The sequence below is a fragment of the Sphingomonas sp. ABOLE genome (assembly GCF_003950455.1).
Lineage (GTDB): Bacteria > Pseudomonadota > Alphaproteobacteria > Sphingomonadales > Sphingomonadaceae > Sphingomonas > Sphingomonas trueperi.
Map to the genome: position 1 here is coordinate 56874 of NZ_QQWY01000016.1, position 55104 is coordinate 111977.

The window sequence follows — 55104 nt, forward strand, 5'->3', positions numbered from 1 at the left end:
GCCGCACCCGCCGCCGTCATCCAGAAGCTGAAATTGTTCAGGAAGGGGAAGCTGACGTCGCGGGCACCGATCTGCAGCGGCACCACGAAGTTCATCAGGCCGGTGACGAACGGCATCGCCACGAAGAAGATCATGATCACGCCGTGGGCGGTGAAGATCTGGTCGTAGTGGTGCGCGTTGAGATAGCCTTCGTTGGCGCCGAACGCCATCGACTGCTGGAGGCGCATCATGATCGCGTCAGCGAAGCCGCGGAGCAGCATCACCAGACCCAGCACCATGTACATGATGCCGATGCGCTTGTGATCGACGGTGGTGAACCACTCCTTCCAGAGATAGCCCCACAGGCGGAAATAGGTGAGCGCGCTCAGAAGCGCGACACCGCCGAGCGCGACGCCCGCGAAGGTCGCCACGACGATCGGCTCGTGGATCGGCAGGCTCTCGATGGAGAGCCGACCGAAGATCATCTTGATCAAGGTGTCAGACATGGGAGTGCTCAAGCCTCGCCCGCCGCCGCGCGACCGGGATAGGCCGGCGCGTCCATGCGGGTCATGTTACGGTTCGAATCCGCGCCGGGTTCGCTATGGCCGGCGGGAGCGCCGTGCGGATGGGTCAGGTGCGGACTGGTCTTCATTTCATCCGGCGACTTCATCAGCGCGCCATCGGCGCCTTCGCCTGGACGGTTGTTTACCGCAGGGGCGACTTCCTGGGCACCCGCACCATGGTGCATCATGCCGTGGCCGCAGGCGGTGCCGGGCTTCACGCACATCTGGACGATGCGGTCGAACAGGCCGGCCTGAACCGTGCCGAAGTGCATCGCCGGCACCTTCTCGCTCGGCTTTTCGAGCGTGAGATACTGGGTCGCGTCGAGCGCGCCGCCGGCGGCCTTGGTCTTGGCCACCCACTGGTCGAAGCCGGCGGCGTCGACCGACAGGGTCGGGAAGCGCATATCGGAGAAGCCAGCGCCGCTATAGTTGGCGCTCACGCCCTCGAAGGTGCCGACGCGGTTCATCACCGCGTGGAGCTTCGTTTCCATCCCCGGCATCGTGTAGATCATGCCCGCCAGCGCCGGCACGTAGAAGGTGTTCATCACGCTCGACGAGGTCAGGCGGAAACGCACCTGGCGATCGGCCGGCAGCACCAGCTCGTTGACCGTGGCGACGCCCTGCTCGGGATAGATGAACAGCCACTTCCAGTCGAGCGAGACGACCTGGATCTCGAGCGGCTCCTGGCCGGCCGGGATCGGCTTGCCCGGCGCGATGCGGTCCAGCGGCCGGTACGGGTCCAACTGGTGCGTCGTGAGCCAGGTCAGCGCGCCGAGCGCGATGATGATCAGCAGCGGGGCCGACCAGATCACCAGCTCGATCCGGGTCGAGTGATCCCAGTCCGGAGCATATTCCGACTCGGTGTTGCTCGCGCGATACTTGATCGCGAAAACCACCGTCAGGATCATCACCGGCACGATGATGAGCAGCATCAAAAATACCGACCAGAGGATCAGGTCGGCCTGCTGCCGTGCAACATCGCCGGACGGATTCATCACGACAAGGTCGCACCCGCCGAGGATCAGCGGGGCAGCGAGGGTAGCGATCAGGGCCGTCGGCCTGAGGGCACGACGAAACGGGGTCATGGATCGAAACATAGCGGCCGCGAGTTAGGAGGGGTTGTGCGGGTGCGAAATAGGACAATTTGTCCCATGGCTGCAACCCGAGAGTTTCCCTAGGTGCTTTCCCCAAAGCTTTGCGGTAGACATATCCCCATGGCCAATGCTCAGCTTGGTTCGACGCAGATCGAACATGACGCCCGCCTGATCAACACCTCGCACGGTGACGATCACCTCCGCCCCGGCGATATCGCCATCGGCGTGATCATCGGACGAACATCCGAGTTCTTCGACTTCTTCGTCTATGCGATCGCTTCGGTGCTGGTCTTCCCGGCGCTGGTGTTTCCCTACATGGATCGCGTGACCGGCACGCTCTGGTCGTTCGCCCTCTTCCCGCTTGCTTTCATCGCCCGTCCTATCGGCACGCAGATCTTCATGCGCATTGACCGCCGTCATGGACGCGGCGCGAAGCTCACGCTGGCGCTGTTCCTGCTCGGTACCGCAACGGTGACCATGGCATTCCTGCCCGGCTATGCGCAGGTCGGCATCTGGTCGGCGATCTTGCTGGCGACGCTCCGCGTGCTGCAGGGTCTGGCGCTGGGCGGCGCCTGGGACGGCCTAGCCTCGCTGCTGGCGCTGAATGCCCCGCCTTCGCGTCGTGGCTGGTACGCGATGGTGCCGCAGCTCGGCGCCCCGCTCGGGCTGATGGTGGCGAGCGGGCTGTTCGCCTATTTCGTCAGCGCCCTCGACTCGGCGGACTTCATGAGCTGGGGCTGGCGCTACCCGTTCTTCGTCGCCTTCGCGCTCAACGTGGTCGCGCTGTTCGCCCGCCTGCGCATGGTCGTGGCACCGGAATATGTGAAGCTGTTCGAGAGCCGCGAACTCACCCCCTCGCGCGTCACCGCGACGATCAAGGCGCAGTGGCGCAACATCATCATCGGTGCCTTCGCACCGCTGGCCAGCTTCGCGCTGTTCCACATGGTCACCGTGTTCCCGCTGTCGTGGATCGCGCTCTACACCAATGAAGACCTCACTCGCTTCCTCCTGATCGAGGTTGGTGCGGCTGCCTGCGGCCTCGTCGCCATCGTGATCTCGGGCATCCTAGCCGACCGGATCGGTCGCCGCTCGCTGCTCGGCTATACCGCGGCCGCGATCGCCGCCTATTCGGGCTTCGCGCCGCAGCTGCTCGAACGTGGCAACACCGGCGAGACGGTGTTCATGGTGCTCGGTTTCATCCTGCTCGGCCTAGCGTTCGGCCAGTCCTCGGGCGCGGTCGCCAGCAACTTCCCGAAGCGGGCGCGCTATACCGGCGCGGCGCTGACCTCGGACCTTGCTTGGCTGTTCGGCGCCGGCTTCGCGCCGCTCGCCGCGCTGCTGCTGGCCGCCAACTGGGGGGTGATCGCCTCGGGCCTGTACCTGCTCTCGGGCGCTGCCGGCACGCTGATCGCGCTCTACTTCAACAAGGAGTTGGGGCGCCGCCTCGACTGACGCTCGCGCGGCTTGCCTAAGCCGTGCGCGACCTCCAAAGGCCTCCTGACCGCACCCGCGTTCAGGAGGCCTTTTGCATGACGTCCCCCACCGGCATTGATCGCTTGGTCGCCATCATGGAGCGCCTGCGCGATCCCGAACGCGGCTGCGAATGGGACGTGGCGCAGACCTTCGAGACGATCGCCCCCTATACGATCGAGGAGGCCTATGAGGTGGCCGATGCGATCGAGCGCGGCGACATCGTCGAGCTGAAGGACGAACTGGGCGACCTGCTGCTCCAGGTGGTGTTCCACAGCCGCATCGCCGAGGAAGCCGGGCAGTTCGCGCTCGCGGACGTGGTTACCTCGATCAGCGACAAGATGGAGCGTCGCCACCCGCACATCTTCGGCGACGTGGCCGAGGGCGGGCACCATCTTTGGGAAGTCATCAAGGCCGAGGAGCGCGGCGCCAAGGGGGAATCGAGCGCGCTCGACGGAGTGGCGATCGGCCTGCCCGCGCTGCTGCGCGCCGAGAAGCTCCAGAAGCGCGCAGCGCGCACCGGGTTCGACTGGCCGGACGCCAGCGGCGCGCGGGCGAAGATCCTGGAGGAACTGGAGGAGGTCGAAACGGCCGAGAACGACGCCCACCGCGCCGAGGAGGTGGGCGACCTGCTGTTCGCGGTGGTGAACTATGCCCGCAAGCTGGGGGTCGAGCCCGAAGCGGCGTTGCGCGCGGCGAACGGCAAGTTCGAACGGCGCTTCAAGGCGATGGAGGACCGCGCAGGCGAGGCGTTCGTGGGGCTCGACATGGAGGGCAAGGAAGCGCTGTGGCAAGAGGTGAAACGGGGGTGATGGGGTACGTCACCCTCACCCTCCCCACCGCTTTCGGCGGCGGGTTCCCTCCCTCTCCCGAAGGGAGAGGGCCACGTTCCCTCTCCCTTCGGGAGAGGGAGGGAGCGGCGAAGCCGCGGAAGGGTGAGGGTGAAAAACCGGGCGGAATTACCCCCGCGTGACGAACCGCTCGTAATCGCGCGGCGCCATGCGGACTTCGTACACGGCCTGCTCGTCCTCGATATGCTGCTCGATCACGTCGCCATGCTGGTGCAGCCACGCGGCCGCGGCGCCATCGGCAGGGTCGAGCCGCAGCGTGTAGCGGCGATGCCCCTCGGTCAGCCGCCCGGCGACGGCCTCGACCAGCGCATCGACGCCCTCCCCGGTTAGCGCCGAAATCACCCGCACCTCGTCGGTCCGGCGCGCGGCCATTACCAGGGCTTCCTCGCGCTGCTCCGCGTCGAGTAGATCGAGCTTGTTCCACGCCTCGAAGCGCGGCGTCTGCTCGGACACGCCGATTTCCTGGAGCACCTTTTCCACATCGACGCGCTGCGCCTCGGTGTCGGGATGCGCGATGTCGCGGACATGGATCAGCAGGTCCGCCGAGACCACCTCTTCCAGCGTCGCCTTGAACGCCGCAACCAGCTGGGTCGGCAGTTCGGAGACGAAGCCCACCGTGTCCGACAAGATCGCCTTGTCGATCCCCGGGAGCGCGATCTGGCGCAGCGTCGGGTCCAGCGTGGCGAACAGCAAATTCTCCGCCATCACGCCGGCGCCGGTCAGCCGGTTGAACAGCGTCGACTTGCCGGCATTGGTATAGCCGACCAGTGCGACCACCGGCCAGGGCGCGCGCTGGCGCCGGTCGCGGTGGAGCGTGCGGGTGCGGCTGACCTGGTCGAGCTCGCGCCGCAGCCGCGCCATGCGGTCGCGGATCAGCCGACGGTCGGCCTCGATCTGGGTCTCGCCCGGGCCACCGAGGAAGCCGAAGCCGCCGCGCTGGCGCTCGAGGTGGGTCCAGCTGCGCACCAGCCGGCCCGCCTGGTAATCAAGATGCGCGAGTTCGACCTGCAATCGCCCTTCGGCAGTACGCGCGCGCTCGCCGAAGATTTCGAGGATCAGCCCGGTGCGGTCGATCACCTTGCAGCCGAGCGCGGTTTCGAGGTTGCGCTGCTGCACCGGCGTCAGCGCCGCATCGAACACCGCGAGCTGAAGCTCGCCGTCGCGGACCGTCTCGGCTAGGGCTTCCACCTGGCCCGAGCCGATCAGCGTGCCCGGCTTGGGCTGGCGCAGCCGGACGGCGACCCGTTCGACGACGTCGACGCCGATCGCCGCGGCGAGGCCGGCGGTTTCCTCCAGCCGCGCCTCGGCGTCGCGCGAGCTTCCGCCCATGTCCGGATAGACGACGAGCGCGCGTGCGCCCCGCGCGAATTCGTCGGGGTCGCGCTCGAAACCAGTGCTCATGCGAGGATCAATCTTCGTCGCCGCCGTTGGTTTCCTCGGCGAGGTTCAGCGGGTGCGCGGGCTGCACGGTGGAAACCGCATGCTTGTAGACCAGCTGGGCCATGCCCTCGCGCTGGAGCAGCATGCAGAACAGGTCGAACGCGGCGATCTGGCCCTGCAGCATCACGCCGTTCACCAGGAACATAGTGACGTTTTCCTGCTGCTTGCGCACTGCGTTCAGGAAGATTTCCTGCAGCACCGGGTTCTTGTGCTGATACTCACCCGCCGCCGTGAGCAGCGCGGCAAGGTCCATCGGGCCCGAGGGCATGATGGTGGAAATGGCATGCTTGTAGATCAGCTGCGACTGGCCATCGCGGCGGAGCAGCACCGAAAAATTATCGAACCAGGTGACGATCCCCTGGAGCTTGACGCCCTTGACGAGGAACATCGTCACCGGCGTCTTCGACCGGCGCAGTGAGTTGAGGAACAGGTCCTGAAGCGAAGTCTGCTTCTCTGCCATATGGTGGCTCCATTTATTCTTGGCGGGATTTGTCCCGCGGTGCGCCGTTCCCGGCGTCAGGGTCGGCGCCACCCCGGCGCCGGGATCCAATCTAGGGGCTTCGCACGCTTCCGTCCATAGCGGCTCAATCCTCCCGCGCGTCGGTGATGCCGAGCAGCTTGAGCTTGCGGTGCAGGGCCGAGCGCTCCATCCCGATGAAGCTCGCCGTGCGGGAAATGTTGCCCGAGAAGCGGCGGATCTGGACGCGCAGATATTCGCGCTCGAAGCTCTCGCGCGCTTCCTTGAGCGGGGCACCCATGATTGCGTTGGAGGCCATGCCGCTGCCGCCGTCGTTCTGGCGGCCCAGCACCTCGGGGGGCAGCAGGTCGACGTCGATCCGCCCGATCCGGTCGCCCGGAGCGAGGATCACGGTGCGCTCGACGACGTTACGCAGCTGGCGGACATTGCCCGGCCAGTCATAGCTCTGCAGCGCGACCATCGCATCGGCCGCGATCTCCGGAGTCGGCACGCGGCGCTCGGAGGCATAATGGGCGACATAATGCTCGACCAGTGCGGGGATGTCCTCGCGGCGATCGGTCAGCGCAGGGATCGGCACCGGCACCACGTTGAGCCGGTAATAGAGGTCTTCGCGGAAACGCCCCGCGGCGATCTCCGCCATCAGGTCGCGCGCGGTGGCGGAGACCACGCGCACGTCCACCTTCACCACACGGGTGCCGCCGACACGGCTGAAGCTCTGGTCCGTCAGCACGCGCAGGATCCGCGCCTGGGTCGCAACCGGCATGTCGGCGATCTCGTCGAGGAACAGCGTACCGCCATGCGCCTGTTCGAGCAGGCCGGGCCGCACGAGGTCGCCACTCTCCTCGACGCCGAACAGCTCCTCGTCGACGCGCTCGGGGGTCATTCGCGCGGCGCTGACGACCACGAAGGGGGCGTCGGCGCGCTGGCTCCAGCCATGGAGCAGCCTTGCCGCGACTTCCTTGCCCACGCCCGCGCCGCCGGTGATGAGCACGCGGCTGCCGGTCGAGGCGACGCGCTTGAGGGTGGCGCGCACCGTATTGATAGCGGTCGACGTGCCCTGCAGGTCGGTCCCCCGCCCTGTCACCGCCCGCAGCGACGCGACTTCGCGGCGGAGTCGCTCGGTCTCGGTCGCGCGGGCAACCATCAGCAGCAGCCGCTCGGCCTCGAACGGCTTCTCGATGAAGTCGGAGGCCCCGCGGCGGATCGCCGCCACCGCAGTATCGAGATTGCCATGGCCCGAGATCACCAGCACCGGGATCGAGGGATCGCGCCGCTTGATCTCGTCGAGTAGTTCCAGTCCATCGAGCCGCGAGCCCTGCAGCCACACATCGAGCAACACCAGGCTCGGCCGGCGCTCGGCGATCGCCTCGAGCGCCGAATCGCTGTCGGCAGCGTTGCGGGTGGCGTACCCCTCGTCCTCCAGCACGCCGGCTACCAGTTCGCGGATGTCGCGCTCGTCGTCCACGACGAGAATGTCCAGGCTCATGTTCTGCTTCCGATCCGGGTGAGCATGGCCGGGCGCGCGTCTTTCGCGTTGTCCGGCGTCTCCGTGAGTGCGACGCTGGCAAGCATCGCGGTATCGAAGCACAGCGTCACGCAGGTGCCGCCGCCGGGGCGGTCGGCAAAGCCGATCGTGCCGCAATGTTCTTCGACGATCTTCTTGACGATGGCGAGGCCCAGGCCGGTGCCCCGGCTGCGCGTCGTCATATAGGGTTCGACGATCCGGTCGCGCTCGACCGGCAGGCCGACGCCGTTGTCGGCGAGGGTGAGGACCAGCTTGTCGTCGGCCTCGGGCTGGATGGTGAGATGCACCTCGCCCTGCGGCAGATCCGCCCCCTCCCCGGCCGCCTCGTTGCGCGCCTCGATCGCTTCCACGGCGTTCTTGACGACATTGGTCAGCGCCTGGCCGATCTGGCGGCGGTCGCACACCAGCGTGGGCGCCGGATCGGGGGCGTCGAGGGTGAAGCGCAGCGCCGGGTGCGCGACCTCGTGCAGGAACATCGCCTGGCGGGCGATGTCGAGCAGCGACTCGCGCCGGAACATCGGCTTGGGCATCCGCGCGAAGGACGAGAACTCGTCGACCATCCGCCGCAGGTCGCCGACCTGGCGGACGATCGTCTCGGTCAGCCGCGCGAACACGCCGTCGCTCTGGTCGACCTGCTTGCCATAGCGACGCTGGAGCCGTTCGGCGGCGAGCTGGATCGGGGTGAGCGGGTTCTTGATCTCGTGCGCGATGCGGCGGGCGACGTCGGCCCAGGCGGCGCGGCGCTGGTCGTTGAGTTGCTGGGTGATGTCGTCGAAGGTCAGCACCTGGCCGCCCTCGTCGGTGGTGACCTTCACCGCCAGCGTCCGCGCCTCGCCGCCGCTGGCGATCTGCACGATCCCCTCGCGCTCGCCGCTGGCCAGCATCGTCTCGAGCTCGGGGGCGAGCGCCTCCAGCGGCTGGCCGACCGGTTGCTCGGCGGCATGGCGTAGCAGCGCAATCGCCGAGGCGTTGATCAGCCGCACGCGGTGGTCGCCACCGATCGCGATCACCCCCGCCGACACGCCCGACATCACCGCCTCGATCAGCGCACGGCGGCTGTCGAGCTGGGCATTGGCGGTGACCAGCGCGTTGGTCTGGTCCTGCAGCCGCTCGGTCATGCTGTTGAAGGCGATGCCGAGCGTGGCGATCTCGTCGATCCGCTCCGGCGTGGGCACCCGCGCGCTGAGGTCGCCATCCGCCACCTGCCCTGCCGCCTGGACGAGCTGGTCGACCGGGCGAACCAGCCGGTCCGCCACCGCCAGCGCGATCCAGGTGGCGATGCCGACGATCAGCAGCGCGACGCCGAACAACACCGCGTTGAACTGGAGCTGGAGTGAACGCGAGCGGGCGATCAGCGCGGTATATTCGTGCCCGATACGATCCGACGCGAGGTTCTGGCGGTTGAGAAAGTCGACATTGTTCGGGGTGGCGACATAGAGAAACAGGTTCGCCGAGCGGTCGACCGGCGTCACCACCCACACGACCTCGGAGTCGTAGTTGATATAGCTGTCCTCGTCCCGCAGCACCTTGAGCACCTTGCCCGAGACGCGGCGGGTGAAGGTCGGCGCGGAGGGCGCCTCATAGGCATAGAGCGCCTCGACCCGCTTGCCGTCGATCACGCGGAACAGCACCGACTGGAAGAACTGGCGGAAATAGGTCTGGCGTAGGAACCAGTCCTCGAACACGGCGGAGCGCTCGGGCACCTTGGGCGCGGTTTCGAGCATGTCGCTCACCATCTGCCGCGCCTCGCTCTTCCAACGCTGGATCACCAGCGACTTGCCCTCGTTGGCGAGCGCCTGGGTGGAGGTAAGGGCCGCGCGCGCGCGCTCAGATCCCCAGAGCTGGATACCCGACTGGAACATGATCGAGGCGGCGATCACCGCCAGCACGATCGGCACGCTGGCCATCAGTGAGAATACCGCGACCAGCCGCACGTGCAGCCGCCCGCCCCCCGCCAACGCCGACCGAGAAGTGCGCTTGAGCGCGATCCGCCGCCCGATCAGCACGATCAGCGCCACATAGGGGAGGAGATTGACGAGCAGCAGCGCAGCCGCGACGCCTGGGCTGAACAGCTGCTGGTTGGAGTGCTGGCGAACGAACCAGTAGGTGATCACCGGGGTAGCCACGGCCAGCGCGACCACCAGCATTTCGACCAGCCGAAACGCCCGTCCGGGGCGCGACCAATCTTCAGGGCTATCGAGACTCGTTGGAGCTACGGCGACCATTGCCCCCTGTGTACACGGGGATTGTGGCCAAAAGAACACATAATATTGCGGATTTGTCACCCATAGGCATCGGTCCGCCGCAGATTGCGTGTCTTCAGCTTGTCGGGTCGTCTCCGCGCGTCGCAATCCCCAGCGTATCCAGACGCTTGCGCAGTGTGTTGCGATTGATGCCGAGCGCCCGCGCGGCGCGCAGCTGGTTCTGCTGGTGGCGCGCGAGCATCATCTCGATCAGCGGGCGCTCTACTTCGCTGATGATGCGGTCGTAGAGCGTGCCATCATCGAGCGAGCGCGGCTCCTCCAGCGCGATCCGCTCCAGCCGGGCCCGGATCGCCGCCTCGATGCCCGCATCACGCGCGATCGGCAGCACGCCGCCGCCATCGCCCAGCGCACGGCGGAGCGCGGCGGCATCGATCCATTCGTCACGCGAGAGTGCAGCGATGCGACGCATCAGGTTTTCCAGCTCGCGAACATTGCCCGGCCAGTCGAGCGTCTCGAGCAGCGCCACCGCGTCCTTGTCGAGCTGCTTGCGCGGCAACCCGTCCTCGGCGGCGCGGTCAAGGAAATGGCGGGCGAGCAGCGGGATGTCCTGGCGGCGCTCGCGCAAGGCCGGCAGGCTGATCGGCACGACATTGAGCCGGTAGAACAGGTCCTCGCGGAATTGGCCGACCTGGACCAGCTGGGCGAGATCCTTGTTGGTCGCGGCGACGATGCGGACATCGGCGCGGATCGTCCGGGCGCCGCCGACGGTGGTGAACTCGCCCGACTGGAGTACCCGCAGCAGCCGCGTCTGCGCATCCATCGGCATGTCGCCGATCTCGTCGAGGAACAACGTGCCGCCGGCCGCCTGCTCGAACTTGCCGGCGACGCGTGCCTGCGCGCCGGTGAAGGCGCCGCGTTCATGGCCGAACAGCTCAGCCTCGATCAGCTCGCGCGGGATCGCCGCCATGTTGAGCGCGACGAAGGGCGCACGGCGGCGGGGGCCGAGGTCGTGGATCGCCTTGGCGACGAGCTCCTTGCCGGTCCCCGACTCGCCGCTGATCAGCACCGTGAGGTCGTTGGAGACGACGCGGGCGATCACCCGATACACCTCCTGCATCGCCGGCGAGCGGCCGATCAGCGAGGGTCCCCCACCCTGTTCGGCATCGGGCTGGTCGGCGGGGCGGCGGCGGCCGCGCGCCATCGCGCTCTGCACCGCATGGGTCAGCGCATCGAGGTCGAACGGCTTGGGCAGATAGTCGAAGGCGCCGACTTCCGTGGCGCGCACGGCCGTCGCCAGCGTGTTCTGCGCCGAGAAGACGATCACCGGCAGCGCCGGGTGTTCCGCCATCAGGCCGGAGACGACGTCGAGCCCGTTGCCGTCGGGCAGCACCACGTCGGTAACCAGCACATCGGGCACGCCGGTGGTGAGCGCCCGCCGAAGTTCCGCGACACTGGCGGCGGTGGCGACGCGGTGCCCCTCGCGCTTGAGCGCGGCGGCGACCACGGTGCGGATCGCGGCGTCGTCATCGACGACCAGAACCGAGCCGGGCGTCATGCCGAGGCTCGCGGCAACAGGATGCGGAACACCGTAACCTCCGGTTCGCGTTCGCGGGCATATTGGACGATCCCGCCCATGTCCCGCACCAGTTTCTCGACGAGCGGCAGCCCCAGCCCCTTGCCCTCCGGCTTGCCCGAGACGAACGGCTCGAACAAATGCTCGGCGATATCGGCGGGGGCGCCGGGGCCGTTATCCATCACGCAGATCTCGATCGGAAGCGGCCGGCGCGGCTGGCCGGGACCGGCATTGACCGACATGCCGTGGCGGAAGGCGGTCGACAGGATGATGCGCGGCTGGGCGAGGCCCTTGAGTGCCTCGGCTGCGTTCTTGAGCAGGTTGATCAGCACCTGGAGGAACGCGTCGCGATCGACCAGCACCGGCGGCAGCGAGGGGTCGAACCATTCCTCGATCACGATCCCGCGCGCGAAGCCCGCCAGCGCGACGCGGCGGCCATGGTCGAGCAGCGGATAAATGTTGGTGGGCGCGAGATCGAGCGGACGGGTGTCGGTGAAATCCTGCATCCGGTCGATCAGCGCGGCGATGCGATCGACCTCGGTGGTGATCAGCCGGGTGAGCTCGCCATTCGTCTCGGGATCGCCGCCGCTCTGGAGCAGCTGGGCCGCGCCGCGGATGCCGGAAAGCGGGTTCTTGATCTCGTGTCCAAGCATCGCCGCCGCACCGGTCGCCGCGCGGGCGCCGGCGGTGCGGTCGAGGCCGTGGTTCATCTTGCGCGCCTGGGGGGCATGGTGAAGCGTCACGATCCGCCAGCCGGGATGGTCCGGCACCTGGCTTTCGAGGAAGTCGACCCGCAGCCGCGAACCGCGCACCGCCTCGATCTCGGCATCGAACGCCGCGAAGCCGCGCCCGTCGCGGCGATCGGCATAGTCCTCGGGCGGCAGCAGCACCGCGTCATAGGGCTGGCCGACCATGCTGGTCTCGCTATGGTTGAGCAGTACCTCGCACGCCGGATTGGCATGGGCGATGCGCCCGTCGGGATCGAGCACGAGCACTGCTACCGGCAGCGCGCCGAATAGTTCGGCGAAACTTGGTCCTTCGACGGTTTGCGGGCGGAACCGCTTCAGGCCGCCGCGCGGGAAAGCCACGGCTCGTAGAACTCCGCCAGCATGTCGAGCACCTTCACCGGATCGACGACCTGGTTCACCTTGTTGCGGAACTCGGCCGAGCCGTGCAGCCCCTTGGTGTACCAGCCGAGATGCTTGCGCATCATGTTGACGCCGACCTCGTTGCCGTAATGGCCGAGGGTCTCGACATAATGCTCGGTGATCACGCGATATTGTTCTTCGATCGACGGTTCGGGCTTGTCCCCCTTGCCGGTCAGCGCGTCCATTACCTGGCGGAGGATCCACGGCTTGCCATAGGCGCCGCGGCCGATCATCACGCCGTCCGCACCCGACTGGGCCAGCGCCTCGCGCGCATCGGCCACGGAGCAGATGTCGCCGTTGACGATCACCGGGATCGAGACCGCGTCCTTCACCCGGCGCACGAAGCGCCAGTCGGCCGAGCCGCGATACATCTGGTTGCGGGTGCGGCCATGGACCGTCACCAGCTTGGCGCCGAGATCCTGCGCGATCCTGGCGAGTTCGGGGGCGTTGAGGCTGTCGAGATCCCAGCCCATCCGCATCTTGACCGTCACCGGCGCCTTCACCGCATCGACACAGGCGCGGATGATCGCGCCGGCATGGTCGAGATCCCGCATCAACGCCGAGCCGGCATCGCCATTGGTCACCTTGCGGACCGGGCAGCCCATGTTGATGTCGATGATCGACGCGCCGCGATCCTCGTTGAGCTTGGCCGCTTCGGCCATTTCGTGCGGCGTGCAGCCGACCAGCTGCATCGAAACGGGCTCCTCGATCGGGTCCCACGCCGCCTTCTGCACCGATTGCCGCGTCTCGCGGATCGCGGCGGCGCTGGCGATCATCTCAGTGACGTTGAGGCCCGAGCCGAAGCGCCGCACCGCGCGCCGGAACGGCAGGTCGGTAACGCCGGTCATCGGCGCGAGCAGCACCGGGGCTTCGACCGTCACGGGGCCGATCTGGATGGGGGCGAGTTCGCGCATCAATTCTGCCTGAAAATCAGGCAGGTGATGTAGCGATCCCGAGCGCGAAGGGCAAGGTCGCGGAAATTCATCCGGCCGTGACATAGCATTGCCCGGCCCTCGGCGGCCCTACCGCTGCCCCGCAAACTTCGCTAGGCGCTCCGCCATGACCGCGTTCAGGACCGCCGCCATCCTCGTCGCCGCCGGCAGCGGCACCCGCGCCGGGGGCAGCGTGCCCAAGCAATATGCCCTGCTCGGCGGCAAGCCGCTGCTCGCCTATGCCCATCACGCGCTGAGCAGCCATCCCAAGATCGGCGCGGTACTGACCGTGATCGGCGAGGGCCAGGAGGCGTTGCTCGAAGCCGCACTGGGCACCACGCCCTTCGTCACGGGCGGCGCCACCCGGCGCGAGTCGGTGCGGAACGGGCTGGAGGCGCTGCTCGCCGGTGGCTTCACCCATGTCCTGATCCACGATGCCGCCCGGCCCTTCCTGCCGGCACGGGTGATCGACGACCTGCTCACCAGCCTGGACGCCGAGGGCGGCGCAATTCCCGCCCTCCCCGTCGCCGACACGCTGGTACGCGGCGAAGGCGCGCGGATCGGCGACACCGTCCCGCGCGACGATCTATACCGTGTCCAGACCCCGCAGGCCTTTTCCTTCGACGCCATTCTCGATGCGCACCGCCGCTGGCCCGCCGAGCAGGAGGCGACCGACGACGCCCAGATGCTGCGCGCGTTCGGCGGCCAGGTCGCCCTCGTCCCCGGAGACCCGATGCTCGAAAAGATCACCCACCCCGCCGATTTCGCCGCCGCCGAGACGCGGCTGGCCGCCGCGATGCGCGTCCGCACCGCCACCGGATACGACGTGCACCGCTTCGCCGAGGGCGAGGCACTGTGGCTCGGCGGCGTGCGCATTCCGCACAGCAAGGGCCTGTCGGGCCATAGCGACGCCGATGTCGCGCTCCACGCGATCACCGATGCACTGCTCGGCACGATCGGCGCGGGCGACATCGGCATGCATTTCCCGCCCAGCGACCCGCAATGGCGGGGGGCGGCCTCCGCCCGCTTCCTCGAACATGCCGCCTCGCTGGTCGCAGCAGAAGGCGGTATCCTCGATTTCATCGACGTGACCCTGATCTGCGAGGCGCCCAAGATCGGCCCGCACCGCGAGGCGATCCGCGCCTCGATCGCGGCGATCCTCGGTCTCGATCCGGGACAGGTGAGCGTCAAGGCCACCACCACCGAACGCCTGGGCTTCACCGGCCGCGGCGAGGGCATGGCGGCGCAGGCTGTCGCAACCGTACGGGTACCTGCAAGGAACTGACTCGTAACACCCTTCATCCAATGGCAAGGGGGCGCCGTTATGGACACGATTCTTCCCACCGAGCTCGTAGAAGCCGCGCGCAAGGTCATCGACGCGAACCGCGCCGCCGGCCGCCGCGTCGCCGTCGCCGAGAGCTGCACCGGCGGCCTGGTCTCCGCCGCGCTGACCGAATTGCCGGGTTCGTCCGACGTCTTCGACGCCGGCTTCGTCACCTATTCCAACGACGCCAAGATGGACGTGCTGAAGGTGAGCCTCGACGTGCTCGAGACCTTCGGCGCCGTCTCGATCGCGGTTGCCTGGAGCATGGCGCAGGGCGTGCTGGAGCGCACCAAGGCCGATGTCGCGGTGGCGATCACCGGCATCGCGGGTCCGGGCGGGGCGACCGAGAACAAGCCGGTCGGCACCGTCGTCTTCGCCCAGGCGATCCGCGGCGCCGATCCCAAGCACGTCGTCGCCGACGCGCGCCATTTCGAGAATGACGGCCGCGGCGGCATCCGCCTTCAGGCGGCGTTGTGCGCGCTCGACCTGTTGATGCCGTCGCCCGAGGTACCGGTCGAGGAGCCCGAAGCGGCGTAAAGCTTCGCCGCGCGCTCCTCGAACGCACCGATCATCTTGCGGAGCGCGCGGTCGAACACCTGGCCTGCCAGCATCTCGAACACCCGGTTCTTGAACGCGAAGTCGACGCAGAAATCGACATAGCAGCCGCCCTGCCCGTCCGGCCGGAACTTCCAGTCGTTGGACAGGTGCTTGAGCGGCCCGTCGACATATTCGACATGGACGGTCTCCGGCCGCGCCTTGGTGACGCGCGACGTGAAGGTCTCGCGCAGCCCCTTGAAGCCGACGATCATGTCCGCGACGACCTGGGTGTCGCTCGACGAGCGGACGCGCATCGCGCTCACCCAGGGCAGGAACTCGGGGTAGCGCGCGACATCGGCGACCAGATCGAACATCTGTTCCGGCGTATAGGGGAGATGCCGGGTTTCGCTGTGCTTGGGCATCAGGCCTTGGCGCTCGCCTTTGCCAGCTTGGCCTCGCGGGCCGCGCGCATCTCGGCGAAATCTTCGCCGGCGTGATAGCTGGAGCGCGTGAGCGGGCTCGATGCGACCTGCAGGAAGCCCTTCGCCCGCGCGATCGCGCCATAGGCCTGGAAGTTCTGCGGGGTCACGAACTCCTCGACCTTGGCGTGCTTCGGCGTCGGCTGGAGATACTGGCCCATCGTCAGGAAATCGATGTCGGCCGAACGCATGTCGTCCATCACCTGGTGGACCTCCAGGCGCTGCTCGCCCAGGCCGAGCATGATGCCCGACTTGGTGAAGATCGACGGATCGAGCCGCTTCACCGTCTCCAGCAGCCGCAGCGAGGCATAATAGCGCGCGCCCGGACGGATCATCGGATAGAGCCTGGGGACGGTTTCCAGATTGTGGTTGTACACGTCCGGCCGCGCGGCGACGATCGCCTCGACGGCAGCCTCGTGCTTGTTGCGGAAATCGGGCGTGAGGATTTCGATCGTGGTGGTCGGGCTCACCTTGCGGATCGCCTCGATCACCTTGACGAACTGGCTGGCGCCGCCGTCGGGCAGGTCGTCGCGGTCCACCGAGGTGATGACGATATGCTCCAGGCCCATCTGCAACGCCGCCTCGGCAACGTGCTGCGGCTCGAGCGGATCGACTTTGCGCGGCATGCCCGTCTTGACGTTGCAGAAGCGGCAGGCGCGCGTGCAGACGTCGCCCAGGATCATCACCGTCGCGTGCTTCTTGGTCCAGCACTCGCCGATGTTCGGACAGGCGGCTTCCTCGCAAACCGTGTTGAGGCTCTTGGCGCGCATCAGGGCGCGGGTCTTGGCGAACCCTTCCGAGGTCGGGGCCTTGACGCGGATCCAGTCGGGCTTGCGGACGCGCTCGGGGCGCGGCAGCGGAGTCTGCTCGTTCATGGGGGGCAGATAGAGCGCCCGGACGCGTTTCGCCAGTCCCGGAAATAGCGCATGGCGTTGCACGGAGCGCAAGCGGCGCGGGCGCGTTGTCGACATCGACAAGCAGCATCGGGAAAGGTAAACAGAGCATATGGCAGGATTCAGGGAACTGATCGGTGGCTATCACCGCTTCCGCACCGGAGGCTGGAGCCAGCAGCGCGCCCGTTGGGCCCAACTGTCCGAGGGGCAGAGCCCCAAGGTGATGGTGATCGCCTGCTCGGACAGCCGAGTCGATCCGGCGCAGATCTTCGACACCTTGCCGGGCGAAATCTTCGTCGTGCGCAACGTGGCGAACCTGGTCCCGCCCTATGAGACCGATGGCGGTCGCCACGGCGTGTCCGCGGCGCTGGAGTTCGCGGTGACGCAGCTGAAGGTGGAAGAGATCGTGGTGATGGGCCATGGCGCCTGTGGCGGCGCGCATGCGGCACTGACCCAGCGCTTCGCCGATGCGGAGCATGGTGAGGGCGGGTTCATCGCGCATTGGGTCGATATGCTGGACGAGGCGCGCGAGAAGGTTCGCGCCGAACATGGCGAGGGGCCGGAAGCGGTGCGCGCGATGGAGCACGAGACGGTGCGCGTCTCGTTACGCAACCTGCGCAGTTTCCCGTTCGTCACCGAGCGCGAAGCGGCGGGCAAGCTGACCATCCACGGTGCCTATTTCGCCATTGCGGATGGGATGCTGCATGTGATGGACGACGAAGGCACCTTCGCGGCGGCGTAACCTGAAGATCCTCCCCGGCACGGGGAGGATCGCGAACTCAGAACTTCCCCAGCGCCTCTGTAGCGACCTTCACCACCGCCGGATCAAGCTCGGGCGGCACCATCGGCACGTGCTTCTCCAGCTGATCGGCAATCGCGGTCAGCGCTGCGATCCGCGCGGCCTTCTTGTTGTTGCCGTCGATCACCGTCCAGCGCGCGTGCGGGGTGTCGGTCTCGTGGAACATCGCGTGCATCGCATCGAGATAGTCTGCCCGGCGCGCGCGGTTGCGGAAGTCGTCCATGCCGGTCTTCCACCGCTTCCACGGATGGGTCAGCCGGTCGCGCAGGCGCTTGTCCTGGGTCTTCTGCGTCACGTGCAGGAAGATCTTGATCAGCGTCGCGCCGTTGTTGACCTGCTGCGCCTCGAAATCGTTGATCTCGGCATAGCCGCGCCGCCAGTCGGTCTCGCTGGCATAGCCCTCGACGCGCTCGACCAGCACGCGGCCATACCAAGTGCGATCGAACACCGCGATATTGTGCTGCGCCGGCAGCCGCTGCCAGAAGCGCCAGAGGAAATGATGGGCGAGCTCTTCCTGGGTCGGTGCCGAGATCGGCCAGACTTCGTAATAGCGCGGGTCCCATTCCGCGGTGAGGCGCTTGATCACCCCGCCCTTCCCCGCCGCGTCCCAGCCCTCCAGCGCGATGATCGCGCGACGCTTGTGGATGATGTGCGCCGTCTGGATATGGCTCAGACGCTTCTGGAGCTTGGCGAGCTCGGCTTCGTAGTCACCGTCGAAGGGTTCGCCGGTCTCGTAGTCGGAAAGATCGATGGTCATGGGAGCCCCTAACGAGCAGGCGCGATCAAGGCTGCATCGACGCGGTTGGCAAGCGGCCGCCCGGCCTCAAAATCGGCGATGCTCGCCAGCGTCGTCTCGGCGATCGCGGACAACGCCTCCTCGGTGAGGAAGGCCTGGTGGCCGGTGACGAGGACGTTGGGAAAGGTAAGGAGCCGCTGGAACTGGTCGTCGGCAATGATCTCGTTGGAGAGATCCTCGAAGAACAGGTCGGCCTCCTGCTCGTACACGTCGAGAGCAACGGCGCGCACCTTCCGTGCCTTGAGCCCATCGATCAGCGCCGCCGTGTCGATCAGCGCGCCGCGGCTGGTGTTGACGATCACCAGCCCGTCGCGCGCTTCGGCAATCACCTTGGCGTCGATCAGCCGATGCGTCTCGGGCGTGAGCGGGCAATGCAGCGTCACGATCTCGGCGGTACGCAACAGCTCGTCGCGCGGCACATAGCGGACGCCGATCGCCTCCAGCTCGGGATCGGCATGAAGGTCGCTGGCCAGTACGGTGCAGCCGAAGCCGGCCCGGAGCACCCGGGCGACCAGCGCGCCGATCTTTCCGGTGCCGACCACGCCGACCGTGCGGCCGTGCAGGTTGCGGCCGATCAGCCCGTCGAGCGCAAAGTTGTTCTCCCGCACCCGGGCCCAGGCGCGCGGGATCTGGCGGTCGACTGCCAGCAGCAGCCCGACGGTGAACTCCGCCACCGCATGCGGCGAATAGGCCGGCACCCGCACCACGGCGATGCCCAGCCGCTCGGCCGCGGCGAGATCGACATTGTTGAAGCCGGCACAGCGCAGCGCCACCAGCCGGACGCCGACCTTCGCCAGCGCTTCCAGCACCGTCCCGTCGACGCCGTCGTTGACGAACACGCACACCGCTTCGTGCCCTGCCGCCAGCGGCGCGGTCAGCACGTCCAGACGGGGTTCGAGAAAGGTGAGGTCGTGGCCGAAGCGCGCGTTCGCCTCGGAAAGGAAGCGGCGGTCATAGGCCTTGGTGTTGAACACCGCGACGCGCATGACCGCCCCCTTCCGCTCAGCCGGCCTTGGGGCCGTCGACGCCCGGTGCCAGGCGGATGTGCAGTTCCTTGAGCTGCTTGTCGCTCACCGCCGAGGGCGCGTGCATCATCAGGTCCTCGGCCTTCTGCGTCATCGGGAAGGCGATCACCTCGCGGATGTTCGGCTCGTCGGCGAGCAGCATCACGATGCGGTCGACACCCGGGGCCGAACCGCCGTGCGGCGGCGCGCCGAACTTGAACGCGTTGATCATGCCAGAGAAGTTGGTGTCGACATCCTGCTGGGTATAACCGGCGATCTCGAACGCCTTGTACATGATCTCCGGCTTGTGGTTCCGGATCGCGCCCGAGGACAGCTCAATGCCGTTGCAGACGATGTCGTACTGATAGGCGAGAATGTCGAGCGGATCCTTGGTCTCCAGCGCCTCCAGCTCGCCCTGCGGCATCGAGAAGGGGTTGTGGCTGAAATCGACCTTCTTCGCGTCCTCGTCATATTCGAACATCGGGAAGTCGACGATCCAGCAGAACTCGAAGCGCTTCTTGTCGATCAGCTCGAGCTGCTCGGCAGCGCGGGTGCGCGCCAGGCCGGCGAGCTTGGCGGCCTGGGCTTCCTTGCCGGCGGCGAAGAAGATGCCGTCGTTCGGGCCGAGGCCCATCGCTTCGGCAATCGCCTTCATGCCATCCTGGCCATGGTTGTTGGCGATCGGGCCGCCGAACACGCCGTCCTTCTGCGTCGCATAGCCGAGGCCGGGGAAGCCTTCGCTCTGCGCCCAGCTGTTCATGTCGTCGAAGAACTTGCGGCTTTTCTCGTGGGTGCCCGGCGCCGGGATCGCGCGGACCACGTCGCCGCCCTCGACGATCGAGGCGAAGCGGCCGAAGCCCGAGCCCTTGAAGAAGTCCGATACGTCGGTGATCACCAGCGGGTTGCGCAGGTCCGGCTTGTCGTTGCCGTATTTGAGCATCGATTCGCGGTACGGGATGCGCTTGAACGGCAGCGCGCTCACGCTGCGGCCCATACCCTCCCAGTCTGCGAACTCCTCGAACACGCCGTGCAGCACCGGCTCGATCGCGGCGAACACGTCGTCCTGCGTCACGAAGCTCATCTCGAAGTCGAGCTGGTAGAATTCACCCGGGCTGCGGTCGGCGCGGGCGTCCTCGTCGCGGAAGCAGGGTGCGATCTGGAAATAGCGGTCGAAGCCGGCGACCATCAGCAGCTGCTTGAACATCTGCGGCGCCTGCGGCAGCGCGTAGAACTTGCCCGGGTGGACGCGGCTGGGGACGAGATAGTCGCGTGCGCCCTCGGGGCTCGACGCGGTGAGGATCGGCGTCTGGAACTCGGTGAAGCCCTGGTCGATCATCCGCCTGCGCAGCGACGCGATCACGTTCGAGCGCAGCAGGATGTTCTTGTGGACCTTCTCGCGGCGCAGATCGAGATAGCGGTTCCGCAGGCGGATCTCTTCGGGATATTCCTGCTCGCCGAACACCGGCATCGGCAGGTCGGCGGCGGCGGACTGGACGGTCACCTCCGCCGCGCGGACCTCGATCTCGCCGGTCGGCAGGTTCGGGTTCACCACGCTGGCATCGCGCGCAACCACCGTGCCCGTGACGGTGATCACCGATTCGGAGCGCAGCGACTCGATCGCATCGAAGGCCGGGCCGCTCGCGTCGGTGACGATCTGGGTAATGCCGTAATGGTCGCGCAGGTCGACGAACACCAGGTCGCCATGGTCGCGCTTGCGGTGCACCCAGCCCGACAGGCGGACGGTTTGCCCGACGTCCGCGGAGCGGAGCTGGGCGCAGGTATGGGTGCGATAGGCGTGCATGTTGCGGTTCTTCTCACCTTGTCGTCATCCCCGCCCGGTGGCGCGGTGCCGGAATGGGCCGGCGCGACGATATTGAAACACTATGACCGCGCGCATTCCGGTCACACCCCACTTTTGTCAACCCGAAGACCGGTATATGGGCATGCGATGCACATTCATGGTCTGATCGAAGACAGCGTCACCCTCGCCGATCTCTGCAAGCGCCTCGCGAAGTCCGACTTCATCACGGTCGATACCGAGTTCATGCGGGAAAACAGCTACTGGCCCGAGCTCTGCCTGATCCAGGTCGCGAACGATAAGGAGGCCGCGGCGATCGATCCGATGGCCCCGGACCTCGACATGGGGCCCCTGCTCGACCTGCTCGTCGAGAATGAGGACGTGCTCAAGGTCTTCCACGCCGGCGGGCAGGATATCGAGATCGTCTACAACCTGACCGGCAAGACCCCGCACCCGATGTTCGACACCCAGGTCGCCGCGATGGCGCTCGGCCAGGGCGAGCAGATCGGCTATTCGAACCTCGTCGACACCTATCTCGGTGTCGTCGTCGACAAGGGCGCCCGCTTCACCGACTGGGCGCGCCGCCCGCTCGACAAGCGCCAGATCGACTATGCCATCGCCGACGTGACCCACCTTTCCAAGATCTTCCCCAAGATGCTGGAAAAGCTACGCAATTCCGGCCGCGGCGTATGGCTCGACCAGGAGATGGAGCGAATCTCCGATCCCGAGAACTATCGCAACGATCCCGACCAGGTTTGGCAGCGCGTCCGCATCAACAGCCGCAAGCCCGAGGTGCTCGGCCGCCTCAAGGCACTTGCCCGCTGGCGCGAGCTGGAAGCGCAGGGCAAGGATCTGCCGCGCGGCCGCATCGTCAAGGACGAGACGCTGGCCGACCTCGCCGCCAATCCGCCGCGCAAGCAGAGCGATCTCGCCAAGGTGCGCGGTCTTTCCGCCGCCTGGGCAGGCAACGATATCGGCGGGCGGATGATGGCGGCAATCGCCGAGTCGAAGCCGCTGCCGGCCGACGAGATGCCCGGCCGCGAGGAGCGCAAGCCGTCGCTCGGCAAGGACGGTGCGCTGGTTGCCGATCTGCTGAAGCTGCTGCTCAAGATCCGCGCCAAGGAAGTCAACGTCGCCCCGCGGCTGCTCGCCCGTTCGGAGGATCTGGAGGCGCTCGCCGCTGGGGTCCGCAAGGACCTGCCGATCCTGGAAGGCTGGCGCTACGAGCAGTTCGGCCGTGACGCGCTGGCGCTGGTCGAAGGCCAGCTCGGCTTCGCGGTGCGCAACGGCAAGCTCAAGATGAGCCGCACCGAGGATCCGGCATGATCCGCGCCCTGACCCTGCTCGCGCTGGCGGCCACCGCTGCCGCCTGCGCACCTCAGAAGAAAGCCGAACCACTGCCGCCGATGGTTGAATGCGACGCCAACCGGGTGCAGGACCTCAAGGGCAAGCAGCGCTCGCCCGCGATCGAGGCCGACGCGCTTGCCCGCTCGGGCGCCAAGCGCGTGCGCTGGATCGCGCCGGGCTCGGCGGTGACGATGGACTTCCGCGTCGACCGACTGAACCTGCACGTCGACGCCGCCGGCACGATCACCGACGCCCGCTGCGGCTGAAGCCACTCAGCGGACCGCCCGACCCGCCGCAAGCGCGCGCTCCCGCGCCTCGCGGTGGTCGATGCGTTTGGGCGGATAGGCGGCGGGGCGGCACCCTGCCGCCTCGGGATCGTGGATCACGGCGTCGGACAGCTTGGCGAGTTCGGGCACCCATTGCCGGATATAGCCCGCCGCATCGAACTTCTCGGACTGGGTGAGCGGCGCCATTACCCGGCTCCACTGGCTCGAGTCGACGCCCGAGCCCGAGACCCACTGCCAGTTGACAGAGTTGTTTCCGTAGTCCGCGTCGACCAGCGTGTCCCAGAACCAGCGCTCGCCCTCCCGCCAGTCGATCAGCAGGTGCTTGATCAGGAAGCTGGCGGCGATCATCCGCACGCGGTTGTGCATCCAGCCGGTCGCCCATAGCTGGCGCATGCCCGCGTCGACGATCGGGTAGCCGGTTTCCCCGAGCTGCCAGGCGCGGAGATCGGCCTTGGCATCCCTGCCGCTCCGCCATTCCATCTTGTCGAAGGCGGGACGGCCGTTCTTGGCGGCATAATCGGGAAACTGGCAGATCAGGTTCTGGGTGAAGTCACGCCAGCCCAACTCGCGCAGATATTCCTCCACCTGCCCGCCCGCATCCTCGACAGCATGCCACACCTGCGCGGGAGAGACCTCGCCGAAATGGAGGTGCGGCGAGAGGCGCGAGCTGCCTTCGATCGAGGGCAGGTTGCGGGTGTCGTCATAGCGGGCGGCATGGTCCTGGAAGCGCCGGAGCCGCTGGTGCGCGCCGGCCTCGCCGGGGGTCCATTCCTCGCGGAAGCCGCCGGCCCAGTCGGGCTTGGTCGGTAGCAGGTCCCACTCTTCCAGCGTGTCGCTCTTCGGCCATTTGGACGGTGCGCCGATCTTCTGCGGCACCCGCAGCGGCGGCGCCGGGGGCAGGCGCTCGCGCAGCGCTCGCCAGAAAGGCGTGAAGATCTTGTAGGGCTGGCCCGCCCCCGTCGTCACCGCGCCGGGCGGCAGCAGGTAATTGCCGTCGTGGCAGCAGAGCGTCAGCCGCTGCGCCACCGACCGCTCGGCATTGCGCCACCAAGGCTCGTAATGGCGGATGCCGTGCACGGTCGTCGCCCCGGTCTCCTCGGCGAGACGCGCCAATTCCGCGTCGCTCTTTCCCCGGCGGAGGATCAGCCGAGAGCCCTTCTCGCGCAGCGCCGCGTCGAGCGCCATCAGGCTGTGGTGCAGCCACCAGCGCGAGGCGCCGCCCATCGCACGGTGCTTCGCCGTCTCGTCGTCGAGCACATAGACCGGGATTACCGCCCCCGCCTCCACAGCGGCGACGAGCGCGGGGTGATCGGCAAGGCGGAGGTCGCGGCGGAACCAGAGCAGGACGGGTGCGGTCATAGGCGTACAAACGCGCAAGTGCGAACCAGGGCCACCTGTCCGCTGGATCAGGGGGCATGGACCCGATCGGCGACGGCAGGCGTTACGCTGCCGTCATCAATCGAGGGATCCCCATGGCATTCACATCGGCGGCGATGGTCGTCAACACCAAGTCCCGCCACGGCCAGGACTGGTTCGACCGCGCCTGCGCCCGCTTCGGCGAGCAGGACATGCCCGTCGATGCGCACGCCGTTGACGATCCCGATCGGCTGGAGGCGGTGCTGGACGAAATGCTGGCGAAAAAGCCCGAGCTGGTAATCCTCGGCGGCGGCGACGGCACGATCAGCGGGCTGGTCGACACGCTGGTCGGCAAGGGCGTGACACTGGGCGTGCTGCCGCTCGGCACTGCCAACAGCTTCGCGCGCTCGCTCGGTATCCCGCTGGACGTCGACGGGGCGATCGACGCGATCCTGCAGGGTACGCCCAAGCGCATAGACCTGGGCATGATCGACGACGATTACTACGCCAGCACCGCCGCGATCGGCCTGTCGCCGCAGATCGCCCAGACCGTGCCGCACAATGCCAAGCGCTGGTTCGGGCGGATGGGCTATCTCAGCTGGGCCGTGCTGCAGTTCGTCAAGTTCAAGCCGTTCACCGTGATCGTCGGCGAGGGTGCGAACGCTCAGCGCGTGCTTGCGGTGGAGGTGCGGATCTCCAACGGCCCGTTCCATGGCGGCACCGAGCTGGTCGACGAGGCCAGCGTCGCCTCGGGCGAGATCGTCGTCCAGGTGGTGAAGGGCCCGACCAAGTCGCGGCTGGTCCGCAACTGGGCGGCCTCCGTGCTGCGGCTAGAGGCACGCAGGGAGGATACGGTGACGTTTCGGGGCAAGTCGCTGCGGGTGGCGACCGAACCGTCGCTGCCGATCTCGATCGACGGCGAGGTGCTGGCCAACACGCCGGTGACGGCGAAGGTGGCGGCTGCGGTGATCGACGTGATGGTGCCGCGCGAGACGGAGTAGCTTGGTAAAGTCACCCTCACCTCCCCATCGCTAGTGCGATGGTCCCCTCCCCCTCCCGCAGGCGGGAGAGGGAGGGCGCCGCGAAGCGGCGGAAGGGTGAGGGTGAGGGTGAGTCGGGTTCGAACTTACCCCAGCCGCGCCAGCGCCGCCGAAAGCCGCTCGGCCTCGGCCGCCTTCTCGGCATGATCCGCCCGCGCCTTCTCGACCGCCTCGGGTTTGGCCCGCTCGACGAAGCTCGGATTGCCGAGACGCCCGGCGAGCCCATCGCGCTCCTTTTCGGCCGCCGCGATCGCCTTGGCGAGGCGGGCACGCTCGGCCTCCAGATCGACCACATCGCCCAGCGGCATCACGAACGTCGCTTCGTCCACGACGAGCTGCAGCGCACCGCCGGCCGGCGCATCGCCCTGCGCCTGGTCCACGCGACCAAGCCGCGCCAGGGCCGCTTCCTGCCGCGCCAGACGCGCGACCGTCTCCGCCGACGCATCGCGAACGTGCAGCGCCAGCCGCGCCCCCGGCGGCACGTTGAGCTCGGTCCGCGCCGCGCGGATCTCGCTCACCAGCCGGATCAGCCAGTCGATCTCCTGCGCCGCCGACGGATCGAGCGCCCGTGCATCCGCCATCGGCCACTTCGCCACGATCAGGTCATGCTCGCGCGGCCCCATCTTCGACCACAGCTCTTCGGTGATGAAGGGCATGAACGGGTGGAGCATGACGAGGATCTGGTCGAGCGCCCAGCCGGCGACCGCACGGGTTTCCTCCGCATCGGCGGCGGCAACGCCCTCACCCTGCAGCAATGGCTTGATCAGCTCGAGATACCAGTCGCAGAAGCGGCTCCAGACGAACTGGTAGATGCTGTTCGCCGCCTCGTCGAAGCGCAGATCGGCCAGCGCCAGATCCAGCGCCTGCACCGTCGCAATGGTTTCCGCGATGATCCAGCGGTTTACCGCCAGCTCCGCCGTCGGCGCCTCGAGATGCTTGCTCGCCGCAATGCCGTTCGCCTGGCAGAAGCGCGCGGCGTTCCACAGCTTGGTCGCGAAGTTGCGATAGCCCTCGAGCCGCTTCTCATCCATCTTGATGTCGCGGCCCTGGCTTTCCATCGCCGCCATGAAGAAGCGCAGCGCGTCAGCGCCGTACTTGTCGATCATACCCAGCGGATCGACCGTGTTGCCCTTGGACTTGGACATCTTCTGGCCGTCCGCCGCGCGGACAAGACCGTGCAGATACAGGGTCTTGAAGGGCACCTCTTTCATGAAGTGCAAGCCCTGCATCATCATCCGCGCATCCCAGAAGAACAGGATGTCGAAGCCGGAGATCAGCACGTCGTTCGAGTAGCGCCCGCCGAGCGTCGGATCGCTATTCTCGGGCCAGCCGAGCGTCGCGAACGGCCACAGCGCCGAGGAAAACCAGGTGTCGAGCACATCGGGATCACGAGTAAGCGCAACGCCCTCGCCGGCCTGCGCCTGCGCCTCTTCCTCGGTCTCGGCGACATAGGCCTGGCCGTCGGCATCGAACCAGGCCGGGATGCGATGCCCCCACCAGAGCTGGCGGCTTACGCACCAGGGCTGGATGTTCTCCATCCAGTTGAAATAGGTCTTTTCCCAGCTCTTCGGCACGATCTTCGTCGCGCCCGAGCGGACCGCCTCGATCGCCGGCTTGGCGAGCGTCGCGGCGTCGACATACCATTGGTCGGTCAACCACGGCTCGATCACCTGGCCCGAACGGTCGCCATAGGGCGTCTGGATCGTGCGCGGTTCGGCGTCGTGCTCGGCGCCTTCCTTGTCGACAAAGGGCACGAGGAAGCCCTCGTCCCTCAGCCGCTGGACGATCGCCTTGCGGGCCTCGAAGCGGTCGAGCCCGATCAGCTCGGCCGGCACGAGCCCGTCCTGCGTCTGGCAGATCGCAGCCTTGGCATCGAGCATGTTGAGCATCTCGCCGGCCTTGATGCCAGCGCGAACACCCACTTCGAAATCGTTGAAATCATGGCCCGGCGTGATCTTCACCGCGCCCGAACCGAGTTCCGGATCGGCATGCTCGTCGCCGACGATCGGGATCAGGCGGCCGGTGATCGGCAGCTTCACCTGCTTGCCAATCAGCGCCTTGTAGCGCGCGTCCTCGGGATGCACGGCCACCGCCATATCGGCCAGCATGGTCTCCGGCCGCGTCGTCGCGACCTGGATGAAGCCCGAGCCGTCCGCCAGCGGATAGCGCAGGTGCCAGAAATTGCCGCGGACTTCCTTGGTCTCGACCTCGAGGTCCGAGATTGCGGTGCCGAGGCCCGGATCCCAGTTCACCAGGCGCTTGTCGCGATAGAGCAGGCCCTGGCGGTGCAGTTCGACGAACACCTTGAGGACGGCCTTGGAGAAGCCCTCGTCCATGGTGAAGCGCTCATTCGCCCAGTCCATCGAGCAGCCGAGCCGGCGCAGCTGGCGGGTGATCTGGCCGCCGCTCTCCGCCTTCCACTCCCACACCTTGTCGACGAACGCCTCGCGGGTGAAGTCGGTGCGCTTTTGCCCCGCCGCGTTGAGCTGGCGCTCGACCACCATCTGCGTGGCGATGCCGGCATGGTCGGTGCCGACGACCCAGCGCGCGTCCTTGCCCTTCAGCCGCGCGTGGCGGACGAGAATGTCCTGCAGCGTGTTGTCGAGCGCGTGGCCGATGTGCAGGCTGCCCGTCACGTTGGGCGGCGGATTGACGATCGTCCAGGGCTCGGCGCCGGGGCGCTCGGGGCGGAACAGGCCTTCGTCTTCCCAATGGGCGTACCAGCGGGATTCGATGTCGGCGGGGTCGAAGGTCTTGGGGAGTTCGGTCATGGTGCAGGGGCTTTAGCGTCGCCGCTGCCCTGCGCACAACCCTTGGGCGTCGGCTCAGCTCAGGTTGCTGAGCACCTTGTCGACGCGGTCCAGCGTGAACGGCTTGGAGAGCACCGGCCGATCGCGGTGCGATTGGGCGATGCTGTCGTCGGCGCCGCCGGTCGCGAGCACGAAGGGGATGCCGAGCTCAGCGAGCTTGTCGGCGATCGGCCAGCTCTGCTCGCCCCCGCGCAGGTTGACGTCGAGGATCGCCGCATCGATGCCGCCCGCCCCGATCCGGTCGAGCGCCTCGGCGACGTTGTCGGCGGTACCCGCCGGCACGCGGTCCAGCGCATCGAGGAAATCCTCGAGCATCATGGCGATCAACGGCTCGTCTTCGACGATGAGAATGTTACGCGGACCCTGCATGCTACCCCCTTTGCAGGAAAAATTGTTTCGTGCCAAGCACTTATTTGACCACTAAGATCTCCTGAACCGCTTCTGCAAGTTGTTGCACCGAAAAGGGTTTCGGGAGAAAGGCGACATTGTCGAGATCGATCGAACGGCGCAATTGTTCCTCGGCATAGCCGGACATGAACAGGATCGGCAAATCGGGCCAGCGCTCGCGCACCTTGCGCGCCATGCTCGGCCCGTCCATCACCGGCATCACCACGTCGGAAACCAGCAGGTCCGGCTTCTCCATGGTCTCGATCGTTTCAAGCGCGACCTCGCCATTTTCGGCGGTAACCACCGAATAGCCCTGGCGGGTCAGCGCGCGCTCGGCGATCGCGCGGACCATGTCCTCGTCCTCGACGACCAGGATGGTGCCGGTGCCCCAGAGATCGGCGGGCTTTTCCTTGACCACCGGCAGCTTGGCCACCGCTGCCTCGGGCGCGGTATGGACCGGCAGGTAGATGGTGAACGCCGCGCCGCCGCCGGGATTGTTCTCGGCGAAGATATAGCCGCCAGATTGCTTGATGATGCCGTAGACGGTCGACAGGCCCAGCCCGGTGCCCTTGCCCACTTCCTTGGTGGTGAAGAAGGGCTCCCAGATCTTGGGCAGGATCTCGGGCGGTATGCCGGTGCCGGTGTCCGAGATGCGCAGCGCGGTATAGTCGCCGATCGGCAGGACATCATCGTCCATCCGCCGGACGTCGGCGGAGGAGACCGCCAGCGTCTCGATCGTCAGCGAACCGCCGCCGCTCGGGTTCTTGCTGAGCATCGAATCGCGGGCGTTGACCGCGAGGTTGACCACCACCTGCTCGAGCTGCCCCGGATCAGCGCGGACCGGCCCCAGGTTGCGGCCATGCTTGACGTCGAGCGACACCGTCTCGCCGAGCAGCCGCTTGAGAAGGTTGGAGACCTCGGAGATGATGTCGGGCAGCTGCAGCACCTGCGGACGCAGCGTCTGCTGGCGCGAGAAGGCGAGCAGCTGGCGGGTCAGGCTCGCGGCGCGGTTCGAGTTGGCGCGGATCTGCTGGATGTCGTCATAATCGCTGTCGCCGGGCGAATGGCGCATCAGCATCAGGTCGCAATGGCCGATGATCGCGGTAAGGATATTGTTGAAATCGTGCGCGACGCCGCCGGCGAGTTGGCCCACCGCCTGCATCTTGGTCGCCTGGGCGATTTGGCGCTTGAGCTTGCCCTCCTCGCCCGAGTCCCTGAGGCTCAGCAGCACCGCGGCATCGCCAAGTCCGCGCGCGCCGGCGATGGTGATCGCCACCGGCTCTTCCGAGGCATCCTTCAGCCGGACCGTGATCTCGAGCGATTGGGGCGCGCCGCCGGCGAAGCGGCGGACCGCGTCGGCCAATGTCGCCTTGTCCTCGCGCACCACCAGGTCGCCCGGATAGAGCGGTGGTGCTGCGGGATTCACGCGCGCAGTGCGGACGAACGCGTCGTTCATCGTCAGGAAGCGACCGTCGCGGTCGATCAGCGCGAGGCCGGTGGGTAACAGCGAGATCAGCGAATGGACGTGCGCCGAAGCGCTGCCCGCGAGCGCGGGGCTCGCGAGCGCGGTCGGCTCCTCGTCGAGCAGCGCGACCAGCAGCGGCGCCTCATCCCCTTCCAAGAACGGGATCTGGAGCACGCGGAGCGGCGTGCCTTCCATGCCTTCGCGCTGGAACCGCACCTGACCGATCGAGTCCGTGATCAGCAGACCGGCAAAGTCGCGGCCATCGGCAAGGGAATCGGCGCTGCCGAGCGCGCGGTGGCGGAACACACGGTTGGCCGAGCGGACACGGCCATCCGGGGCGACCAGCACGACCATCACCCCTGCCCCGCCCAGTCGATCGCCGGTCGGCCCCGCAAGAAGGCCCTGCACCTGCACGGCCAGGTCAAGGGCATGGATGCCGATGAAGCGCCACACCAGCGATTCGTCGCCCACGCGAACGACCCGCACCGCCACCTGCGCGCCGAACACCTGGATGTCGCTGCAACGGCTCTCGCCGTCGCGCCACGCGGCGCGGGCGCATGCGCCGAGCGCGCGCTCGCTCTCGTCGCCGATCGGCAAATTGGGGGGAGTCGGCCAGCCGCCGAACAGCGCCTCGTAGCGCGGATTGGCGCAGACCATCCGGCCGCTGCGATCGGTCACCGCCAGCGCGTCGTCGCTGGCCGAGGCGAGCGCATGGGCGATCGCCCAGTCGGTATAGCGTTCGATGCTGGTGGTCGGCGAGCGGAACAGTCGGCCCATCGCCAGCATCACCCCGGCCGCCAGCAGCGCGGCGGCAAGAAAGCCCATCGCGATCGCACGATCGTTTAGGCCGGCAAGGATCACACCCGCCGCAGCGACGCCGGTCACCACCACGGCCACGATCGGCAGCAGCAGCGACGGCTTGGGAAGTTCGGCGTCGGGCAGACTGGCCATGATGCACCGTTGTTCCGTCCCGGCGCCAGCGTCAAGCGCCGATCGCGTCAGTTCGGATGCGGCGATACGCTGATCTCAGGCGCCCAGGCTACGGAGGTGCAGCCGGCGCTTCCGCTTGCGGAGGATCCACCAGCGCCACAACAGTCCGCTACCGAAATAGCCGAGCACGGATAGCGCCACCGCGATCGTGACGAGCCCCGTTAACGTCGCCGGCCCGGCCTGGTGCAGCAGCCAGTCCAGCCAGCCCGGCGCATCCCCCGCCAGCACGTGCCGTGCAGCGCCGGGGCCGAGCATCCAGCTGCCGATCCAATAAGCGGCGACCCAGAGGGGCGGCGTGGTCAGCGGATTGGTGAAGAAGGTCGTCGCTGCAGCGGCCGGGATGTTGGCGCGCAGCGGCAGCGCGAGAAAGGCAGAGGCCGGAATTTGCCCCATCGGCACGAGAATGCCGGTCAGCATGCCCAGCGCCACCCCGCGCGGGACCGAGCGACGGGTGAAACGCCACAGGGACGAGTGCATCACGCGGCTGGCCACCGGCTTCAGCCAGCGATGCGTTTCGATCGACTCCCGGCTCGGAATCGCCTTGTCCGCCAGGCGCTGCAGGCGACCGGAGCGCGCCACGTCAGCCACGGTCGCGGAGGATGCGCGACTGCTCGCGCTTCCAGTCGCGTTCCTTGATGGTCTCGCGCTTGTCATGCGTCTTCTTGCCCTTCGCCAGCGCCAGTTCGACCTTCGCGCGTCCCTTGCCGTTGAAATAGACCGACAGCGGGACCAGCGTCATGCCCTCGCGGGCGACGGCGCCGTGCAGCTTGTTTATCTCGCGCTCGTGAAGGAGCAATTTACGCGGCCGCTTCGCCTCGTGGTTGAAGCGGTTGCCGTGGCTGAACTCGGGGATGTTGGCGTTGACCAGCCATACCGCCTCGTCCTTCACCTCGGCATAGGCCTCGGCGATCGAGCCCTCGCCGAAGCGCAGCGACTTCACCTCGGTCCCGGTAAGCACCAGGCCGGCTTCGTAGGTCTGTTCGATGAAATAGTCGAAGCGGGCGCGCCGGTTCTCGGCGACGGTCTTCACTTTGTCGAAGGTAGCGGGACGCGGACGGGCCATAAGACCGCGGGATGTAGGGATGCTCGGCCCGGAGCGCCAGACGTTTGTTGGCGCTCCAGGCCGTTCCTCAGACCAGGCCGGCGAATTCGAGCGCGGCGTCAACCGCCTTGCGGCTCGCCTCGCCCGCTTCGGTCATCGGCAGGCGGAGTTCCTGGGGGAAGCCCGGGCGCACCCGGCCCATCGCGTACTTGACCGGCCCCGGCGAGGCATCGGTGAACATCGCGATGTGGAGCGGATAGAGCTTGTCGTGGAGCGCCAGCGCCCTGGCGTTGTCGCCCGTTGCCCAGGCGGCCTGGAACTCGGCGCACAGCTTGGGCGCGACATTGGCCGTCACCGACACGCAGCCGACGCCGCCCATCGCGTTGAATGCCAGCGCCGTCTCGTCATTGCCCGAGAGCTGGACGAAGCCGGTGCCGCAGCCCGCGCGCTGCTCGGACACGCGACTGAGGCTTCCGGTCGCGTCCTTCACGCCGACGAACGTCTCCGGAAACGCCTGGACGATCCGCGCCATGGTGGCGGGCTGGATGTCGGTTACCGTCCGGCCGGGCACGTTGTACAGCACGATCGGCAGGTCGGTCGCCTCGGCCACCGCGGCGAAGTGGCGGAAGATGCCTTCCTGGCTCGGGCGGTTGTAATAGGGCGGCACCATCAGCGCGGCATCGGCGCCGGCATCCCTGGCGGCATGGACGTTGTCGATCGCCACCTTGGTGTCGTTCGAGCCGGCGCCGGCAAGGATCTTCACCCGGCCTTTCGCCTGATCGGCACAGACCCGCACGATGTGGAAATGCTCGTCCTTGGGCATGGTCGCGGCCTCGCCGGTGGTGCCGCAGGGCACCAGTGCCGACGAGCCTTCGGCAATCTGCCATTCGACGAGCGCGCGGAAATCCTCCTCCGCGAACGCGCCGTCATGGAACGGCGTCACGAGCGCAGGGATCGATCCAGAAAACATCGCGCGGAATCATCCTCTTTTTTCGGTAGAAACGGGGTGGCAGATACGGGCGGATCTCCTATCATGTCCAGATGGTCGGTACGGTACTCAAAGGCGCGTTGTTGTTCGCCGGTGTTTCGGGACTGGCGGCCTCCTCGCAGGTGAACCCTGCGATGCTGGCGGCCCTGGCGGGCGGCTTCGTGCCGCAGGCCCAGGCCCAGTTCGATCCGGTCAGCACGGCGCTGGTCGAATGGAAGCGCCTGCAGCAGTCGGACAATTACGCCTTTTCCGACTATGCCAATTTCCTGCTCGCGCATCCCGGCTGGCCCGGCGAGAAGAGCAGGCGCGCGGCCGCCGAGACGATCCTCGACAGCGGCACGACCATGCCGGACCTTGTGGTCCGATTCTTCACCCGCTTCCCGCCGATCACGCCCGCCGGACGCCTGCGCTATGCCGAGGCGCTCGCCGCGACCGGCCGCCGCGCCGAGGCGGAGGACCAGGCACGCCGCGCCTGGCGCGCGGGCATCCTGCGCACCACGGACGAGAGCGAGCTGCTTGCGTCCTTCGGCACGGCGCTCCGCCCCGCCGATCACGACGCACGCGAGGACATGCTGCTCTGGCAGGGGGCAACCAGCATCGCGACGCGGCAGCTACCCTTCACCTCTCCCGAGCGGCGCCCGGTGTTCGACGCGCGGATCGCCTATCGCACCAATGCCTATGACGCGGCGACCAAGGCCAGCCTGGCGGAAGCGCGCGGCGGTTCCGACCATGGCTATATCGCCGATCGCGCCCGATGGCTGGGCCAGACCGGCCAGACCCAGCTGATGCGCTCCTACCTCGCCCAGCCGCGGCGCATGGCGGGTTTTCCCGGCGACCCGGAGAAATGGTACGAGGTGCTGCTCTCGGCGGCGCGCGGCGCGGTGGCGGATGGGCAATACGACCTCGCCTATCGCATCGCCTCGCAGGTGGACGACGCCTTTCCCTCGGGCACCGACGTCAGCGATCTCTCGCTCGGCGTGCGCGACGATTATACCAGCCTCACCTGGCTCGCCGGCACCGTGGCCCTCTACAATCTCGGGCGGCCGAACGATGCCGTGGGCATGTTCGCCCGCTACGGCCATGGGTCGAAGACGCCGGGCACCCAGTCCAAAGGTCTCTACTGGGCCGGGCGCGCCGCCGAAGCGGCCGGCAATGCGACCAGCGCGCGCACCTATTATGCAAGTGCGAGCGGCTTCCCGGACCTGTTCTACGGTCAGCTCGCCGTGGAGCGGCTCGGCCAGCCCTTGCGCGGGCCGCGTGACCTCACCGGCAAGGCACCGGCGCCGGGCGCGCGCGAGGCTTTCTACCGCCGCGAACTCGTCCGCGCCGCGCAGCTGCTCGGCCAGATGGGCAACCGCAGCGACCAGAGCCTGTTCCTCCGCAAGATCGCCGAGGATGCGACGACCGAGGACGACCATCTCCTCGCCGCCGATCTCAGCCGCACGCTGGGCCGCCCGGATCTGGGCGTGATGGTCGGCCGCAGCGCGTTGCAGAACGGCCTGTCCGACTATAGCGCCGCCGGCTATCCGTCGGTGAAGGTGCCCGAGGGGCAGCGCGATTACTGGACGATCATCCACGCCATCGCGCGCCAGGAAAGCCAGTTCAACCGCGACGCGGTCAGCCGCGCCGGCGCACGCGGGCTGATGCAGCTGATGCCCGGCACCGCGCGCGAGACGGCGGGCAAGCTCGGCATGGGCTATGACGCGAGCGCGCTCAACGCCGACACCGACTATAACATCCAGCTCGGCTCGAGCTATTTCCAGCGGATGCTGACCTATTATGGTGGCTGCTACCCGCTCGCCGTGGCAGCCTATAACGCGGGTCCGGGCAACGTGAACAAATGGCTGCGAGCCTATGGCGACCCGCGCCTCCCCGGCGGCGACGTGATCCGCTGGATCGAGCAGATCCCGATCTTCGAGACCAAGAATTACGTCCAGCGCGTGCTGGAAAATGCCGTGGTCTACGACCTGATGAACCCCTCCTATGCGCGCAGCAAGGGCACGGCGAACCTCAGCTGGTATCTGGGCAAGAGCCGGCCGGGCTGATAGCGCGGGCCGATCATGAACGATCGCCCCAACTATATCACCCCCGCCGGCTATGGCGCGCTCAAGGCCGAGTACGACCAGCTGTTCGGGACCGAGCGCCCCAAGCTGGTCGAGACGATTTCCTGGGCAGCGGGCAATGGCGATCGCTCCGAAAACGGCGATTACATCTATGGCCGCAAGCGCCTGCGCGAGATCGATCGGCGGCTGGGCTTCCTCGCCCGGCGGATGAAGGCGGCCAAAGTGGTCGATCCCAGCCGGCAGGAGGATCGCAGCGGGGTGTTCTTCGGCGCCTGCGTGACGATCGCCGACGAGGACGACAACCACCGCACGCTCACCCTGGTCGGCGACGACGAGGCCGATGCCGCCAAGGGACTGGTCGGCTGGAACGCGCCGCTCGCCCGCGCGCTGCGCGGTGCCCGGGTCGGCGACCTCCGCCGCGTGACCCTGCCCGCGGGCGAGCGCGAATATGAAGTGATGGCAATCACCTATCCCTGACGCGCCGGGGTCTGCCGGGTTTGCGGCGGACCGTTCCCCTGCCCCGCCCCCCATCTGTCCCAGACTGCTACAGATACTCGCGGCCCGACATCATGGGCGTGTACAAAGGGAGCATATGGCGCAGCAGCGAATCCTGGTTTCGGGACGGGTACAGGGGGTCGGCTATCGCGACTGGGTGGTGCGCACCGCGCAGCGCGGCGGGCTCACCGGTTGGGTACGCAATCTGCGCGACGGGCGCGTCGAGGTGCTCGCCGCCGGGGAAGACACCGCGCTGGGCCTCTTCGTCGAGGCCTGCCGCGAAGGCCCGCCCATGGCGCGGGTCGAGCATGTCGAAAGCGCCGCCGTGCCCGAGGACAAGCCGCACAAGGGCTTCACCAAGCGGTTCACCGCCTGATCCGAGTGGGTCAGGGTTCGGCCAGCGCGCTGCAATCGCCGCCGAGATGCTGGCCGAACATCGGGCTTTCGGTGCCTAGTTCCGCCGCCGGGTCCTTGCCGATCTGGTAGCGGACGGTGCGGCCGTCGCCGGCATCGGCATCCACAAGCCATGCATCCTGGCCATTCACCTTCGCGCTGCCGGCCACCTTGAGCGTAAAGTGCCCCAACCCCTTGTCGTACTGGAAGAAGGGCAGATGATAGGTCTTTCCTTCAGCCAGCGGCAACGCGGCGAAGGTCAGGCCCCATAGATTGCCGTCCCATACCGTGCCGGGTGCGGATAACTGCGTCTCAGCCTTGTCCGGCCGCGTCACTTGGATCGTCCTGCCGTCATAGCGGACGCGGACATGCTCGACCCCGTTTCGGCGGCTGTCCATGCGAAGCGGCGTGAGGTCGCCACGCCGCAGCACGAAATGGTCGCGCATGTCGAACCTGCCGTCGCCGACGCGCTGGTGGACGATGATGTCCCAGACGGGGGTAGACCCCTCGGTCGCGGCGCGGACGCGCTGCCAGGTCTGGCCGATCGGCTTGCCCTCGCGGGTCAGCGCATAGCAGGCGCTGCCTTCGCGGAGACGGGAGCCGTCGGGCACCGCCATGTCCGGCAACGGCGTGGCAGCGATCAGCATCAGTGCAAGCATCCTATGGCTCCCCTCTGGTCGAGAGCCGTACCATAGCAGCAATACACCGTAGAAAAGCAAGCGCCGGATCAAGCCCCTCGGCTCGACCCGGCGCGTTCAGGCTCAGCGCGTCAGCTTCTTGTAGGCCAGCGCGGTCGGACGATCGGCGGCGTCCCCCAGGCGACGGCGCTTGTCTTCCTCATAGGCTTCGAAATTGCCCTCGAACCATTCGACATGGCTGTTGCCTTCGAAGGCAAGGATGTGGGTGGCGAGACGGTCGAGGAAGAAGCGATCGTGGCTGATCACCACGGCGCAGCCCGCGAAATTCTCGATCGCCTCTTCCAGCGCACCCAGCGTTTCCACGTCCAGGTCGTTGGTCGGTTCGTCGAGCAGCAGCACGTTGCCGCCGCGCTTCAGCATCTTGGCGATGTTGACGCGGTTGCGCTCGCCGCCCGACAGCTTGCCGACGTTCTTCTGCTGGTCCTGGCCCTTGAAGTTGAACGCGCCGACATAGGCGCGCGTCGACTGGTCGTGGCCGTTGATCTTCATATAGTCGAGCCCGTCCGAGATTTCCTCCCAGACGTTCTTGCTGTCGTCGAGGTGGTCGCGGCTCTGGTCGACATAGCCGAGGCGGACGGTCGAACCGATCTCGATGTCGCCCGAGTCCGGGGTCTCCTGGCCGGTGATGATCTTGAACAGCGTCGACTTGCCCGCGCCGTTCGGCCCGATCACGCCGACGATGCCGCCCGGCGGCAGCATGAACGAGAGGTTCTCGAACAGCAGCTTGTCGCCATAGGCCTTGGAGATGTTCTTGGCCTCGATCACCTTGCCGCCCAGGCGCTCGGGCACCTGGATGACGATCTGGGCCTTGCCCGGCGTGCGGTTTTCCTGGCTGGCGACCAGCTGCTCGAACTTGGCGATACGCGCCTTCGACTTGGTCTGGCGGGCCTTGGCGCCCTGCCGGATCCATTCGAGCTCGTCCTTGATCGCCTTCTGGCGGCCGGTGGCCTCGCGGTCTTCCTGCTCGAGGCGCTTGGCCTTCTTCTCGAGATAGGTCGAGTAATTGCCTTCGTACGGGAAATACTTGCCGCGATCGATCTCGAGGATCCAGTCGACGACGTTGTCGAGGAAATAGCGGTCGTGGGTGATCATCAGCACCGCGCCGGCATATTCCTTGAGGTGGTTTTCCAGCCAGTTGACGCTTTCGGCGTCGAGGTGGTTGGTCGGTTCGTCGAGCAGCAGGATCGACGGCTTCTGGATCAGCAGCCGGGTCAGCGCGATGCGGCGCTTTTCACCGCCCGACAGGTTCTCGACCGGCCAGTCCGACGGCGGGCAGCGCAGCGCTTCCATCGCGACTTCGAGCTGGTTGTCGAGCGTCCAGCCGTCGACCGCGTCGATCTTGGCCTGGAGATCGCCCATCTCCTCCATCAGCGCGTCGAAATCGGTGTCGTCCTTGGGATCGCCCATCTCGGCCGAGATGGCGTTGAAGCGATCGACCATGTCCGCCACTTCGCGCGCGCCGTCCTTGACGTTCTCGAGCACGTTCTTGGTCGGATCGAGCTGCGGCTCCTGCGGCAGATAGCCGACGGTGATGTTCTCGCCCGGCCATGCCTCGCCGGCGAAATCCTTGTCGATGCCCGCCATGATCTTCATGAGCGTCGACTTGCCGGCGCCGTTGGGGCCGACGATACCGATCTTGGCGCCCTGGTAGAACTGCAGGTTGATGTTGTTGAGCACCGGCTTGGGGGCGCCGGGGAAGGTTTTGGTCATGTCCTTCATGACGAAGGCGTACTGCGCAGCCACGGTGGCGGATCTCCGTTGCGAGAATTCTGGATGCTGGAAAGACGCGTGGCATGTAGCGATGCGGGCGCGGGTTGGCAACGCGGGGGTTGGCGGAGAGACCATGTCTCTCAGAGACCGACCAGCGTTCTGGAATCCCTCCACCCCACCCCCTCATCCTCCGAGGAGGAGGGAGTTAAACATGCTTTCCAAACCGCTCATCCCCCATTGCAATCGTTCCGCCGCTGGTTAGCATCCGCAGCATGACCAAGCGCCTCCTGCTTGCGGCCACTGCCGCGCTCGCCCTTCCCCTCCCCGCGCTCGCGCAGACCGCCGACCAGGTGGCCAAGGTCCGCGACGCCGCGCTGCAGGACACTGTGGCCTGGGACGTGACCGAGGGCCTCACCACCGAGATCGGCCAGCGCCTCGCCGCGACCGAAGCCGAGGCGCGCGCCCGCGCCTGGGGCGTCAAGAAGCTGACTGCGCTGGGCTTCCAGAACGTCCATATCGAGACCTACCGCATGCCGGTCTGGATCCGCGGCGTGGAAACCGCCGAAGTGCTTGGGCCGTCGGCGCAGAAGCTGACGATCGCCGCGCTCGGCTATTCGGGCTCGACCGGCGCGCAGCCGCTGGAGGCAGAGGTCGCCTATTTCGCCTCGCTCGCCGATCTCCAAGCCGCGCCTGCCGGCAGCCTCAAGGGCAAGATCGCCTTCATCGACCATGCGATGGTGCCGACCCAGGACGGCTCGCAATATGGCTATTACGGCGCCGTCCGCCGCGCCGGGCCGAGCATCGCCGCGACCAAGGGGGCCGCCGCGGTGCTGATCCGCTCGATCGGCACCGACCATCACCGCAACCCGCACACCGGCGTCACCACCTGGGCCAAGGGCGTGTCGCCGATCGCCGCCGCCGCGCTCTCCGTGCCCGATGCCGAGCAGTTGGTGCGCCTCGTCAAGCGCGGGCCGGTGCAGCTGCGGCTGAGCGTGACCCCGCAGTTCAAGGGCGAGGCCGAGTCCGGCAACGTGATCGCCGACATCCCGGGCAGCGACCCCAGCGCCGGCATCATCGTCGTCGGCGGCCATCTCGACAGCTGGGACCTCGGCACCGGCGCGATCGACGACGCCTCGGGCGTGGGGATCACCACTGCGGCTGCGCTTCACGCCGCGAAGCTCGGCCAGCCGCGTCGCACGATCCGCGTCGTCTGGTTCGGTGCCGAGGAAGTCGGCGGCTTCGGCGGCGCGGCCTATGCCAAGGCGCACGCCAAGGAGCGCCACGTGCTCGCGATGGAATCCGATTTCGGCGCCGACCGCGTCTGGAAGTTCGAGACCAACCTTCCCGAAGGCGCCAAGGCAATTGGCGACCGGCTGGAAACCGCGCTCTACCCGCTCGGCATCGAGCGCGGCCGGAGCAAGGCGCATGGCGGCACCGATGTCGAGCCGATCCTCGCGCTCGGCGTCGGCACGATCGGGCTCAACCAGGACGGGCTGCGCTATTTCGACCTGCACCACACGCCCGACGACACGCTCGACAAGATCGATCCGGCGCAGCTCCGCCAGAATGTCGCCGCCTGGGCGTCGATGCTGGCAATCGCGGCCAACGCGCCGGAGGACATCGCCGCCCTCCCCCCCGAAAAGGGCGAGTGACGGCCGGTCCCGAATTCGGGCGGAAACATGGCAAAGTCACGGCGATGCGACATATTTGGGTTTGACGCGTTGCTCGCCGTGCCCCATGCAGCGGGCTCGACGCGCGGCCCCTTTCGGCTGCGCAACGGATTTGGACGTAGGAGCAACCGGATGACCAAGCTTCGCCTGATGGCCGCGGCAGCCCTGCTGACGCCGCTTGCGGCATGCGGCGGCGGCGAAGGCAATTTGTCCGACGGCGCGAACGTCGCGCCCGAGGCCAATGCGATGATCTACCAGAACGACGCCGAGGATCGCGCCAATGCCGAGGCCGAGGCGATGATCGGCAACGCCGCGCCGGACAACGGCGTCGAACCACCGGTCGCCAACGCACAGTAAGCCGTACCGGCCGAACCCATCAGGGGCGTCCTTTCGGGGGCGCCCCTTTTTTGTGGCTCAATAGCCCGCTTCGATCGCCATCCGGACGGCATCCGCCGCGGTGCGCACGCCCAGCGCGCGGAACATCGCCGCACGGTGCATCTTGATCGTCCGCTCGGTCAGGCCGAGGTCATAGGCGATCTGCTTGTTGAGCTTGCCCGCCGCCATCGCGATCAGCACCGAGCGCTGGCGCGGGGACAGACCGTCGATCTTGTCGCGCGCGATGGTGGCGCGGTGCGCGGTACCGTCCTTCGGCCCCTCCACCTCCATCTGCGAGCCGAGGAAATATTCGAGCTCGCCATCCTCGCCGAAGATGGGCGCGACCAGCAGCGCGTTGCGGAACGGCGTACCGTCCTTCTTGTAGTTGAGAATCTCCACCATCACCGGCCGCTTCTCACGCACGCCGGCACTCAGCGCCTCGCTGAGCCACGGCTCGGTCTTGTCACCGGCGAGGAACCGGCAGTTGCGGCCGATGATTTCATCCCGGCGATACCCCGTCAGGCTGACAAAGGCGTCGTTACAATCGATGATGGGATTGTCGGGGAGCCTGGGGTTGCTAAGCACCGCGGCGACGGCGCTTCCGGCGATCATGTCGGTCAGTGGCATTGGTCGGCTTTCCGCATCCTTTTGGGGCCGCAAATCTGCATACCCTTTTGTCCATGTTCCCGGTTTCCCCCGGGTTCCTCATGTGGAGGACACTCGATGCCGGCGCGCCACGCAAATGCTGCCGGTGAAACGAAAGGTAGGCCCGATGAACTTCTTCTGCAACGATATAGAACGGGCCGACAACGAAACAGGCGCCGAAATGGTCCCCCACGACGTGCAGGAAGCGGTGCGGACGCTGCTGCGCTGGGTCGGCGAGGATCCGGAGCGCGAGGGCCTCCGCGACACGCCGCTGCGCCACGCCAGGGCCTGGCGCGAATATTGCGCCGGCTATGACGAGGATCCCGGCATGCACCTCGCCCGCACCTTCGAGGAAGTGGCGGGCTATGACGAGATCGTGCTGCTGAAGGACATCCCCTTCCAGTCGCATTGCGAGCACCATCTCGCGCCGATCACCGGCAAGGCCTCGATCGCCTATCTGCCGAAGGACCGGGTGGTCGGCATCTCCAAGCTCGCCCGCGTGCTCCACGGCTATGCCCGCCGCCTGCAGATCCAGGAGCGGCTGACCGCCGAGATCGCGCAGGCGATCTGGACGCACCTCAAGCCGGCCGGGGTCGCGGTGGTGATCGAGGCGCAGCATGGCTGCATGACCGGGCGCGGGGTGAAGACCCACGGCGTCGGCATGGTGACCAGCCGCATGCTGGGCTGCTTCCTCGAGGATCGCAGCAGCCGCGCCGAGCTGATGTCGCTGATGGGCTATTGAGCGGGACCGCGCAGATGGACGTCGTGATCCTCGGTGCCGGCATCGCCGGCCTGGCCTGTGCCGATCAGCTGCTCGCCGCCGGGCACCGGGTGACCTTGTTCGACAAGGGCCGCGGGCCCGGCGGGCGAATGTCGACCCGGCGGGTCGAGGTCGACGGCGAGACGCTCCACTTCGACCACGGCGCGCAGTATTTCACCGTCCGCGACGAGCGGTTCCGGCGCCTCGTGCAGGACTGGCAGGCGCAGGGCCTGGCCAGCCCCTGGGATGAGGCCGGGCCGGACGCCTGGGTCGGCACTCCGACGATGAATGCGCCGGTGCGCCACATGGCGTCGGCACATCAGGTGCATTTCGGGCATCATATCGTCGGCCTGACGCGCAACGCGCAGGGCTGGCACGTCCGGCTGCAGGCGCAGCAGCATGGGCCGTTCGACGCGGCGATCATCGCGCTGCCGGCCGAGCAGGCCGCGGCGATCCTTGGCACCCACGACCTGATGATGGCGGCTGATGCGATGGCGGCACGCTCGCAGCCCTGCTGGACCGCGATGATCGCGTTCGAGGATCGCGTGCCGATCGCGGCCGACAGCATCCGCCAGCGGGGGATCATCGGCTGGGCAGCGCGCGACGGTGCCAAGCCAGGGCGCCACGATGGGGAGACCTGGGTGGTGCAGGGTCATGGCTCCTGGTCGACCCAGCATCTCGAGGACAGCGCAGATGCCGTGGCGCAGGCGCTGCTCGGCGCCCTGCTCGCGCATGCTGACGGTGCGGTGCCGGCGGTTCGCTACCTCGCCGCGCATCGCTGGCGCTTCGCGATGACGCCGGGTATCGACAAGGGCGCGCTGTGGAACGGGTCGCTCCGGCTCGGCGCCTGTGGCGACTGGCTGCAGGGCCCGCGCGTCGAGCTGGCCTGGCTCTCCGGCCACCGCCTGGGGACGATGATCGGCAGCGCGGCAGCCGCCGCCTGATCAGAGGATGGCGAGCGCCAGCGTCAGAGCACCAAGCCCCGTGGAAAGCTGGAGGCGCAGTGCGATCCAACCGTACACGGTGGCCTGTTTGCGAGCGAGCGCAAGGTCCACGACCGGCGAGAGCAGGATCGCTGCTCCGAGCACGAGCAGCGCTTCCTGCGTGGTCCAGCCGAGCAGCCGGAGCAGCATCAGCCCCCAGGCGACCAGCGACGGCAGCACCGCGATGGTGAACAGCGCGGGGGACGCCTTCCCGCGCGCGATGCCCTGCCCCCACCAGAGCCCGCCGAGAAAGCTGAAGATCAGCGCGGCATAGCCGAACCCGGCGTCGAGCAGCGGCGCGCGGTGCATCGGCACCAACCCGAGACCGGCCGCGCAGCCGATCAGCGGCAGCAGTCCGGCATAGCCGAGCAAACGCGCGGCAGGAGCGAGCGAGGCGGGATTTTCCATGATGTCGGGATCGCCCGGGCGCCGCCAGCGCTCAACCTGTCCGAAAAGACATCGCGTGCCCAGCCCGCCCCTGCCCCACATGACCGTGCATGGCCCGCCTGATCCTCCTCCTCGGCGACCAGCTCAGCGCTGGCCTGTCCTCGCTCGCCGAGGGAGATCCGGCCGAGGACATGGTGCTGATGGCAGAAGTCGCCGAGGAGGCTCGGTACGTTCCGCATCACAAGAAGAAGCTCGCCTTCGTCTTCTCGGCGATGCGCCACTTCGCCGAGGAACTGCGGGGCAAGGGCTGGCAGGTTCGCTACACCCACCTCGAGGACCCCAAGAACCGCGGCAGCCTGGTCGGCGAGATCGAGCGTGCCCGCGAGGAACGCGACGTCGAGGAAATACTCTGCACCGAACCGGGCGAATGGCGCCTCCGCCAGGCGCTGGCCGCCGTGCCCGGCCTAACCTTCCTCCCCGACACCCGCTTCCTGATCGATCCCGGCGGCTTCCGTGCCTGGGCCCAAGGCCGCCGCCAATTGCGGATGGAGTATTTCTACCGCGACATGCGCCGCCGCACCCGGCTGCTGATGGACGGCGACAAGCCCGCCGGCGGCGAATGGAATTACGACCACGACAATCGCGGGACGCCGCCCCCCGGCACCGAGCCGCCGGCGCTCCCGGCGTTCGCGCCGGATGCGATCACCCGCGCGGTGCTGGCGCTGGTCGAGCATCGTTTTCCCGACAATTTCGGCGACCTGCAGCCCTTCGCGCTCGCCGTCACCCGCGCCGACGCCGAGAAGGCACGCGATCATTTCCTCAAGTACGCGCTGCCGCGCTTCGGCGACTATCAGGACGCAATGCGGCGCGGCGAGGCGGTGCTGTTCCACGCGCACCTCGCGCTCTACATGAACATCGGCCTGCTCGATCCGCTCGACCTCTGCCGCCGCGCCGAGGCGGAGTGGCGCGCCGGCCGCGTGCCGATCAACTCGGCCGAGGGATTCATCCGGCAGATCCTCGGCTGGCGCGAATATGTGCGCGGCATCTACTGGGTGCACATGCCGCTTTATGCCGAGGCCAACGCGCTGGAAGCGCGTCGCCCGCTCCCCGATTTCTACTGGACCGCCGCAACCGACATGGCCTGCATCCGCGACACAGTCGAGCAGACCCGCGCTTATGCCTATGCCCACCATATCCAGCGGCTGATGGTCACCGGCAATTTCGCGCTGCTCGCGGGCATCGACCCCTATCTGGTCCATGTCTGGTACATGGCGGTCTATGCCGATGCCTATGAGTGGGTGGAAATGCCCAATACCATCGGCATGGCGCTGTTTGCGGACGGCGGGATCATGGGCTCCAAGCCCTATGCGGCCAGCGGCGCCTATATCGACCGCATGTCCGATTATTGCGCCGGCTGCCGCTACCAGGTGAAGCTGAAGGCCGGGCCGGATGCCTGCCCGTTCAACTATCTCTACTGGGACTTCATCGCCCGCCACCGCGACCGCTTCGCGCGCAACCAGCGGATGGGCCCGATCGTGCGCAACCTTGATCGGATGAGCGAGGAGCGCAAGGCGGAGATCGCCGATGACGCCGCCCGCTTCCTTGACGCGCTGGTCCCCGCCGGGAGCCACTGGAATGGCTGAGCTCCTCACCGTCTGGTATGACGGCGGCTGCCCCTTGTGCACCCGCGAGATCGCGCTGATGCGGCGACTGGACCGGCGCGGGCACCTGCGCTTCGTGGATGTGCGCGACGACACCAGCAGTTGCCCGCTCGACCGCGGCGATTTGCTCGCGCGCTTCCATGTGAGCGACGCGCAAGGCCGTTTCTACAGCGGCGCGGCTGCATTCGCGGCGATGTGGCGGGCAATCCCGCTCTTGCGCCCGCTGGGATTGCTTGCACTGCTGCCCGGGGCGACATGGGCACTCGAACGGCTCTATCGCGCCTTCCTGCGCGTTCGACCCAAACTCCAGCGCTGGATGCGCGAAAGGGAACGGCATGGCGGATGATACGGGATATGACGGCCGCTCGCGGGCCGTGCCCAGGGGGCGGCTCGCCCGCTTCGGGGTGATGGGGCGGCTCGCCGGCGGGGTTGCCGGCAACGTCCTCGCCGAGGGCGCGAAGCGCCTCGTCGCCGGCGAGCGCCCGCAACTGCGCGACCTCGTCCTCACCCCCGGCAACGTCGCGCGCGCGACCGAGCAGCTGGCGCAGCTGCGCGGCGCGGCGATGAAGCTCGGGCAGATGATCTCGCTCGACGCCGGCGACGTGCTGCCCGACGAGCTCACCCAGATCCTCGCCCGCCTGCGCGACCGCGCCCATCACATGCCCCCCGCCCAGCTCCAGCAGGTGCTGGCGAAGGAATGGGGTGCCGATTGGCGCCGCCGTTTCGCGCTGTTCGAGGCGCACCCGATGGCCGCCGCGTCGATCGGCCAGGTCCACCGCGCCCGCCTGCCCGACGGGCGCATGCTCGCGATCAAGGTGCAGTACCCCGGCGTGCGCGAGAGCATCGACGCCGATGTCGACAATGTCGCGACCCTGCTCCGCCTGTCCGGCCTGCTGCCCAAGGGCCTCGACATCGCGCCGCTGCTCGGCGAGGCCAAGCGCCAGCTGCACGACGAGGCCGATTATGTCCGCGAAGCGGCGATGATGACGCGCTATGCTGACCATCTCGCTGGCGACGACCGCTATCTGGTGCCGCGCCCTGTGCCCGAACTGTCGACCATCAACGTGCTGGCGATGGACTATATCGCCGCCAAGCCGATCGAGACGCTGGAGGCGGCGGACCAGGACGAGCGCAACCGCGTCACCACCGCGCTGATCGATCTGGTACTGCAGGAGCTGTTCGCCTTCGCCTTCATCCAGACCGATCCCAATTTCGCCAACTATCGCTACCAGCCCGAAACCGAACGGCTGGTGCTGCTCGATTTCGGCGCTGCCATGCCCGTTACAGACGGTATTACAAACGGCTATCGTAACCTTCTCAAGGCTGGACTGAACAGTGATCGTGCTGCCGTGCGCGACGCCGCACAGGACCTCGGTTTTTTCAGCCCTGCCGCGCTCGAGCGCCACCCAGCCGTCATCGACCGGATGATCGCGCTGATCCTCGAACAGACCGATCGGGCCGACGATTTCGACTTCGGCGACCGTAGCTTCCTTCAGGCGGTGCGCGGCGAAGGCATGCAGATGGTCGAGGACCGCGCGGTATGGCACGTGCCGCCCGCGGACACGCTATTCGTCCAGCGCAAGATCAGCGGCATGGCGCTGCTCGCCGCCCGGTTCAAGGCACGCGTGGCGTTGCGCGGGCTGGTAGAGACGCGCCTCGCTCAATAGGGGATGCGAGCACCGTCCCAGGCGAACAGGCCGCCCGAATCCGCAGGAGCGAGCTTGCCCAGAACGCCCAAGAGGTAGCCGGCACTTCGATCTGGATTAAAAAGCTTTTCCTGCGGCACGCCACGCTGGAACGGGGCGGATAGACCGGTATCAACGGTACCCGGGTGGAGCGCCGCGACGATCGCCTGCGGGTGCGTCCGCCGCAGCTCGATCGCGAGGTTGACCATCAGCATGTTGAGCGCCGCCTTGGACGCACGATAGCTGTGCCAGCCGCCGAGCCGGTTGTCGGCGATCGACCCCACCCGCGCCGACAGTGCCGCAAACACCCCGCGGCGATCGCGCGGCAGCAGCGGCGCGAAGTGCTTGGCGATCAGCGCCGGTCCGATGCTGTTGACCGCGAACAGTACCGCCATCGCCGCGCCGTCCAGCGCGCGCAGCGCCTTTTCCGGCGAAGGGCCGCCGGGGCGGTGCAGCATCCCCGTTGCCACAAATACCAGGTCCACCGCCCCCTCCACCCCGGCGGCCGCGGCAGCGATGCTCGCCTCGTCGGTCAGGTCGAAGCCGAACGGCACCAGCTTCGCGTGCGCCGATGCGCCAGGGCGACGGCTGCCCGCGTAAATCCGCGCGATCGAGGGGTCGGCGGCGAGCTGCGCCACGATCGCGCCGCCGATCCCACCCGAAGCCCCGAACACCACCGCCTGCCTATCCATGCGCGGCACTCTCTGCGCCCCGCCTCCCCGGCGCAACCTGTCCGCACGGCCGCCGCTGAGGCCATGCGGTATACAGATGCGACCGCCTGCCCTTTTTGCGCCGCGAAATCATGGCTAGGACGACTGCGTGATGCGTGCCCTACTCCTTGCCTTTCCGCTGCTGCTCGCGAACGCCGAGGATCCGCCGATCCCGCCGACGATCAAGGCGATGCTCGACGCGGCGATGAGCTCGGGCAACGAGGCGGACGTTGCCGTCATCGTCAAATATGCCAAGACCGCCGATCCGGCGAGCGCACCGCTGGTCGCCAAGATCGCCGGCGAATGGCGCTCGAGCCGTCGCGAAGTCGCGCAGCAGGCGCTGCGCGAGGCGCATTTCCTCCAGCTGGTGAAGGGCCATGTCGAGCTCGGCGGCTATGTGCAGACCGGCAACTCGGAGAATATCGGCGTCACCGCCGCAGCCGAGGTGAAGCGCGAAGGCATCGAATGGCGGCACAAGGTGCGCGTCCAAGCCGATTACCAGGAAAGCCTCGGTCTCACCACGCGCGAACGCTACCTCGCCGCCTATGAGCCCAACTGGAAGTTTGACGATCGGGCGTACATGTACGGTGCCGCGCAATATGAAAGCGATCGCTTCTCGGGCTTCGGCGACCGTGTCTCCCTCTCGGCCGGTGCCGGCTACAGCGCGATCAAGAGTTCGGCGGTCAAGCTCGACGTCGAGCTCGGCCCCGCCTATCGTTACACCCGCTTCATCGGCGCGCCGACCGAGAACAACATCGCGGCGCGCGGCTCGCTCGACTTCTCGTGGCGGCTGTCGCGCGGCATGTCGATCACCCAGCAGGCCTCGGCCTATGTCGAGAAGGACAACAGCACCGTCGCGACCAAGTCGGCGCTGCTCGCCAAGCTCATCGGGCCGCTTTCGGCGCAGTTCAGCTATACGGTGCAATATGAAAGCTCGCCGCCGCTCGGCCGCCTGACCACGGACACCACCAGCCGCGCCGCGCTCGTCGTCGATTTCTGATCGGTAGGTCGCCGGGGGTGTTCAATCCCCCCGGTTCCGCGCTACCACGCCCCCATGACCATGCTATCCGCGATCGAACGGACGGCGATCGAGCGCGCACAAGCCGCGCCGATGCTGGAGAGGACCTTGGAGTGGGCGGCGATCAACAGCGGCACCCGCAACCTGGCGGGGCTGTCCGCCATGGCGGCGACGCTGGCGGACGCCTTTTCAGTGCTGCCCGGTGCGCTGGAACTCGTCGAGCCCGAGCCGGTGGAGACGGTGGCGCCGGGCGGTGCCGTAGAGCCGCTGGCCCATGGCCGCCACCTGCTGCTGACGGTACGGCCCGACGCGCCGGTGCAGGTCCTGCTCACCGGCCATATGGACACGGTGTTCGCCGCCGATCATCCCTTCCAGCAGGCGCAGTGGCTGGCCGATGGCCGCCTCAACGCGCCCGGCGCCGCCGACATGAAAGGCGGCCTGTCGCTGATGCTCGCAGCACTCGACGCGGCCGAGGCGAGCCCGCTGGCCGAGCGTTTCGGCTATACGGTGCTGATCAACTCGGACGAGGAGACGGGGTCGCTCTCCTCGCGCGCGCTGATCGCCCGCGCCGCGCTGGGCAAGACGGCCGCGCTCACCTATGAGCCCGCGCTGCCCGACGGCACCCTCGCCGGGGCGCGGGGCGGAACGGGCAATTTCTCGCTCGTCGTCCATGGCCGCAGCGCCCATGCCGGCCGCAACCCCGAAGAGGGCCGCAACGCGCTCGTCGCCGCGGCGGCGCTGGCGGTGATGCTGGCCGATGCGAAGGCGCCCGGGCTGTCGGTGAACCCGGCGCGGATCGACGGCGGCGGCCCCAACAATGTCGTGCCCGACCTCGCCATCCTGCGGGTGAACTTCCGCCCCGGCGATGCCGCCGCGACCGCCCGCGCGCAGGCCGCGCTCGATGCCGCGATCGCGCAGGTGTCGGCCGCGCACGAGGTCCGCATCGAACTGCACGGCAGCTTCAACCGCCCGCCTAAGCCGATCGACCCGGCCGCCGCCCGCCTGTTCGACCTCGTCCGCGACGCCGGCGCCGATCTCGGCATCCCGATCGCCTGGAAAGCGACCGGCGGCGTCTGCGACGGCAACAACATCGCGGCGTGCGGGGTGCCGGTGGTCGACACCATGGGCGCCCGCGGCGGCGCCATCCATTCCATGGAGGAATTTCTGATCCCCGAAAGCCTGCCCGAGCGCGCCGCGCTCTCGGTCCTCACCCTGCTCCGCCTTGCCGAGCGGGGCCGGCCATGAGCAGCTTCCGCATCCGCGCCGCACGCGACGAGGATCTTCAGCATCTGTATGAGATGGCGAAGCTAACCGGCGGCGGTTTTACCAATTTGCCGCCGGACAAGCCCGCCCTTCGCGCCAAGCTCGATCGCAGCCATGCCGCCTTTGCGCGCGGCGAGGATGCGGAGGTCGCGGACGACCTGTTCGTGCTGATCCTCGAAAATGTCGAAACCGGCGAGGTGCGCGGCACCTGCCAGATCTTCACCCGCGTCGGCGACAAATGGCCCTTCTACAGCTATCGCATCGGCACGGTTACCAAGCATAGTCAGGAACTTAAGCGGACCTTCCGTGCGGAGATCTTAAGTCTTGTCAACGACCTGGAAGGCTGCAGCGAAGTCGGCGGGCTGTTCCTTCACCCGGGCGAACGCGCCGGCGGCCTGGGGCTGCTCCTCGCCCGCGCCCGCTATCTGTTCATCGCCCAGCACCGCGCGCGTTTCGCCGACCGAATCCTCGCGGAACTGCGCGGGGTGATCGACGAGGCCGGCGGCTCGCCCTTCTGGGACGGGGTCGCCGGGCGCTTCTTCGGGATGAATTTCCAGCAGGCGGACGAGTTCAACGCCACCCATGGCAACCAGTTCATCGCCGATCTGATGCCCAAGCATCCGGTCTATACCGCGATGCTATCGGAAAGCGCGCGGGCGGTGATCGGCCTGCCGCATCCCTCGGGTCGCGCGGCGATGCGGATGCTGGAAAATGAAGGATTTGCGTTCGAAAGCTATATCGACATCTTCGATGGTGGCCCGACCATGACCGCCCGCACCGACCAGGTGAAGACGGTCCGCGAAACCCAGCGCGCGACCATCGCGGCGATCGCTGGCGGCGGCGAGCCGGCGCTGGTCGCCTCGGGCACCTTGTCGGAGTTTCAGTCCGCGCTGGCGCAAATCACCCCGTCCGAAGGCGGCATCACGCTCGACCCGGTCTCGGCCGAGGCGCTGGGCCTGTCGGTCGGCGACAGTGTGCTGTGGGTGGCGCGCTGATGCTCGTCGAGATCAATTTCGACGGGATCGTCGGGCCCAGCCACAATTATGCCGGTCTCAGCCCCGGCAACCTCGCCGCGACGCGTAACCGCGGCGCCGTCTCCCACCCGCGCGCCGCCGCCTTGCAGGGCGTCGCCAAGATGCGCGCCAATCTCGCGCTCGGTCTGCACCAGGGCATTCTGCTGCCCCATGCCCGGCCCGACCATCACTGGCTGGCCCAGCTCGGGCTCCGCTACGAGCAAGCACCGCCGCACAGCCAGGCCCAGGCGCTTTCCGCCTCGCCGATGTGGGCCGCCAACGCGGCCACGGTCTCACCCGCGCCCGACACCGCGGACGGCCGCTGCCACCTGAGCGTGGCCAATCTCGTGACGATGCCCCATCGCAGCCACGAATGGCCGGAGACGCTGGCGCAGCTCCGCCTCGCCTTTGCCGATCCCGCCTTTGCGGTCCACGGACCGGTGCCGCCCCCCTTCGGCGACGAGGGCGCGGCCAACCATATGCGGCTCGCACCTGCGCACGGCGCGCCAGGCGTGGAAGTCTTCGTCTACGGCGTCGCCGGCGGCCCCTTCCCCGCGCGCCAGCATCCCGATGCCAGCGCCGCGGTCGCGCGGCGGCACCTGCTCGATCCCGAGCGCACCCTGTTCGTCCAGCAATCGGAAGAGGCGATCGCCGCCGGCGCTTTCCACAACGATGTCGTCGCGGTGACCAATGGCCGGGTGCTGTTCGCCCACGAACAGGCCTTTGCCGACAAGGACCGCTTTTACGATCAGCTCCGCACCGCGATGCCCGAGGTCGAGATCGTCGAAGTGCCCGCCGACCAGGTGAGCCTCGCCGACACCATCGCCTCCTATCTGTTCAACGCCCAGCTGGTCACCGTGCCGAGCGGCGACACCGTGCTGGTCGTGCCGAGCGAGGCGCGCGATACGCCCGCCGTATGGAACTGGCTCGAGGCCCATGTCGCGGGGAACGGACCGATCCGCCGGGTCGAGGTGGCAGACGTGCGCGAATCCATGGCCAATGGCGGCGGCCCCGCCTGCCTCCGCCTGCGTGTCGTCGCCGATCCGGCGACGATCGACCCGCGGTTCCTGGTCGATACCGCCAAGCTCGATCGCATCGCTGCGGTCATCGAGGCGCACTGGCCCGAGGCGATCGACCCGAACGCGATCGCCGATCCGGCGTTGATCGCCCGCATCGAAGCCGCGCGCGCGGCGCTGTTCGAGGCGCTCGACCTTGTCGGGTTACTTGACAGTTTACCATGACCGCCCGCTGAGAAACGCCGCTGTCCTGCGATTGGCACGCGGCTTGCTAAGTGGTGGCCATGCTGTACCGCATCGGCCGCCTCTTCGTGATCAAGTCGAAGTTCGAAGCCTTTCTGGTGATCTTCGGGCTCGCCAACGGCGCGGTCGAGCGCGGCTTCCATTATATGAGCCTGTATCCGGGCCTGGGCGGCAAGCTGCTGTTCGCGGTGTGCCCGATCGCCGTGTTCATGGCCGGCGGCAAGATCCTCGACAGCCTCGAAGCGCGCGCCTGACCCCGGAAACACAAACCCCCGCCGAGCAGGTGCTCTGGCGGGGGTAATGGCGCGCCCGGAACGATTCGAACGTCCGACCCTCAGATTCGTAGTCTGATGCTCTATCCAGCTGAGCTACGGGCGCCTGGTGGAGGCGAGCGTTTATCGGCGGAATTCGGAGAGCGCAACCCCGTTGCACCAAGTTTTCCACAAGCATATGGCAAGCCCATGCGATCGCTCTCCCTTCTCGCCGCTGGCGCCGCGCTGCTCGCCGGCTGCGCCCAGTCAGCCACGCGCTATCCCTCGCTGCTACCGCGCGCGAACGAAGGGCTGAACTTTACCGAGCCCAAGCGGCCGACTCCGCAGGCCACGCCCGATGCGGCGCTGGATGGGCAGATTGCGGCGCTCACGGCGAAGATCGATTCGGCCGATGGCGAGTTTCAGACGGCGGCGAAGGATGCCGAGGCGAAGGTTGCGCGCGCCCGCGGCCAGGCCGCGGGCACAAGCGCGTGGCTCGATGCCCAGACCGCGCTCAGCGTGCTCGACGGGATCCGCTCGCGCACCGCGGTGACGCTCGCCGACATGGACCAGCTGCGGATCGAGCGTGCCCAGGGCGGCCAGCCCGATTATCCGGCGCTCCAGGCGGCGATGGACCGCGCGGGCGCAATCGTCGCCGCCCAGGAAAGCCGCGCGCGGGCGCTGGAGGCGGCGATCGCCCCCAGCTGAGCCCGATCAGGGCTTGGCCGCGTCCTTGGTGGTGTTGTCGTTCGCCGCGACCGGGGTCGGCGTCGGCGGCGGGCCCTTGGCGATCGTCCCGGCGAGCGTGGTCGCGTCGACGCAGCCCGTCTTGCAGATCGTCTTGATCTTGGCGAGATTGTCCTTGGCGCGGGTCATCGCACCCTTGGCGACCATCGCCTCGCCCTGGCCGCGCAGCGCGATCACGTCGTTGGGATCGAGCTTGAGCGCCTCGCCATAGAAGCGGATCGCCTTGCCGGGCAGGTTCTGCGTGCGGGCGATATCGGCGAGCAGCACGAACGCCTCGCGATTGCGCGGATCGACCGCCAACGCGCTTTCGAGCAGGTCGTTGGCACCGCCGAGATTGCCCGCCGCCTGCGCACTGCGCGCCTGGCGCACCAGCTCGACCGAACGGGGTTCGAGCTGGCTGTCCGGCCGCTGCGCGCTCAGGCTGGTCGAAACCGTCAGCACCAGCAGCGCCGCCGCCACCGAGATCGTCGTGAACCGCATCAACATCTCCGAAACTCCATGGCCACGGGCTAGCATTGCCGCACCAGCTTCGCGACAAAAAACCCGTCGGTCGTGTCGTGCAGCGGCGTGAGCCGCAGCCCCTCGCCCCGGGGACGCCCCGCCGGCGCATCGAGCCGCACCGCCGCCCAGCCCGGCTGCGCCGCCACGAACCGCTCGACCTGCCCCGCCCCCTCGGCGTCGAGCAGCGAACAGACGATATGCACCAGCGCACCGCCCGGTCGCACCAGCCGCGCGGCGACGTCGAGCAGATGCGCCTGGGTATCGACATAGCGATCGAGCTGCGCCGGGGTCAGCCGCCAGCGCGCCTCGGGATTGCGCCGCCAGGTGCCGGTGCCCGAGCAGGGAGCATCGACCACCACGAGATCCGCCTGTTCGCGCCAATCGGCCAGCGCTTCGGCTTCCCGAGCGGGGTTGAGCAGCAACGTCTCGGCGATGGTCACACCCGCGCGCTCGGCCCGCGGCATCAGCTTCGACAGACGCGGCCGATCGACGTCGCAGGCGAGGATCCTGCCCTGGTTCGCCATCGCCGCAGCCAGCGCCAGCGTCTTGCCGCCGCCGCCGGCGCACAGGTCGATCACCGTCGTGCCCGGCGCCGCGCCCGCCAGCGCGCTGACCAGCTGGCTGCCGGCATCCTGCACCTCGAACGCGCCCTCGACATAGGCCTCGGTGCGATCGACGGGCGTTTCCTCGGGCAGCCGTAGCGCATCGGGGGCGAAGGCGAGCCGCTCGGCGCCGTCGAACAGCGCAGCCACGGCCTCGGGCGTCGCCTTGAGCCGGTTGACCCGAAGGTCGAGCGGCGCGCGGTCGAGCAGTGCCGCGCACTCGTCACCATCGAGCCCGGAAGCCTCAAACGCGGCCTCCAGCCACGCCGGGGCAACGCCTTGCGCCGCCACGGGCTCGCCCGCGGCGATGGCGGCGGGGCCGTAGCGCGAACCGTCGAACAGGTCCGCCAGCGCCGGCTGAGTCTGCGCGAGTGCCAGCATCGCGGCACGGCCCGACACCGGCACCTCGCCGCAGCGCCGGATCGCGTCATAGACGAGCGCGCGCACCGCGCGCCGGTCCTTGGCGCCGGCGAAGCGCCGCTCGGCAAACCAGCGCGCGAGGATCACGTCGGCGGCAGCACCGCGGTTGCGCGCGGCCGCGATCACCTGATCGAGCAGGTCGATCGCCATCTGTACACGTGCGGCAGGAGTCATGGCGGCAGCGCTAGGCCGAACGCCCGCGGAATGCAAAACACCCGCACGTCATCACGGATAGCCAGACAGGGCAATCCTTTGTACATCCGTGGTTTCGCATGGGGTGCGAAGTGGGGATCTTGGGGAAGCGTTCGGTGCGTGGCGTGGCAGCGTGGGTCTTGCTTCGCGGGTGGCGAGTATGGCTGCTCGGGTGGATGTTCGCGCCCTGGGCAGCGTTCGCGGTGCCGATCCCGCTCGATTCGCGCATTTGCCATGCCGTCTCGCCCCTCGAGGGGCCCAGCGGGGCACTAGCCGCGATCCGCTTCCGCTGCGGGGCGGCCCCCTCCGGCTACCAATCGGCACGACTATGGCTGCAGTTGGACCCGCAGCGCTACCGCATTCGCGGCGAGGCCCCGACGTTGCTCGTCCACCAGACGCGGTTCGATCGGCTCGCCGTCGCCTTCCGCTACGCCGATGGCAGCATCGAATGGCAGGAGGTCCGCGCCGGTGCCTTCGGAGACCATTGGCGGCCCGGTGCGCAGATCGCCTTCACACCGCGCGACCAGAAGACCGCCCTCACGTCGATCACGCTGCGCGTCGATCGGCTGGCGAGCTACCCGCTGCTGCGGCTCCGCCTGCTGCGCGCGGGCGAGGCGGACATCGAAACCGCCGTCCTCGGCGGGCTTGTCGGCGCGGCGCTCACGCTGTTGCTGGCGGGGGCGGCCTATAATCTGTCGCTCGCCCTCGGCACGCGCCGCGCCTATCTCGGCTGGCAGGGCGCCTGGGCCGCCACCGTCTTCCTGTGGGGCGCGATCTGGTCGCAGTTCGGCCTGCTGCTCTTGCCGGGCATGGCGGGGACGACGGCGGCGCAGACCAGCACCGCGCTGTCCGCCCTCTCCATCCTGCTGGCAACCCTGAGCGCGATCAGCGCGCTGGAGAAGGGCCGCATCCCCGGGCCGCTGCGCGCAACCGCGCTCGCCCTCGGCATCGCCGTCGCGGCGATCGGCATCCCCGCGACGCTGGCGCGAGGACCGCTGATCGAA

General features: G+C 67.8%; 53 protein-coding genes and 1 tRNA gene (2 of these 54 running past the window's edge). 25 read left to right on the forward strand and 29 right to left on the reverse strand.

Going from position 1 to position 55104, the window contains the following annotated elements:
• Together cyoB and cyoA are read right to left on the reverse strand one after the other, a co-directional pair.
• A protein-coding gene (gene cyoB / locus CA234_RS11735) for a cytochrome o ubiquinol oxidase subunit I (protein ID WP_125974401.1) crosses the window boundary here: on the reverse strand, positions 1-485 show its beginning. 1516 nt of this gene lie to the left of the window's left edge; only the first 485 of its 2001 coding nucleotides appear in the window; it begins with the start codon at positions 483-485; its stop codon lies beyond the left edge, outside the window.
• An 8-nt stretch (positions 486-493) separates the two neighbouring features.
• Positions 494-1627 carry a ubiquinol oxidase subunit II gene (gene cyoA / locus CA234_RS11740; protein ID WP_125974403.1) on the reverse strand — a complete coding sequence of 378 codons (1134 nt, stop codon included), beginning with the start codon at positions 1625-1627 and terminating at the stop codon, positions 494-496.
• A 129-nt stretch (positions 1628-1756) separates the two neighbouring features.
• On the opposite strand from cyoA, the gene CA234_RS11745 reads away from it, so the two are divergent.
• Positions 1757-3088 carry an MFS transporter gene (locus CA234_RS11745; RefSeq protein WP_125974405.1) on the forward strand — a complete coding sequence of 444 codons (1332 nt, stop codon included), beginning with the start codon at positions 1757-1759 and terminating at the stop codon, positions 3086-3088.
• Positions 3089-3165: 77 nt separating this feature from the next.
• Positions 3166-3918: a nucleoside triphosphate pyrophosphohydrolase gene (gene mazG / locus CA234_RS11750; RefSeq protein WP_126001773.1), complete on the forward strand. Its 753-nt coding sequence runs from the start codon at positions 3166-3168 to the stop codon at positions 3916-3918.
• Positions 3919-4065: 147 nt separating this feature from the next.
• Here mazG and hflX read toward each other — a convergent pair whose 3' ends face one another.
• The 7 genes from hflX to dusB form a co-directional block, all read right to left on the reverse strand.
• Complete coding sequence (gene hflX, locus CA234_RS11755) at positions 4066-5358, reverse strand: GTPase HflX (protein WP_126001774.1); 1293 nt, start codon at positions 5356-5358, stop codon at positions 4066-4068.
• Positions 5359-5365: 7 nt separating this feature from the next.
• Entirely contained in the window at positions 5366-5917 is a 552-nt protein-coding gene (gene hfq / locus CA234_RS11760; protein ID WP_277600097.1) for an RNA chaperone Hfq, read from the reverse strand.
• A 64-nt stretch (positions 5918-5981) separates the two neighbouring features.
• Positions 5982-7361 (reverse strand): sigma-54 dependent transcriptional regulator, encoded by a 1380-nt coding sequence (locus tag CA234_RS11765; RefSeq protein WP_125974411.1) that lies wholly within the window; start codon positions 7359-7361, stop codon positions 5982-5984.
• On the reverse strand, positions 7358-9625 hold the full coding sequence (locus CA234_RS11770) for an ATP-binding protein (protein ID WP_125974413.1): 2268 nt from the start codon (positions 9623-9625) through the stop codon (positions 7358-7360). Before CA234_RS11770 ends, CA234_RS11765 begins: the two co-directional genes overlap by 4 nt.
• A gap of 94 nt (positions 9626-9719) precedes the next feature.
• Positions 9720-11159, reverse strand: a complete 1440-nt coding sequence (gene ntrC, locus CA234_RS11775) for a nitrogen regulation protein NR(I) (protein ID WP_125974415.1) — start codon at positions 11157-11159, stop codon at positions 9720-9722.
• Positions 11156-12265, reverse strand: coding sequence for an ATP-binding protein (locus CA234_RS11780; RefSeq protein ID WP_125974417.1), 1110 nt, complete (start codon positions 12263-12265; stop codon positions 11156-11158). Before CA234_RS11780 ends, ntrC begins: the two co-directional genes overlap by 4 nt.
• Positions 12241-13239, reverse strand: a complete 999-nt coding sequence (gene dusB, locus CA234_RS11785) for a tRNA dihydrouridine synthase DusB (RefSeq protein WP_126001775.1) — start codon at positions 13237-13239, stop codon at positions 12241-12243. Before dusB ends, CA234_RS11780 begins: the two co-directional genes overlap by 25 nt.
• Before the next feature lie 145 nt (positions 13240-13384).
• Here dusB and CA234_RS11790 point away from each other — a divergent pair, with 145 nt between their 5' ends.
• Both CA234_RS11790 and CA234_RS11795 read left to right on the forward strand, forming a co-directional pair.
• Positions 13385-14542: a bifunctional 2-C-methyl-D-erythritol 4-phosphate cytidylyltransferase/2-C-methyl-D-erythritol 2,4-cyclodiphosphate synthase gene (locus CA234_RS11790; protein WP_126001776.1), complete on the forward strand. Its 1158-nt coding sequence runs from the start codon at positions 13385-13387 to the stop codon at positions 14540-14542.
• Between the two features lie 39 nt (positions 14543-14581).
• Positions 14582-15118, forward strand: coding sequence for a CinA family protein (locus CA234_RS11795; RefSeq protein ID WP_125974423.1), 537 nt, complete (start codon positions 14582-14584; stop codon positions 15116-15118).
• Here the strand turns inward: CA234_RS11795 and CA234_RS11800 are convergent.
• Both CA234_RS11800 and lipA read right to left on the reverse strand, forming a co-directional pair.
• The gene (locus CA234_RS11800) at positions 15043-15540 is read right to left on the reverse strand and encodes a type II toxin-antitoxin system RatA family toxin (RefSeq protein WP_121076933.1); all 498 of its coding nucleotides are present in this window, start codon (positions 15538-15540) and stop codon (positions 15043-15045) included. The genes CA234_RS11795 and CA234_RS11800 overlap by 76 nt on opposite strands.
• The gene (gene lipA, locus CA234_RS11805; protein WP_126001777.1) at positions 15540-16472 is read right to left on the reverse strand and encodes a lipoyl synthase; all 933 of its coding nucleotides are present in this window, start codon (positions 16470-16472) and stop codon (positions 15540-15542) included. Before lipA ends, CA234_RS11800 begins: the two co-directional genes overlap by 1 nt.
• Positions 16473-16602: 130 nt before the next feature.
• Here lipA and CA234_RS11810 point away from each other — a divergent pair, with 130 nt between their 5' ends.
• Complete coding sequence (locus CA234_RS11810) at positions 16603-17232, forward strand: carbonic anhydrase (RefSeq protein WP_125974427.1); 630 nt, start codon at positions 16603-16605, stop codon at positions 17230-17232.
• A 37-nt stretch (positions 17233-17269) separates the two neighbouring features.
• Here the strand turns inward: CA234_RS11810 and CA234_RS11815 are convergent, their stop codons facing one another.
• From CA234_RS11815 to aspS, 3 genes are read right to left on the reverse strand one after another with little or no spacing between them, the layout of a single operon-like run.
• Positions 17270-18046: a polyphosphate kinase gene (locus CA234_RS11815; RefSeq protein ID WP_125974429.1), complete on the reverse strand. Its 777-nt coding sequence runs from the start codon at positions 18044-18046 to the stop codon at positions 17270-17272.
• A gap of 8 nt (positions 18047-18054) precedes the next feature.
• A complete protein-coding gene (locus CA234_RS11820) occupies positions 18055-19071 on the reverse strand; it encodes a 2-hydroxyacid dehydrogenase (protein ID WP_125974431.1) in 1017 nt (338 codons plus the stop codon).
• Positions 19072-19087: 16 nt separating this feature from the next.
• Complete coding sequence (gene aspS, locus CA234_RS11825) at positions 19088-20890, reverse strand: aspartate--tRNA ligase (protein WP_125974433.1); 1803 nt, start codon at positions 20888-20890, stop codon at positions 19088-19090.
• A gap of 147 nt (positions 20891-21037) precedes the next feature.
• Between aspS and rnd the strand changes: the two genes are divergently transcribed.
• Entirely contained in the window at positions 21038-22213 is a 1176-nt protein-coding gene (gene rnd, locus CA234_RS11830; RefSeq protein WP_126001778.1) for a ribonuclease D, read from the forward strand.
• Positions 22210-22500, forward strand: a complete 291-nt coding sequence (locus CA234_RS11835; RefSeq protein ID WP_125974437.1) for an I78 family peptidase inhibitor — start codon at positions 22210-22212, stop codon at positions 22498-22500. The genes rnd and CA234_RS11835 overlap by 4 nt, the downstream gene beginning before the upstream one ends.
• A gap of 6 nt (positions 22501-22506) precedes the next feature.
• On the opposite strand, the gene CA234_RS11840 is transcribed toward CA234_RS11835, so the two are convergent.
• Positions 22507-23880 (reverse strand): deoxyribodipyrimidine photo-lyase, encoded by a 1374-nt coding sequence (locus CA234_RS11840; RefSeq protein WP_125974439.1) that lies wholly within the window; start codon positions 23878-23880, stop codon positions 22507-22509.
• Between the two features lie 113 nt (positions 23881-23993).
• Between CA234_RS11840 and CA234_RS11845 the strand changes: the two genes are divergently transcribed.
• Positions 23994-24878, forward strand: coding sequence for a diacylglycerol kinase family protein (locus tag CA234_RS11845; RefSeq protein WP_125974440.1), 885 nt, complete (start codon positions 23994-23996; stop codon positions 24876-24878).
• A 125-nt stretch (positions 24879-25003) separates the two neighbouring features.
• Here CA234_RS11845 and CA234_RS11850 read toward each other — a convergent pair whose 3' ends face one another.
• The 6 genes from CA234_RS11850 to dapA form a co-directional block, all read right to left on the reverse strand.
• Positions 25004-27688, reverse strand: coding sequence for a valine--tRNA ligase (locus tag CA234_RS11850; protein WP_125974442.1), 2685 nt, complete (start codon positions 27686-27688; stop codon positions 25004-25006).
• A 54-nt stretch (positions 27689-27742) separates the two neighbouring features.
• The gene (locus CA234_RS11855) at positions 27743-28096 is read right to left on the reverse strand and encodes a response regulator (RefSeq protein WP_125974444.1); all 354 of its coding nucleotides are present in this window, start codon (positions 28094-28096) and stop codon (positions 27743-27745) included.
• Between the two features lie 40 nt (positions 28097-28136).
• Positions 28137-30530, reverse strand: coding sequence for a response regulator (locus tag CA234_RS11860; protein WP_125974446.1), 2394 nt, complete (start codon positions 30528-30530; stop codon positions 28137-28139).
• A gap of 75 nt (positions 30531-30605) precedes the next feature.
• Positions 30606-31157 (reverse strand): DUF2062 domain-containing protein, encoded by a 552-nt coding sequence (locus tag CA234_RS11865; protein ID WP_342449835.1) that lies wholly within the window; start codon positions 31155-31157, stop codon positions 30606-30608.
• Positions 31150-31632, reverse strand: a complete 483-nt coding sequence (smpB, locus tag CA234_RS11870) for an SsrA-binding protein SmpB (protein WP_010545579.1) — start codon at positions 31630-31632, stop codon at positions 31150-31152. Before smpB ends, CA234_RS11865 begins: the two co-directional genes overlap by 8 nt.
• 67 nt (positions 31633-31699) lie before the next feature.
• Complete coding sequence (gene dapA, locus CA234_RS11875) at positions 31700-32581, reverse strand: 4-hydroxy-tetrahydrodipicolinate synthase (protein ID WP_125974450.1); 882 nt, start codon at positions 32579-32581, stop codon at positions 31700-31702.
• Positions 32582-32652: 71 nt separating this feature from the next.
• Between dapA and CA234_RS11880 the strand changes: the two genes are divergently transcribed.
• The 3 genes from CA234_RS11880 to CA234_RS11890 all read left to right on the forward strand — a co-directional run bounded on the left by CA234_RS11880 (position 32653) and on the right by CA234_RS11890 (position 35533).
• Entirely contained in the window at positions 32653-34644 is a 1992-nt protein-coding gene (locus tag CA234_RS11880; RefSeq protein ID WP_125974452.1) for a lytic transglycosylase domain-containing protein, read from the forward strand.
• Between the two features lie 15 nt (positions 34645-34659).
• Complete coding sequence (gene greB, locus CA234_RS11885; RefSeq protein ID WP_125974454.1) at positions 34660-35139, forward strand: transcription elongation factor GreB; 480 nt, start codon at positions 34660-34662, stop codon at positions 35137-35139.
• A gap of 115 nt (positions 35140-35254) precedes the next feature.
• Positions 35255-35533, forward strand: coding sequence for an acylphosphatase (locus CA234_RS11890; protein WP_125974456.1), 279 nt, complete (start codon positions 35255-35257; stop codon positions 35531-35533).
• A gap of 10 nt (positions 35534-35543) precedes the next feature.
• Here the strand turns inward: CA234_RS11890 and CA234_RS11895 are convergent, their stop codons facing one another.
• Together CA234_RS11895 and ettA are read right to left on the reverse strand one after the other, a co-directional pair.
• Positions 35544-36209, reverse strand: coding sequence for a hypothetical protein (locus tag CA234_RS11895; RefSeq protein WP_125974458.1), 666 nt, complete (start codon positions 36207-36209; stop codon positions 35544-35546).
• Positions 36210-36311: 102 nt separating this feature from the next.
• Positions 36312-37991: an energy-dependent translational throttle protein EttA gene (gene ettA, locus CA234_RS11900; protein ID WP_126001779.1), complete on the reverse strand. Its 1680-nt coding sequence runs from the start codon at positions 37989-37991 to the stop codon at positions 36312-36314.
• Between the two features lie 239 nt (positions 37992-38230).
• Here ettA and CA234_RS11905 point away from each other — a divergent pair, with 239 nt between their 5' ends.
• Both CA234_RS11905 and CA234_RS11910 read left to right on the forward strand, forming a co-directional pair.
• Positions 38231-39610 carry a M28 family peptidase gene (locus tag CA234_RS11905; RefSeq protein ID WP_125974462.1) on the forward strand — a complete coding sequence of 460 codons (1380 nt, stop codon included), beginning with the start codon at positions 38231-38233 and terminating at the stop codon, positions 39608-39610.
• Positions 39611-39760: 150 nt separating this feature from the next.
• Positions 39761-39985: a hypothetical protein gene (locus CA234_RS11910; RefSeq protein ID WP_125974464.1), complete on the forward strand. Its 225-nt coding sequence runs from the start codon at positions 39761-39763 to the stop codon at positions 39983-39985.
• A gap of 57 nt (positions 39986-40042) precedes the next feature.
• Here CA234_RS11910 and CA234_RS11915 read toward each other — a convergent pair whose 3' ends face one another.
• Positions 40043-40630, reverse strand: coding sequence for a helix-turn-helix transcriptional regulator (locus tag CA234_RS11915; protein ID WP_164521794.1), 588 nt, complete (start codon positions 40628-40630; stop codon positions 40043-40045).
• Positions 40631-40775: 145 nt separating this feature from the next.
• Here CA234_RS11915 and folE point away from each other — a divergent pair, with 145 nt between their 5' ends.
• Together folE and CA234_RS11925 are read left to right on the forward strand one after the other, a co-directional pair.
• A complete protein-coding gene (folE, locus tag CA234_RS11920; protein WP_126001780.1) occupies positions 40776-41390 on the forward strand; it encodes a GTP cyclohydrolase I FolE in 615 nt (204 codons plus the stop codon).
• 14 nt (positions 41391-41404) lie between these two features.
• Entirely contained in the window at positions 41405-42352 is a 948-nt protein-coding gene (locus tag CA234_RS11925; RefSeq protein WP_126001781.1) for an FAD-dependent oxidoreductase, read from the forward strand.
• Here the strand turns inward: CA234_RS11925 and CA234_RS11930 are convergent, their stop codons facing one another.
• Entirely contained in the window at positions 42353-42799 is a 447-nt protein-coding gene (locus tag CA234_RS11930) for a DUF3429 domain-containing protein (protein ID WP_126001782.1), read from the reverse strand.
• 89 nt (positions 42800-42888) lie between these two features.
• On the opposite strand from CA234_RS11930, the gene CA234_RS11935 reads away from it, so the two are divergent.
• Genes CA234_RS11935 through CA234_RS11945 form a run of 3 tightly spaced genes read left to right on the forward strand, consistent with a single transcriptional unit; the run spans position 42889 to position 46106 of the window.
• Complete coding sequence (locus CA234_RS11935; RefSeq protein ID WP_126001783.1) at positions 42889-44421, forward strand: cryptochrome/photolyase family protein; 1533 nt, start codon at positions 42889-42891, stop codon at positions 44419-44421.
• Complete coding sequence (locus CA234_RS11940; RefSeq protein ID WP_126001784.1) at positions 44414-44785, forward strand: DUF393 domain-containing protein; 372 nt, start codon at positions 44414-44416, stop codon at positions 44783-44785. Before CA234_RS11935 ends, CA234_RS11940 begins: the two co-directional genes overlap by 8 nt.
• Positions 44775-46106 (forward strand): AarF/ABC1/UbiB kinase family protein, encoded by a 1332-nt coding sequence (locus tag CA234_RS11945; RefSeq protein WP_126001785.1) that lies wholly within the window; start codon positions 44775-44777, stop codon positions 46104-46106. The genes CA234_RS11940 and CA234_RS11945 overlap by 11 nt, the downstream gene beginning before the upstream one ends.
• Here the strand turns inward: CA234_RS11945 and CA234_RS11950 are convergent.
• The gene (locus tag CA234_RS11950; RefSeq protein ID WP_126001786.1) at positions 46100-46816 is read right to left on the reverse strand and encodes an SDR family NAD(P)-dependent oxidoreductase; all 717 of its coding nucleotides are present in this window, start codon (positions 46814-46816) and stop codon (positions 46100-46102) included. The two genes, CA234_RS11945 and CA234_RS11950, sit on opposite strands and share 7 nt — an antisense overlap.
• A gap of 130 nt (positions 46817-46946) precedes the next feature.
• Here CA234_RS11950 and CA234_RS11955 point away from each other — a divergent pair, with 130 nt between their 5' ends.
• Genes CA234_RS11955 through CA234_RS11975 form a run of 5 tightly spaced genes read left to right on the forward strand, consistent with a single transcriptional unit; the run spans position 46947 to position 51641 of the window.
• A complete protein-coding gene (locus CA234_RS11955; protein ID WP_126001787.1) occupies positions 46947-47834 on the forward strand; it encodes a DUF481 domain-containing protein in 888 nt (295 codons plus the stop codon).
• Positions 47835-47888: 54 nt separating this feature from the next.
• Positions 47889-49097 carry a hydrolase gene (locus CA234_RS11960; protein ID WP_125974481.1) on the forward strand — a complete coding sequence of 403 codons (1209 nt, stop codon included), beginning with the start codon at positions 47889-47891 and terminating at the stop codon, positions 49095-49097.
• A complete protein-coding gene (locus CA234_RS11965) occupies positions 49094-50110 on the forward strand; it encodes an arginine N-succinyltransferase (RefSeq protein WP_125974483.1) in 1017 nt (338 codons plus the stop codon). The genes CA234_RS11960 and CA234_RS11965 overlap by 4 nt, the downstream gene beginning before the upstream one ends.
• On the forward strand, positions 50107-51369 hold the full coding sequence (locus tag CA234_RS11970; RefSeq protein ID WP_125974515.1) for an N-succinylarginine dihydrolase: 1263 nt from the start codon (positions 50107-50109) through the stop codon (positions 51367-51369). The genes CA234_RS11965 and CA234_RS11970 overlap by 4 nt, the downstream gene beginning before the upstream one ends.
• Before the next feature lie 59 nt (positions 51370-51428).
• Complete coding sequence (locus CA234_RS11975; RefSeq protein WP_125974517.1) at positions 51429-51641, forward strand: hypothetical protein; 213 nt, start codon at positions 51429-51431, stop codon at positions 51639-51641.
• Positions 51642-51688: 47 nt separating this feature from the next.
• On the opposite strand, the gene CA234_RS11980 is transcribed toward CA234_RS11975, so the two are convergent.
• Positions 51689-51765: transfer RNA gene (locus tag CA234_RS11980), tRNA-Arg, on the reverse strand.
• An 83-nt stretch (positions 51766-51848) separates the two neighbouring features.
• Between CA234_RS11980 and CA234_RS11985 the strand changes: the two genes are divergently transcribed.
• Positions 51849-52346 (forward strand): hypothetical protein, encoded by a 498-nt coding sequence (locus tag CA234_RS11985; RefSeq protein ID WP_126001788.1) that lies wholly within the window; start codon positions 51849-51851, stop codon positions 52344-52346.
• A gap of 6 nt (positions 52347-52352) precedes the next feature.
• Here CA234_RS11985 and CA234_RS11990 read toward each other — a convergent pair whose 3' ends face one another.
• Together CA234_RS11990 and CA234_RS11995 are read right to left on the reverse strand one after the other, a co-directional pair.
• Positions 52353-52865 carry a tetratricopeptide repeat protein gene (locus CA234_RS11990; RefSeq protein WP_126001796.1) on the reverse strand — a complete coding sequence of 171 codons (513 nt, stop codon included), beginning with the start codon at positions 52863-52865 and terminating at the stop codon, positions 52353-52355.
• 29 nt (positions 52866-52894) lie between these two features.
• Entirely contained in the window at positions 52895-54082 is a 1188-nt protein-coding gene (locus tag CA234_RS11995) for an RsmB/NOP family class I SAM-dependent RNA methyltransferase (RefSeq protein WP_126001789.1), read from the reverse strand.
• A 194-nt stretch (positions 54083-54276) separates the two neighbouring features.
• On the opposite strand from CA234_RS11995, the gene CA234_RS12000 reads away from it, so the two are divergent.
• On the forward strand, positions 54277-55104 hold the 5' end (the start) of the coding sequence (locus CA234_RS12000; protein WP_241213472.1) for a GGDEF domain-containing protein. Its footprint extends 852 nt past the window's final position; only the first 828 of its 1680 coding nucleotides appear in the window; the start codon lies at positions 54277-54279; its stop codon lies off the right edge, out of view.

What these genes read in the sequence shown, in the direction of transcription:
- smpB (WP_010545579.1), bottom strand. Translation starts at nt 31,632, where the DNA reads ATGGCCCGTCCGCGTCCCGCTACCTTCGACAAAGTGAAGACCGTCGCC.
- CA234_RS11850 (WP_125974442.1), bottom strand. Translation starts at nt 27,688, where the DNA reads ATGACCGAACTCCCCAAGACCTTCGACCCCGCCGACATCGAATCCCGC.
- CA234_RS11880 (WP_125974452.1), top strand. Translation starts at nt 32,653, where the DNA reads ATGGTCGGTACGGTACTCAAAGGCGCGTTGTTGTTCGCCGGTGTTTCG.
- dusB (WP_126001775.1), bottom strand. Translation starts at nt 13,239, where the DNA reads ATGCGCGAACTCGCCCCCATCCAGATCGGCCCCGTGACGGTCGAAGCC.
- CA234_RS11960 (WP_125974481.1), top strand. Translation starts at nt 47,889, where the DNA reads ATGACCATGCTATCCGCGATCGAACGGACGGCGATCGAGCGCGCACAA.
- CA234_RS11855 (WP_125974444.1), bottom strand. Translation starts at nt 28,096, where the DNA reads ATGCAGGGTCCGCGTAACATTCTCATCGTCGAAGACGAGCCGTTGATC.
- CA234_RS11790 (WP_126001776.1), top strand. Translation starts at nt 13,385, where the DNA reads ATGACCGCGTTCAGGACCGCCGCCATCCTCGTCGCCGCCGGCAGCGGC.
- greB (WP_125974454.1), top strand. Translation starts at nt 34,660, where the DNA reads ATGAACGATCGCCCCAACTATATCACCCCCGCCGGCTATGGCGCGCTC.
- cyoA (WP_125974403.1), bottom strand. Translation starts at nt 1,627, where the DNA reads ATGACCCCGTTTCGTCGTGCCCTCAGGCCGACGGCCCTGATCGCTACC.
- CA234_RS11795 (WP_125974423.1), top strand. Translation starts at nt 14,582, where the DNA reads ATGGACACGATTCTTCCCACCGAGCTCGTAGAAGCCGCGCGCAAGGTC.
- CA234_RS11940 (WP_126001784.1), top strand. Translation starts at nt 44,414, where the DNA reads ATGGCTGAGCTCCTCACCGTCTGGTATGACGGCGGCTGCCCCTTGTGC.
- CA234_RS11810 (WP_125974427.1), top strand. Translation starts at nt 16,603, where the DNA reads ATGGCAGGATTCAGGGAACTGATCGGTGGCTATCACCGCTTCCGCACC.
- CA234_RS11930 (WP_126001782.1), bottom strand. Translation starts at nt 42,799, where the DNA reads ATGGAAAATCCCGCCTCGCTCGCTCCTGCCGCGCGTTTGCTCGGCTAT.
- CA234_RS11770 (WP_125974413.1), bottom strand. Translation starts at nt 9,625, where the DNA reads ATGGTCGCCGTAGCTCCAACGAGTCTCGATAGCCCTGAAGATTGGTCG.
- CA234_RS11925 (WP_126001781.1), top strand. Translation starts at nt 41,405, where the DNA reads ATGGACGTCGTGATCCTCGGTGCCGGCATCGCCGGCCTGGCCTGTGCC.
- CA234_RS11860 (WP_125974446.1), bottom strand. Translation starts at nt 30,530, where the DNA reads ATGGCCAGTCTGCCCGACGCCGAACTTCCCAAGCCGTCGCTGCTGCTG.
- aspS (WP_125974433.1), bottom strand. Translation starts at nt 20,890, where the DNA reads ATGCACGCCTATCGCACCCATACCTGCGCCCAGCTCCGCTCCGCGGAC.
- mazG (WP_126001773.1), top strand. Translation starts at nt 3,166, where the DNA reads ATGACGTCCCCCACCGGCATTGATCGCTTGGTCGCCATCATGGAGCGC.
- dapA (WP_125974450.1), bottom strand. Translation starts at nt 32,581, where the DNA reads ATGTTTTCTGGATCGATCCCTGCGCTCGTGACGCCGTTCCATGACGGC.
- CA234_RS11950 (WP_126001786.1), bottom strand. Translation starts at nt 46,816, where the DNA reads ATGGATAGGCAGGCGGTGGTGTTCGGGGCTTCGGGTGGGATCGGCGGC.
- ntrC (WP_125974415.1), bottom strand. Translation starts at nt 11,159, where the DNA reads ATGACGCCCGGCTCGGTTCTGGTCGTCGATGACGACGCCGCGATCCGC.
- CA234_RS11905 (WP_125974462.1), top strand. Translation starts at nt 38,231, where the DNA reads ATGACCAAGCGCCTCCTGCTTGCGGCCACTGCCGCGCTCGCCCTTCCC.
- CA234_RS11890 (WP_125974456.1), top strand. Translation starts at nt 35,255, where the DNA reads ATGGCGCAGCAGCGAATCCTGGTTTCGGGACGGGTACAGGGGGTCGGC.
- CA234_RS11910 (WP_125974464.1), top strand. Translation starts at nt 39,761, where the DNA reads ATGACCAAGCTTCGCCTGATGGCCGCGGCAGCCCTGCTGACGCCGCTT.
- CA234_RS11745 (WP_125974405.1), top strand. Translation starts at nt 1,757, where the DNA reads ATGGCCAATGCTCAGCTTGGTTCGACGCAGATCGAACATGACGCCCGC.
- CA234_RS11945 (WP_126001785.1), top strand. Translation starts at nt 44,775, where the DNA reads ATGGCGGATGATACGGGATATGACGGCCGCTCGCGGGCCGTGCCCAGG.
- CA234_RS11840 (WP_125974439.1), bottom strand. Translation starts at nt 23,880, where the DNA reads ATGACCGCACCCGTCCTGCTCTGGTTCCGCCGCGACCTCCGCCTTGCC.
- lipA (WP_126001777.1), bottom strand. Translation starts at nt 16,472, where the DNA reads ATGAACGAGCAGACTCCGCTGCCGCGCCCCGAGCGCGTCCGCAAGCCC.
- CA234_RS11915 (WP_164521794.1), bottom strand. Translation starts at nt 40,630, where the DNA reads ATGCCACTGACCGACATGATCGCCGGAAGCGCCGTCGCCGCGGTGCTT.
- CA234_RS11955 (WP_126001787.1), top strand. Translation starts at nt 46,947, where the DNA reads ATGCGTGCCCTACTCCTTGCCTTTCCGCTGCTGCTCGCGAACGCCGAG.
- CA234_RS11990 (WP_126001796.1), bottom strand. Translation starts at nt 52,865, where the DNA reads ATGCGGTTCACGACGATCTCGGTGGCGGCGGCGCTGCTGGTGCTGACG.
- CA234_RS11995 (WP_126001789.1), bottom strand. Translation starts at nt 54,082, where the DNA reads ATGACTCCTGCCGCACGTGTACAGATGGCGATCGACCTGCTCGATCAG.
- CA234_RS11800 (WP_121076933.1), bottom strand. Translation starts at nt 15,540, where the DNA reads ATGCCCAAGCACAGCGAAACCCGGCATCTCCCCTATACGCCGGAACAG.
- CA234_RS11815 (WP_125974429.1), bottom strand. Translation starts at nt 18,046, where the DNA reads ATGACCATCGATCTTTCCGACTACGAGACCGGCGAACCCTTCGACGGT.
- CA234_RS11985 (WP_126001788.1), top strand. Translation starts at nt 51,849, where the DNA reads ATGCGATCGCTCTCCCTTCTCGCCGCTGGCGCCGCGCTGCTCGCCGGC.
- CA234_RS11835 (WP_125974437.1), top strand. Translation starts at nt 22,210, where the DNA reads ATGATCCGCGCCCTGACCCTGCTCGCGCTGGCGGCCACCGCTGCCGCC.
- CA234_RS11820 (WP_125974431.1), bottom strand. Translation starts at nt 19,071, where the DNA reads ATGCGCGTCGCGGTGTTCAACACCAAGGCCTATGACCGCCGCTTCCTT.
- rnd (WP_126001778.1), top strand. Translation starts at nt 21,038, where the DNA reads ATGCACATTCATGGTCTGATCGAAGACAGCGTCACCCTCGCCGATCTC.
- CA234_RS11765 (WP_125974411.1), bottom strand. Translation starts at nt 7,361, where the DNA reads ATGAGCCTGGACATTCTCGTCGTGGACGACGAGCGCGACATCCGCGAA.
- folE (WP_126001780.1), top strand. Translation starts at nt 40,776, where the DNA reads ATGAACTTCTTCTGCAACGATATAGAACGGGCCGACAACGAAACAGGC.
- hflX (WP_126001774.1), bottom strand. Translation starts at nt 5,358, where the DNA reads ATGAGCACTGGTTTCGAGCGCGACCCCGACGAATTCGCGCGGGGCGCA.
- CA234_RS11935 (WP_126001783.1), top strand. Translation starts at nt 42,889, where the DNA reads ATGGCCCGCCTGATCCTCCTCCTCGGCGACCAGCTCAGCGCTGGCCTG.
- CA234_RS11965 (WP_125974483.1), top strand. Translation starts at nt 49,094, where the DNA reads ATGAGCAGCTTCCGCATCCGCGCCGCACGCGACGAGGATCTTCAGCAT.
- CA234_RS11895 (WP_125974458.1), bottom strand. Translation starts at nt 36,209, where the DNA reads ATGCTTGCACTGATGCTGATCGCTGCCACGCCGTTGCCGGACATGGCG.
- CA234_RS11975 (WP_125974517.1), top strand. Translation starts at nt 51,429, where the DNA reads ATGCTGTACCGCATCGGCCGCCTCTTCGTGATCAAGTCGAAGTTCGAA.
- CA234_RS11845 (WP_125974440.1), top strand. Translation starts at nt 23,994, where the DNA reads ATGGCATTCACATCGGCGGCGATGGTCGTCAACACCAAGTCCCGCCAC.